40 protein-coding genes (2 of these 40 cut by a window edge) are annotated in these 57,671 nt (G+C 40.7%); 18 read left to right on the top strand and 22 right to left on the bottom strand.

Annotation, left to right across the window (positions count from 1 at the left end; genetic code table 11):
- A protein-coding gene (locus tag PP181_RS04740) for a metallophosphoesterase (RefSeq protein WP_272636158.1) crosses the window boundary here: on the bottom strand, nt 1-2,428 show its 5' portion. 1,283 nt of this gene lie to the left of the window's left edge; 2,428 of the gene's 3,711 nt are visible here — the first part of the coding sequence; the start codon lies at nt 2,426-2,428; the stop codon falls past the left edge of the window.
- A gap of 56 nt (nt 2,429-2,484) precedes the next feature.
- Between PP181_RS04740 and PP181_RS04735 the strand changes: the two genes are divergently transcribed.
- The gene (locus PP181_RS04735) at nt 2,485-3,705 is read left to right on the top strand and encodes a Pycsar system effector family protein (protein ID WP_154918036.1); all 1,221 of its coding nucleotides are present in this window, start codon (nt 2,485-2,487) and stop codon (nt 3,703-3,705) included.
- On the opposite strand, the gene PP181_RS04730 is transcribed toward PP181_RS04735, so the two are convergent.
- Nucleotides 3,694-6,081: a GAF domain-containing protein gene (locus PP181_RS04730; protein ID WP_272636157.1), complete on the bottom strand. Its 2,388-nt coding sequence runs from the start codon at nt 6,079-6,081 to the stop codon at nt 3,694-3,696. The two genes, PP181_RS04735 and PP181_RS04730, sit on opposite strands and share 12 nt — an antisense overlap.
- A gap of 93 nt (nt 6,082-6,174) precedes the next feature.
- Between PP181_RS04730 and PP181_RS04725 the strand changes: the two genes are divergently transcribed.
- The 3 genes from PP181_RS04725 (at nt 6,175) to PP181_RS04715 (ending at nt 9,453) form a co-directional block, all read left to right on the top strand.
- Complete coding sequence (locus PP181_RS04725) at nt 6,175-7,074, top strand: metallophosphoesterase family protein (RefSeq protein ID WP_272636156.1); 900 nt, start codon at nt 6,175-6,177, stop codon at nt 7,072-7,074.
- 2 nt (nt 7,075-7,076) lie between these two features.
- The gene (locus tag PP181_RS04720; RefSeq protein WP_272636155.1) at nt 7,077-8,249 is read left to right on the top strand and encodes a helix-turn-helix domain-containing protein; all 1,173 of its coding nucleotides are present in this window, start codon (nt 7,077-7,079) and stop codon (nt 8,247-8,249) included.
- Between the two features lie 73 nt (nt 8,250-8,322).
- Nucleotides 8,323-9,453: an acyltransferase family protein gene (locus tag PP181_RS04715; protein ID WP_272636154.1), complete on the top strand. Its 1,131-nt coding sequence runs from the start codon at nt 8,323-8,325 to the stop codon at nt 9,451-9,453.
- 1 nt (nt 9,454) lies between these two features.
- Here the strand turns inward: PP181_RS04715 and PP181_RS04710 are convergent, their stop codons facing one another.
- Nucleotides 9,455-10,711, bottom strand: a complete 1,257-nt coding sequence (locus tag PP181_RS04710; protein WP_272636153.1) for an aminotransferase class V-fold PLP-dependent enzyme — start codon at nt 10,709-10,711, stop codon at nt 9,455-9,457.
- Nucleotides 10,712-10,894: 183 nt separating this feature from the next.
- Between PP181_RS04710 and PP181_RS04705 the strand changes: the two genes are divergently transcribed.
- From PP181_RS04705 to PP181_RS04675, 7 genes are all read left to right on the top strand, one after another.
- On the top strand, nt 10,895-12,211 hold the full coding sequence (locus PP181_RS04705) for a gluconate:H+ symporter (RefSeq protein ID WP_272636152.1): 1,317 nt from the start codon (nt 10,895-10,897) through the stop codon (nt 12,209-12,211).
- Nucleotides 12,212-12,222: 11 nt separating this feature from the next.
- Nucleotides 12,223-12,684, top strand: coding sequence for a RidA family protein (locus PP181_RS04700; RefSeq protein WP_154918033.1), 462 nt, complete (start codon nt 12,223-12,225; stop codon nt 12,682-12,684).
- 83 nt (nt 12,685-12,767) lie between these two features.
- The gene (locus PP181_RS04695; protein ID WP_272636151.1) at nt 12,768-13,880 is read left to right on the top strand and encodes a D-TA family PLP-dependent enzyme; all 1,113 of its coding nucleotides are present in this window, start codon (nt 12,768-12,770) and stop codon (nt 13,878-13,880) included.
- A gap of 1 nt (nt 13,881) precedes the next feature.
- Complete coding sequence (locus tag PP181_RS04690; protein WP_154918031.1) at nt 13,882-14,949, top strand: dipeptidase; 1,068 nt, start codon at nt 13,882-13,884, stop codon at nt 14,947-14,949.
- A complete protein-coding gene (locus PP181_RS04685) occupies nt 14,876-15,688 on the top strand; it encodes a hypothetical protein (RefSeq protein WP_317129162.1) in 813 nt (270 codons plus the stop codon). Before PP181_RS04690 ends, PP181_RS04685 begins: the two co-directional genes overlap by 74 nt.
- Before the next feature lie 102 nt (nt 15,689-15,790).
- On the top strand, nt 15,791-16,675 hold the full coding sequence (locus PP181_RS04680) for a carbon-nitrogen hydrolase (RefSeq protein WP_272636150.1): 885 nt from the start codon (nt 15,791-15,793) through the stop codon (nt 16,673-16,675).
- 5 nt (nt 16,676-16,680) lie between these two features.
- Nucleotides 16,681-17,715, top strand: coding sequence for an agmatine deiminase family protein (locus PP181_RS04675; protein WP_272636148.1), 1,035 nt, complete (start codon nt 16,681-16,683; stop codon nt 17,713-17,715).
- 70 nt (nt 17,716-17,785) lie between these two features.
- Here the strand turns inward: PP181_RS04675 and PP181_RS04670 are convergent, their stop codons facing one another.
- A complete protein-coding gene (locus tag PP181_RS04670) occupies nt 17,786-19,966 on the bottom strand; it encodes an acylase (protein ID WP_272636147.1) in 2,181 nt (726 codons plus the stop codon).
- Nucleotides 19,967-20,227: 261 nt separating this feature from the next.
- On the opposite strand from PP181_RS04670, the gene PP181_RS04665 reads away from it, so the two are divergent.
- From PP181_RS04665 to PP181_RS04650, 4 genes are all read left to right on the top strand, one after another.
- A complete protein-coding gene (locus PP181_RS04665) occupies nt 20,228-21,223 on the top strand; it encodes an efflux RND transporter periplasmic adaptor subunit (RefSeq protein ID WP_240042649.1) in 996 nt (331 codons plus the stop codon).
- Nucleotides 21,220-22,482 carry an ABC transporter permease gene (locus tag PP181_RS04660; protein ID WP_272636146.1) on the top strand — a complete coding sequence of 421 codons (1,263 nt, stop codon included), beginning with the start codon at nt 21,220-21,222 and terminating at the stop codon, nt 22,480-22,482. Before PP181_RS04665 ends, PP181_RS04660 begins: the two co-directional genes overlap by 4 nt.
- A gap of 28 nt (nt 22,483-22,510) precedes the next feature.
- Entirely contained in the window at nt 22,511-23,185 is a 675-nt protein-coding gene (locus tag PP181_RS04655; protein WP_154918537.1) for an ABC transporter ATP-binding protein, read from the top strand.
- A gap of 108 nt (nt 23,186-23,293) precedes the next feature.
- Entirely contained in the window at nt 23,294-25,033 is a 1,740-nt protein-coding gene (locus PP181_RS04650) for an ABC transporter ATP-binding protein (RefSeq protein ID WP_138256994.1), read from the top strand.
- Nucleotides 25,034-25,284: 251 nt separating this feature from the next.
- Here the strand turns inward: PP181_RS04650 and PP181_RS04645 are convergent, their stop codons facing one another.
- The 5 genes from PP181_RS04645 to PP181_RS04630 form a co-directional block, all read right to left on the bottom strand.
- Nucleotides 25,285-25,614, bottom strand: coding sequence for a 2Fe-2S iron-sulfur cluster-binding protein (locus PP181_RS04645; RefSeq protein ID WP_272636145.1), 330 nt, complete (start codon nt 25,612-25,614; stop codon nt 25,285-25,287).
- A 36-nt stretch (nt 25,615-25,650) separates the two neighbouring features.
- On the bottom strand, nt 25,651-26,004 hold the full coding sequence (locus PP181_RS17730; RefSeq protein WP_419776360.1) for a four helix bundle protein: 354 nt from the start codon (nt 26,002-26,004) through the stop codon (nt 25,651-25,653).
- A 39-nt stretch (nt 26,005-26,043) separates the two neighbouring features.
- Nucleotides 26,044-27,102 (bottom strand): NAD(P)/FAD-dependent oxidoreductase, encoded by a 1,059-nt coding sequence (locus PP181_RS04640; RefSeq protein ID WP_272636144.1) that lies wholly within the window; start codon nt 27,100-27,102, stop codon nt 26,044-26,046.
- A 67-nt stretch (nt 27,103-27,169) separates the two neighbouring features.
- A complete protein-coding gene (locus PP181_RS04635; protein ID WP_138257341.1) occupies nt 27,170-27,409 on the bottom strand; it encodes a NifU family protein in 240 nt (79 codons plus the stop codon).
- An 11-nt stretch (nt 27,410-27,420) separates the two neighbouring features.
- Nucleotides 27,421-28,563 (bottom strand): Mrp/NBP35 family ATP-binding protein, encoded by a 1,143-nt coding sequence (locus PP181_RS04630; protein ID WP_272636143.1) that lies wholly within the window; start codon nt 28,561-28,563, stop codon nt 27,421-27,423.
- Nucleotides 28,564-28,764: 201 nt separating this feature from the next.
- Here PP181_RS04630 and PP181_RS04625 point away from each other — a divergent pair, with 201 nt between their 5' ends.
- On the top strand, nt 28,765-30,438 hold the full coding sequence (locus PP181_RS04625) for an amidase (protein WP_272636142.1): 1,674 nt from the start codon (nt 28,765-28,767) through the stop codon (nt 30,436-30,438).
- Here the strand turns inward: PP181_RS04625 and PP181_RS04620 are convergent.
- The 13 genes from PP181_RS04620 to PP181_RS04560 all read right to left on the bottom strand — a co-directional run bounded on the left by PP181_RS04620 (nt 30,435) and on the right by PP181_RS04560 (nt 55,687).
- Nucleotides 30,435-31,100 (bottom strand): ABC transporter ATP-binding protein, encoded by a 666-nt coding sequence (locus PP181_RS04620; RefSeq protein ID WP_154918021.1) that lies wholly within the window; start codon nt 31,098-31,100, stop codon nt 30,435-30,437. The genes PP181_RS04625 and PP181_RS04620 overlap by 4 nt on opposite strands.
- A gap of 204 nt (nt 31,101-31,304) precedes the next feature.
- A complete protein-coding gene (locus PP181_RS04615) occupies nt 31,305-33,698 on the bottom strand; it encodes a hybrid sensor histidine kinase/response regulator (protein WP_154918020.1) in 2,394 nt (797 codons plus the stop codon).
- A gap of 197 nt (nt 33,699-33,895) precedes the next feature.
- The gene (locus tag PP181_RS04610; protein WP_272636141.1) at nt 33,896-36,304 is read right to left on the bottom strand and encodes an FtsX-like permease family protein; all 2,409 of its coding nucleotides are present in this window, start codon (nt 36,302-36,304) and stop codon (nt 33,896-33,898) included.
- A 32-nt stretch (nt 36,305-36,336) separates the two neighbouring features.
- A complete protein-coding gene (locus PP181_RS04605; RefSeq protein WP_272636140.1) occupies nt 36,337-38,751 on the bottom strand; it encodes an ABC transporter permease in 2,415 nt (804 codons plus the stop codon).
- Nucleotides 38,752-39,008: 257 nt separating this feature from the next.
- A complete protein-coding gene (locus tag PP181_RS04600) occupies nt 39,009-41,408 on the bottom strand; it encodes an ABC transporter permease (RefSeq protein ID WP_272636139.1) in 2,400 nt (799 codons plus the stop codon).
- Nucleotides 41,409-41,489: 81 nt separating this feature from the next.
- Nucleotides 41,490-43,901, bottom strand: a complete 2,412-nt coding sequence (locus PP181_RS04595; protein WP_272636137.1) for an ABC transporter permease — start codon at nt 43,899-43,901, stop codon at nt 41,490-41,492.
- A 10-nt stretch (nt 43,902-43,911) separates the two neighbouring features.
- On the bottom strand, nt 43,912-46,272 hold the full coding sequence (locus PP181_RS04590; RefSeq protein WP_272636136.1) for an ABC transporter permease: 2,361 nt from the start codon (nt 46,270-46,272) through the stop codon (nt 43,912-43,914).
- A gap of 126 nt (nt 46,273-46,398) precedes the next feature.
- Nucleotides 46,399-48,834 carry an ABC transporter permease gene (locus PP181_RS04585; RefSeq protein WP_272636135.1) on the bottom strand — a complete coding sequence of 812 codons (2,436 nt, stop codon included), beginning with the start codon at nt 48,832-48,834 and terminating at the stop codon, nt 46,399-46,401.
- Between the two features lie 252 nt (nt 48,835-49,086).
- Nucleotides 49,087-51,435, bottom strand: a complete 2,349-nt coding sequence (locus PP181_RS04580) for an ABC transporter permease (protein ID WP_272636134.1) — start codon at nt 51,433-51,435, stop codon at nt 49,087-49,089.
- 3 nt (nt 51,436-51,438) lie between these two features.
- Entirely contained in the window at nt 51,439-52,206 is a 768-nt protein-coding gene (locus tag PP181_RS04575) for a head GIN domain-containing protein (protein WP_272636133.1), read from the bottom strand.
- A gap of 100 nt (nt 52,207-52,306) precedes the next feature.
- Nucleotides 52,307-53,002 (bottom strand): ABC transporter ATP-binding protein, encoded by a 696-nt coding sequence (locus PP181_RS04570; RefSeq protein WP_272636212.1) that lies wholly within the window; start codon nt 53,000-53,002, stop codon nt 52,307-52,309.
- A gap of 68 nt (nt 53,003-53,070) precedes the next feature.
- Entirely contained in the window at nt 53,071-54,321 is a 1,251-nt protein-coding gene (locus PP181_RS04565; protein ID WP_138256977.1) for an efflux RND transporter periplasmic adaptor subunit, read from the bottom strand.
- A 19-nt stretch (nt 54,322-54,340) separates the two neighbouring features.
- Nucleotides 54,341-55,687: a TolC family protein gene (locus tag PP181_RS04560; RefSeq protein WP_272636132.1), complete on the bottom strand. Its 1,347-nt coding sequence runs from the start codon at nt 55,685-55,687 to the stop codon at nt 54,341-54,343.
- Nucleotides 55,688-55,896: 209 nt separating this feature from the next.
- On the opposite strand from PP181_RS04560, the gene PP181_RS04555 reads away from it, so the two are divergent.
- Together PP181_RS04555 and PP181_RS04550 are read left to right on the top strand one after the other, a co-directional pair.
- The gene (locus tag PP181_RS04555; RefSeq protein WP_272636131.1) at nt 55,897-57,261 is read left to right on the top strand and encodes a sigma-54-dependent transcriptional regulator; all 1,365 of its coding nucleotides are present in this window, start codon (nt 55,897-55,899) and stop codon (nt 57,259-57,261) included.
- 1 nt (nt 57,262) lies between these two features.
- A protein-coding gene (locus tag PP181_RS04550) for a sensor histidine kinase (protein WP_272636130.1) crosses the window boundary here: on the top strand, nt 57,263-57,671 show its 5' portion. 938 nt of this gene lie beyond the right edge of the window; only the first 409 of its 1,347 coding nucleotides appear in the window; it begins with the start codon at nt 57,263-57,265; its stop codon lies beyond the right edge, outside the window.

Raw genomic sequence — 57,671 nt, 5'->3', positions numbered from 1 at the left:
AGATTTCATTGGTGTTGGTAGTATAAAAGACTTTGTCAAAAAACTGCTTTTTCTTTTCCCCGTCAATAATCCTGTAGGCAGCCACCTGGGTTCTTTGGTCATCCAATCGGGTAATCACGAACCAATCATCCTTGTCAGTACCCACTACCGTGGCAAATTTGTTCAAGACTTTAAAATATTCGATAGCGGTATTTTCAATACCTTCAACCCTTGACAGCAGAATTCTTTTGATTTCTTGAACACCTGCATCCTGCACCTCCTTTGGAAACATGGTAAACGCTTCGTCAATAACCCTCTCATCAATCCTTTGCCGTAAAAATTTGGCCTGATTCCTCCAATCTTCCAAGGTACTTTCGGATAATAAGGCGAGATCCAGTACATACGTTTTTGGAGAGGAATTGAATCCTTTGACGTTTCTAATTTCCTCATGGAAACCTTCCATTAACCTGAGTCCGGGGATGATACGGGTGGCAAGACCCATAAAAATGCCATCGCCCATTTGGGAATAGGCCTGATCACGATCCCTGGGAACCGGTCTATAGACAACCTTTCCATCCTCCTTAAACTCCGCCCATCGCCATTGGTCCACATGACGGTCCCAATCTCCTATGACCATATCGAACAATCTGGCCCTGATGTAGGCATAAGTGTCTACTTCATACTTCTCGTCATCCCGGAGGTCTTCAAGCATGGAATCCGTGCTTTTCAGTTCATTGGAATATCCAAAACTCTCCAAATCCCCATGTCCATCTCCGGCATGCTCTTCGATCATATAGAGTTCGTTTCCAAAAACCTCGTTGTACTCACCCAACGCTTCCTGTTTTGGAATATAATAGAGTACCGGATTGGTATGAAGGATTCCAACGGCATCGGAAAGTTTACCAACCGTGAACGGGGCGTAGGGATGTGAACCTGTATAAAAGTCCTCCAACAGTTCCTTTGTATAGGTTTCCTTTAAATCGTCCATAAGGTACTGATCTTGAAAAGCCATGGATTGCAAATACAGTTCGGGAAGTTTTCTAAGTGCCCGCATCACGTATTCCTTTCCGGAAGCATGTCTTAAACGCAAGGATTTAGACTGATGCCCTCCTCCCTTTTTAACGGGCGTAAGTCCCCCGAACAAAGTATCTATGTAGACCACGGGAGCGGTCACTTCCCTACCATAATAGCTACGATAGCGTTCTCCCCAAATCGCCTTGAAAAAACCGGATTTATCGATTTCCTCTTTGGTGTAAACGGATGCTTTTAGTTCCTTGTTGGGAATTCTAGGAAATATAGTATCCAATTTAGTTACATTTGGTGGCAATACTGCGGAAGTAAAAAGGAATTCCTCTTTCCCTTCACTATCAACACCGTAATATCGAACCCTAGAAGAACCATCGGTATAGACTTCCAAGGTAGCGTAACCCATTCTACCGGTGGAAAACCTGGATCCATTCAATAACCTTGTTTCTCCCTTTTTAGCTCCGGAACCACTTACAATCTGAGGCGTACTGTTTTCAACTATATACTGTAATGTATGTTCGTGGCCAGAGGCAAAAATGACCCTATCCGAGTATTGCGCCAAGGTCGTTACCCTTTTTACAAGATCTAAATATCGTTTGTTTCCCATATCCTCTGTGGAAGCCCCGGATGTCCGCCTCAAAATATTTATAAAGGTTCCCAAACCTGGCAAAGGAACGGGTTGGTCCTTTGGATAAAAGTGTTTTTTGAAGGAGTATTGACCACCGTGAGGACCATAACTAGTCATTGGATGGTGCATGGCAATCAAGGTAGTTCTATCCCTGTAATCCTTTATGGCATCTTCAAGCTCCAAAAGAAATTTTTCCCGGCTTTTTATTTCACATTTATCGTTGATACCCGGCCTCCTGTTCCAGTTGGTGAGGTACCATTCCGTGTCCAAAACAATGATGGCCAATGCATCGTTCACCTCTATTACTTCAATGGGACAACCATTTTTTGGCAAAAAGGCATCTTTATCATTCAGTTGTTCCTTGATATAATCCTCTTCCCGTTCCAATCCAATGAGGCCTTCCGTGTACCAATCGTGATTGCCCGGTATAAAAAGCTTTCTTCCCTTAAAATTGGTAAGCGTTCTCAATTGTGCATCCAAATGGCTCTTAGCGGTTAAATAAGCTACGGTAGAATCCTTGGGGTCCGGCAATCCTGCTGGATAAATGTTATCGCCCAAAAAAATGGCCGTACTATTTTCATCCGCTTGATCCAGTTTATTTTTGAAGATTTTTAAAGCCGGATTCATACCCCCCAAAGGAGAAAGGCCCGCATCGCCAACGAGATAAAAGGTATGTTCAACTTCCTTGTGGATTTGAATATCCTCTGCATCCCGAATGTCCGCATATTTTGTCCTATAGGTAGCACAACCCGTAATCAAAAAAAGCAATAAAAGAGCGGTACCATATTTCTTCATGAAGACGTCCCTATGTTCTATTTTTTGTAATTTGGAATTCCTAAAAATATTTCCTCATGGCGGATATTCTTCAGAATACCAAAAATCACGTTGTAACCTTGCTGACAAAGGAGTTGGATTCAAACTATCTCTACCACAATCTAAGGCATACGCAACGTGTTGTTAAAAGTACTAAAGAATTATCTAAAGCATGTGCGATATCGGATAAGGAAAAAGAAGTATTGGAAATTGCTGCATGGTTCCATGATACTGGATATACGGTGGGGACTAAAGATCACGAAAAAAATAGCTGCATCATTGCGACAAAATTCCTTGAGGACCAAGGTTATGACCCTGACCTGATCTCCAAAGTAAACCGATTAATTATGGCGACGGAGAAAGATTCAGTGCCCAATTCCATTGAGGAAGAGATCATCAGGGACGCAGACGCTTCGCACTTTGCGCAAACAAGCTATTTGGAAACATCGGAACTATTACGCGAAGAGCTTAAACTATTGAACATAGCCGACTATGCTTACAAAGATTGGGTGGATGTCAATATAATAATGTTGGGCAATCAACATCGCTATTATACGGATTATGCCAAGGAAATCTGGCAAGAGAAAAAGGATGACAATTTAAAGAAGCTCATAAAAGAGAAAAAATCCATCAAGAAAATCGCAAAAAAAGAGAAGTTAAAGGCAAAATTCAAGGGTGAAAGTCCGGATAGGGGCATACAAACTTTATTCCGTGTTACGCTCAGGAACCACCTTACTTTGAGTGACATAGCGGATACAAAGGCGAACATCCTACTTTCGGTCAACGCCATAATCATCTCATTGGCTTTATCAAACCTTATCCCCAAATTGGATAATCCCTCTAACGATTATCTCATTTATCCAACCGCAATCTTTGTCCTATTCAGTGTCATATCCATGATTTTGGCCGTATTGGCCACTAGGCCAAATGTTACCAGTGGGGAATTCACTAAAGAAGATGTTGCAAAAAGAAAGGTGAACCTTTTGTTTTTTGGAAATTTCCACAAAATGGACCTACCCGATTATGAATGGGCCATCAATGAATTGGTAAAGGACAAGGACTATATCTATTCGTCACTGACCAAAGATCTCTATTTTTTGGGTGTTGTCTTGAACAAAAAATACAACTTGTTACGTTGGACGTATACAACCTTTATGATTGGAATGATTATTTCGGTTATAGCATTTGCATTGTCCTTTAAATTTTTTGGCCCGGAGAGACAGCTACAGGAACTGGTATCCCAAGCATTAGTCTTTTAAAGTAGCCATTAGATCTTCGTAGGTATAGGATTCCTGCGATTCTTGATCGGTCTTGTATAAAATTTCTGCCCTAATGGCCTTTAGACCGGAAACTCCTTGCAGTCCTTCCAACTCAACGATTTCTATCTTGTCTGTAAAGTATTTTTTGGATTTTAAAAATTTGATATATCTCAAATATTCAAGCTCGTCCTTTTTCTGGGAATAGACGATTGCAATTTTGCCAGTCTGGGTAAGTCGCTCGTTGGTTCCTTTGATATATGCCTTATCGATACGCTTTTTAATGACTTCATAACGGGCATTATACGTTCCATCCACATCGAATTTTTTCTCATCCATTCGAAACCGAATGGACAATGAGGAACTGTAAACCAAAATCAGGGACGTGGCATCCAAGGGAATTGGCAACTCAGGTTTAAGTTTATAATGAACATTTTCCATCTCGCACATGACCTGTAACTGCCACAACCTAAGATTGCTTAAATAAAGTGAATTAAAACCTCCATTTTCGCTAATACTCTCCCCAATGTACATGTTGTGTTCCACTCCGTCCGTTTTGTAGCGTTCAAAATAATGCGGAAACATACCCTGTGCGTTTTCTTGTTTTTTATCAAGGACAGAGACCAACTTCTTATTAATCATGGTCACACTTTCATCATAGTTCTTTCTATGATCATAATAGGAACCCGTTCCCATATCGATCTTGGCCTCATAGGCCTCTATTTGTTGGGCGATTTTAGCGTCCGTCTTTTTTAGATGATCGAAAACAGGGTCGATTTCATCTTTTACAAAATCAAAAATGGCCTGCTCGCTATTGGTATAGAGCATTTCCTTGATACTGTCCAAATGGTTTTTTACCCTAAAAACGAGTTCCTCGTAAATGGGCAGTCTATTTTTTGCCAATACCTCCTCCAAGATGCCATTGATTTGGGACAATTGAATCATCAAATCCCTTTGAATGGCCTTATTACGGGCTTTGGACGAATCCTTAATATCGATTTGACCATATAGCGGATAAACATCCTTAAAAACGATTTCCTTGAAGGACGGAGATCTACTCTCCAACTGATCTTTTATAAAGTATTTTGCCTCTTCCTGAAATCTCCAATAGACGGAAGAATGCACAGAGGTACACTCATTTTGGATAATGGCATCAATTAGATTTTCTTCCTCTACCTTGGACCGCACCACTGCAGAAACTATGAAGGGCATTACATCATCCAGCTTTCGTGCATTGACTCCGTTCAATTCGTTTTTTCGATTGGAAACTACTTCCAAAACACCCAAAAGCTCGCCTTCAAAGGCTATTGGCGCCAATATGGCACTTTTAATCTCTTGTCCTTCCAGCACGTGGTATGGATCACTTTCATTCGATGTCTTGTTATATTTTTCTACATCGGAAATGGCAAAATAACTATTTTCTTGAATTAGCTTCTTATAGGAATAATTACAGAGGGCATCATGGCAAGGCTTCGAATCCTTTCCGTTGAGGATAAAGCTTGTCATATTTTTCCCGTATACTGGTTCAAATTGGTCCTTTTTTGCATTATAGACCACAAAACCAACCTTTATATCGGGCAACCTAAAGAATGACCGAAAGGTTTCCTGTAGGTTTTCCATAAAATTGTCGCTGGACCGCTTGTCGCTCGCGATTAAGCTGGATTTAATTTCAGAAATGGAATGCTCCGAAGTTACATCGAACATATTGGCAATAATAAAGCCCTTGGCAACAAAACTATCGGGCGGAATCTTATCCTGCCAAAGGCTAAGGTTGTCCGGGCTTTCCATAAGCTCATTGATATCTTCTTCAGACAGTTCTTTGGATTTATCCGTAGGAAGAATTTCCATGAAGTCCGCATTGTACATGATGCGGTAATGGTGCATTACCCCATTCGAATCCGGTATATCATAAAAATAGGGCCTGCTAAAATCAAGTTCAACCCCATAATGGAACTTGAGAATAACGATACAACCCATGATGTAATCCACCCCAATTTCCTGGTTCCTTATTTTTGGTTTATACGTTGGACCAGCCTGTTTGACGATTTTTTGAAAACGTTTGGAGGGATTGAAAAAGAAATCGAAATAAGGAATAGATGCTACCTTAATTTCGTTCTCGCCCAAGATAGGCGAAAAACTATCCTGAAGGATTAAGGAAATGACCTCCCGGTGCTCTTTTATCAATTCAAGATCGGAAAAACCGTCCCGCAACATTGGATAGGGCTTTTGGGCATCAAGAACTTGCTTGGCCCTTGCCGCCAATACAGGGTCATCGCCATCAAGCATACTTTCATACTCCCTTAAAAGTTTATCAAAACTTATTTGATAAACCAAGGGTCTTAATTTGTCATCACATCCCATATTGCGTTGGTCTCCCATACTCTCTCAAAATTACAAAACCTACACCTGTTTTTTGTTAAAGTTTTACATGGCGATTTTACGGTTTTTCGGATATTTATAAAAACTTTGTAGATGTCCTCCTCAAATAGACTTTCAAGAGCGTATTCAAACGCAAAATATATTTCGTTTGATGATACCTCTAAGTTTATCCTTTTTAGTGATTGTCACCGGGGAGACAATAGTTTCGCCGATGATTTTGCCAATAACAGGAACATTTATTTCCACGCCCTAAACCACTATTACAATGAAGGTTTTGATTATTGCGAGTTGGGTGATGGTGACGAACTTTGGGAAAACCTTCATTTTGAATCAATCTTTGAGGCCCACAAGAATGTCTATAAACTCTTGAAAAAATTTCATTTGGAAAAGAGGCTACATATGATATGGGGAAACCATGATATGGTCTATAAGGATAAGGCTTATGTAGACAAGTATCTCTCCAGTTATTTTGAGCCTATTGACAATACCGATAAGGAGTTGTTTGAAGGTATAACCTACAACGAGGCCATCGTATTGAAACATACCCAAACCCAACAGGAATTGTTTCTTACCCACGGGCACCAGGCAGATTGGTGGAACTATACCTTTTGGCGATGGGGCAGGTTTTTGGTGCGCATTCTTTGGAAACCCTTGCAGGTTTGGGGCATAGCGGATCCCACCAGCCCGGCAAAGAACTTTAAGGAACTGATAAAGCTGGAGCGCCGAATCAAACGATGGATATTACAGAACAACCTACTCATCACCATTGTAGGCCATACTCATAGACCCAGGTTTCCGGAACCCGGAGATATTCCTTTTTTCAATGACGGTAGTTGTGTGCATCCAAGAAGTATAACCGGTATTGAAATTGAAAATGGGCAAATTTCGCTTATTAAGTGGCAAATTGATACCACTTTGGATGGAACACTAAAAGTTGTAAGGTTACTGCTTGAAGGACCTCAAAAGTTAGTGGACTATATGAAAAAACAGTAATTGTGGAACTGGACAGGCTAATCGAAAACATTCCCATACGTCATAATCTTATTTCAACCATACTGTTTTTGGGGGTAGTCCAAAGCTTCTTCCTGTCAATTGTACTACTTCTTAATTCCAGCAACAATGTTGGCCTTAAATGGTTGGGGTTTTCCATATTGGCTACCGCCCTTATTTTTTTGGATGTTTATGTTTGCTACACAGGTCAAATTAAATATGTGCTGTTTCTAAACGATTCCACAGAAGCCTTGGTTTTAACTATAGGACCAACACTTTATCTGGCCATTTACTGCTTCTTGAAACGAGAGAATGTTACTTTCAAAAAACATTGGTGGCACTTTACTCTTCCAATAGGATATTTTGTATCGCAGATTCCATTCTATTTGGCTCCAATATCGGTGAAATACAATGCTTATATTGGCGCCTATTATTCGAAGTTTCCCAGTGCCAGGATACCGGAATCCTTTGACTACAGCTATCATTACATAAAAGATATTTTTGATTGGCTGATACTTGCCACATTTCTTTTTTATACAATATTGTCCTTAAAAATGGTATGGGAAGAAAAATCCAGATTAAAAGAAATTGGGGTAAAGAACAAATCCAGTAAGTATATTTTCACACGAAATACGGTTATAGTTCTGTTTATATTACTGGTGCTCATATTTTCAATCTTCTATTCATTTGATGACGATGGAGGAGATCATTACTTGGGTATTTTCAACAGCTGTCTTGCATTTTTAACAACCTATGTCTTAGTATCGGAATCCCGGTTTTTTGCAAAATCTTGGGTTGCGGACAAGTATGAAACCATTGGCCAGTCTAAATCAAACCTAAATCTTGTAAGTATTGAATCCTACGTAGATGAAAACAATTATTTTCTTCTCCAAGATGCTTCATTAAAAGATTTGGCCACTATTCTAAAAGTTCATCCAAACCATATATCAAAAATTATAAATCAAGGGAAACATTCCAATTTTAACGATTTTATCAATCAGAAAAGAATAGTCTTCTCCCAAGGGAAATTGATAGACCCCGGCTTTTCCAATTTGACCATAGAGGCCATAGGAGCAATGGCGGGTTTTAAGTCGAAATCCGCGTTTTATTCTGCATTTAAAAAGCACACAGGCACTTCACCATCCGCATATATAAGGTCTTTTTCTCCAAAATTGTAATTCAGGACAGTAAGCGTACCCTAAAAATTTGTCCATTTTAAGGTCAGGTCGATATTTGCCGAAAAAGTAAATCATGGAGACCACTATTAGGAGATACGATTTGGACTGGCTAAGGGTTATCGTATTCGCATTGCTTATTTTTTATCATGTAGGAATGTTTTTTGTACCCTGGGGATGGCATATCAAAAACAATGTGATTTACGATTGGTTAAAGTGGCCCATGCTATTTTTAAACCAATGGCGATTGCCTATCTTGTTTGTTATATCTGGCATGGGCACCTACTATGCCCTTTCTAAAAGAAATCTTGGTCAGTTCAGTTGGGAACGAATTAGAAGATTAGGGATACCCCTTATATTCGGTATGATCTTCATTGTACCGCCTCAAGTTTATATGGAACGATTGGCCAAACACCAATTTTCAGGATCTTATCTAGAGTATTTTACCTCGGTTGCCTTTAAAGGTGTATATCCAGTAGGCAACATAAGTTGGCACCACCTATGGTTCCTGCCTTATCTACTTGTTTTTTCACTTTTATTAGGGCCTTTGTTCGTTTACCTAAGAAATAACAAAAACCGTTTTAGCAATTGGATTAAAAAAATCATTGGCAAGCCCTTTGGTATATATTGGTTCGTTTTGCCACTCTACCTTTTGGAAGCGTTGGTCGAACCTTTTTTTGACATAACCCACGCATTGATAGATGACTGGTTCAACTTTAGCTTTAGTTTGGTCTTGTTTTTTTACGGCTTTCTTCTAATTTCTACCGGAGATATATTTTGGAAAGTTGTGGAGGAATTAAAATTCAAAGCCCTTTTAATAGGTGTTTTCACCTTTCTATGCCAAGTTTTCATTTGGATATTTTTGGAAGACGGATACGTGGTCCATTTTACCGAAGCATTACTTAAAGTAGGCAATATTTGGTCTTGGATTATGGTGCTTTTTGGGTTTGCAGCAAAATATTTAAATCATAAAAGTTACCCTCTTTCCTATGCCAATAGGGCCGTGTACCCTTTTTACATCCTCCACCAAACAGTCACCATTGTTTTGGCTTACCTCTTAATGGACCTTTCTTGGGGACTATTTCCAAAGGCATCACTTCTTGTTTTGGGAACTTTTGGATTTAGTTGGTTGATATATCATTTCTTAATTCTAAAAATTCCGTTATTACAGCCCTTCTTTGGTTTAAAAAAGAAACGACAGCAATAACCTATACTCTCTTCGCCAATGTCTTCAAAGCAAATATAAACGTATCAAGTTCCTTGGTGGTCGTATAAATATTTGGGGTAATCCTACAGCCCTGAACATTGGCATAATCAATCGCTACGGTAAATATGTTGAATTCTTCCAACAAGCTTTTGGCCAAGTGAGCCGGTTTCATGTGTGCTATGCCAACATTGGCAATACCACAGCTTCGGTGGGGATCTACAGGGGTATTTACCACAATGTGTTCCACGTTTCGGACTGCATCGCTCCAATACCGTTGTAAATAACGGAGTCGGTCTTCCTTTCTTTGTAGTCCGATATTTTCCAAATAATCTATAGCATCGTCTATGGCCAAATCGGTATGAACGGGCAATGTCCCCGTATGGTTAAGTCTTCTGATTTCGGGCACCTCATCCGTATGGTCAGCGAAAAGGGGCCAAATCTTGGCGATGTGTTTTTTTGCAACGAACAACATGCCACTGCCCAAAGGAACACTTAGCCATTTATGAAGGCTACTGCCATAATAATCACACCCAAGTTCCGCGATATTTACATCAATATGTCCAACACAATGCGCACCGTCTACCATTACCTCAACCCCGTGGCTATGGGCCATATCACATATTTTCTTGATAGGTAGGATTTGTCCCGTGATGTTAACCATGTGGCAGACCATCAACAATTTCGTCCTTGGGGTTATTTGGGATTCGTATAGGGAAACGATTTCTTCATCGGAGGCCGGATGGTTGGGAAGGGAAACGACCTTATTGACAACACCAAACCTTTTTGCCACCAAACCAAACTGGTCTTTCATGGCCCCATAATCCTGTTGTGCAAAGATGGCCTCGTCTTTCTTTTGCCATGGATAACCCCCAATGATCATATCCAAGGACTCCGTTGTATTTCTTGTGATAATCAGTTCCTCTGGAGAAGCACCTACCAATTGTGCCAAACGGTCCCTAACCTTGTCCTTATTTTCCCATTGTACCGTACGCATGTAATAGGAGGCCTCATAGTTCACCATATGGATGTGCCGTATATACTTTTCCATGGTAGGTTTTGGAATGAAGTTATAGTAGCCGTTTTCCAGATTGATATAATCCGGTTTTAGGTAGTAATCCTCGCGTATCCGCTGCCAGAAAGCATCCTCATTTTTGGGATAGGGGGTTTGGGATTCTTCCAAAGGGTACTGGGGAAGTGCCAAAAACGGGGAAAAGAGCGCCGCACCACCCAATTGCTTTATAAAATCTCTTTTGTTCATCAGGATAGGGTCTTTTCTTAAAAGTATTAAAAAAGGAGCACTTGCATTTTACAAACCTTAAAAATTACGGATAGGTCAGGAAATTTATACTTTTTAAGGAAAATGGAATCGGCATGGAAGCGATACCTTCCTCCTAAAAAATTATCTTATATTCGGGTTTACAAACCAATCCAATAACAACCCATGCCTCTTGTCATCGTAGTCCTTGGAATCCTTCTTTTGTTCCTTTTGGTCGCAAAATTCAAACTCAACGGTTTTATCTCCTTTATTTTGGTTTCCCTTTTTGTGGGAATTACCGAAGGAATGGAACCCATTGCTGTTGTTAGTTCCATTCAAAAAGGTATTGGAAACATACTGGGCTTCCTCGTTCTCATATTAGGGCTTGGCGCCATGTTGGGCAAGCTGGTTGCGGAAAGTGGGGCCGCACAACGAATAACCACAAAGTTGGTGGATAAATTCGGGAAAAAGAACATTCAATGGGCCGTAGTGCTCACAGGTTTTATTGTGGGCATTCCCATGTTCTATTCCGTTGGTTTTGTGATTTTGGTGCCCCTGGTATTTACGATTGCCGCAGCCACAGGTTTACCACTACTTTATGTGGGCCTTCCCATGCTTGCTTCCCTTTCAGTTACCCATGGCTACCTTCCCCCGCATCCCGCCCCTACGGCCATAGCGGCGACTTTTAATGCGGACATCAGCAAAACGCTCCTGTATGGTATCATCGTGGCCATTCCGGCTATAGTGGTAGCGGGACCGTTCTTGTCCAGAACAATGAAAAATATCAAGGCCTCCCCTTTAAAAGAATTGATGAACCCCACCATACTTACGGATGATGAAATGCCAGGAACCGGAATCAGTATTTATACGGCCCTACTTCCGGTAATCCTAATGGCGATTGCGGCCCTGGCCGCACTTTTTCTTCCTGCCGATTCCTTCCTAACTTCTATTTTAGTTTTTTGCGGGGACCCAGTGATGGCCATGCTTCTTTCGGTATTGGTAGCAATCTACACGTTAGGTTTGGCCCGTGGAAAATCAATGAAGGAAGTAATGGATACCGTTGGTGAGGCCGTAAAGGGTATTACCATGGTTTTATTGATCATTGCCGGGGCAGGTGCCTTAAAACAGGTATTGGTAGATAGTGGGGTAAGCGAATATATTGGAAATGCCCTAAGCGGATCTTCCATTTCACCGCTAATATTGGCATGGTTGATCGCAACGATCATAAGGGTTTGTGTAGGATCGGCCACGGTCGCAGGGTTGACCGCTGCAGGTATTGTTCTGCCGCTGATCGAAGGTACGGGCACCAGCGCGGAACTTATGGTGTTGGCCATTGGATCTGGCAGTCTTATGCTTTCGCATGTAAATGACAGCGGATTTTGGTTATTTAAAGAGTACTTTAATCTTTCCATAAAGGATACCATTAAATCATGGACTTTGATGGAAACGACCGTAGGTGTCATGGGTCTTATAGGTGTTTTGATCTTGAATCAGTTTATATAAATTATAGTATAATGAGTATCTCCAAAAAAATACAGGAATTAGGTCTGGAACTTCCTCCTGCTCCCCCACCGGCCGGTCTATACCGACCTATATTGGTGGTCGATAATTTTTTATATGTTTCCGGTCAAGGACCGGTTTTAAAAGATGGGTCGCTCTACAAAGGAAGGGTGGGCCACGACCTTGATTTGGCCGGAGGAAAGCTGGGTGCAAGACACGTTGGCCTGACCATGTTATCCACCATCATTACCCATTTTGGGGAGGTAGACCGAATTAAACGCTTGGTAAAAACACTGGGAATGGTGAACTGTACCCCAGATTTCCAGGACCATCCCTTGGTCATTAACGGTTTTAGTGAATTAATGTCCGATGTATTTGGTGCCGAAAATGGCGTAGGCGTACGAAGTGCCGTGGGCATGATGCTTCCGGGAGGTATCGCCGTGGAAATCGAGGCAATGTTTGAACTTCACAAATAAACTCTTATTAAGGGATTTGTTTTGGAAATACTAATGAACTTGCCCGCATACGTATTAAAATATCGATTTGTTAACTAAAAATTATGGGAGAAGAAACATGGTATCGGCTGAAGGATAGTACAAAGGTCATTTCCCCCTCCTTATTGGTCTATAAGGAGAGGATCATCCATAACATTGAGGAGATGATACGTATGACGGGGGATGCGAAGAAGTTGTGCCCCCATATCAAGACCCATAAATGTGCGGAAATCGTTCAGATGCAACTGGAACGTGGCATCACAAAATTCAAATGCGCTACCATCGCCGAAGCCGAACTGCTGGGAAATTGCGGTGCTCCCGAAGTACTTTTGGCCATGCAGCCCGTGGGCGCCAATATAGACCGATTTATCACCTTGATGAAAACCTTCCCCAATACCAAGTTTTCGGCACTGACGGATACCTCTGCCATTGCCGATACATTGGCAACATCGGGAAGAGAGAATGACCTCAAAATGAGCCTATATATCGATTTGAACGTGGGCATGAACCGAACGGGCATTGCCCCAGATGAAAAGGCCTTTCAATTATATGAATATGTATCCGTAAATCCCCATTTGAAAATTCTCGGCTTACACGTATACGATGGTCATCTGAGAAATCCCGATTTTGATACCAGAAAACAGGATTGCGAAAAAGCCTTCGATTCGGTCTTGGAATTGAAAGAAAGAATTTTGGAGGCCAAGCTTCCAAACCCCATTATCATCGCCGGGGGATCACCAACTTTCCCCATTCATTGTAAAAGGGAAAACGTCATAGCCAGTCCGGGTACAACGCTCTTATGGGATGCAGGTTACGGCAATCTTTTCCCCGAAATGAATTTTCTTCCCGCGGCCGTATTGTTCACTAGGATCATTAGCAAGCCCAAAGCGGGCATCCTATGTTTTGATCTGGGCCATAAATCCATTGCCCCGGAAATGCCCTTTCCAAGGGTGGAGTTTCTAAGTTTGGGACATGAAAGACAAATTGGCCAATCTGAAGAGCACTTGGTCGTGGAATATGATGACCTGAAAGTAATGGAAATAGGCTCGGAGCATTATGCGATACCCAAACATATTTGCCCCACGGTGGCCAAATACGACGAACTTCTGGTAGTGGACAAGGGTCACATTACCGATGCATGGAAGGTAGCCGCCCGTAACCAAAAAATTACCATTTAGCATGTTTATCCTGGATGCCCATTTAGACCTTTCCATGAACGCCATGGAGTGGAACCGAGATCTTACATGGTCCGTTGCCGCCATCAGGGCCAGTGAAAAAGGCATGACGGACAAGCCCGATCGGGGGAAGAACACGGTTTCCTTTGAGGCAATGCGAAAGGGAAACATAGGTATCTGTGTGGCGACACAGATTGCCCGTTATGTAAAGCCTGGCAATAATTTACTGGGATGGAAATCCCCACACCAAGCTTGGGCACAGACCCAAGGGCAATTGGCTTGGTACAGGGCGATGGAAAAAGAGGGACACCTGATTCAGATTCGGTCAAAAACCCAATTCACGAACCATTTCAAGCGATGGAACCAAGATAAATCAAATTCGCCCATTGGTTATATTTTGAGTTTGGAAGGTGCGGATTCCATTGTTACCATGGAGTATCTCCACACCGCTTTTGAAGAGGGCCTGCGCGCCATTGGGCCTGCGCATTACGGCCCGGGAACCTATGCGTATGGAACGGATTCCGTTGGAGGAATCGGCATCAAAGGAAAAGAACTGCTAAAGGAAATCCAAAAGCTCAACCTGATTCTGGACGCGACCCATCTGTGCGACCAAAGCTTTTGGGAGACCATGGCCGTATATGAAGGCCCGGTTTGGGCCAGTCATAACAATTGCCGGAAATTTGTGGATCATAACCGTCAGTTTTCGGACGAACAGATCAAGGAACTCATTACCCGAAAGGCTGTAATAGGTATGGCATTGGACGCTTGGATGATGGTACCCAACTGGGTTCGTGGGAAGTCAACTCCAGAAAGTACCGGAGTGTCTTTGGAACATACCATTCAGAACATTGACCATGTTTGCCAGTTGGCCGGAAACTCGGAACATGTTGGAATCGGGACCGATTTGGACGGTGGTTTTGGTTTGGAACAGTCACCAAAAGATATCGATACCATTGCCGATCTACAAAAAATTCCGGGTATGTTGGAAAAAAGAGGCTATGCAAAAACGGACATCGAAAATATCATGCACGGAAATTTCGTTCGCTTCCTACAGGAACATTTACCGGATTAAGAAGGCAAGGGTTACGATAATCGAATTTAACACCCCGTTAAGTCCCTGTGGCAGGGTATTTGCTATCTTTATTCCGATTATGGATATCCTAATGAACGGACGTAATTCATTTACTAGTTTCCTTTGCCTTTTGTCTTTTGGGTGGATTCAGGCCCAAACGGACCTACCTACGCAGAAACCCTTGAAGATTGAATCGGTCAACCCTATCGATAATTCGGGTACCACTAATTCCGGCAGTGTTCTGAACATTCCATCGGTCATAAAGGAACAGCCCAAACTGGATATGACCACTAAAAATCCAGTGAAAATGCTTCCGGACGAAGAACTCGTACAAGCAGGAACGGGACTTAAGATAGATCCGCGCATTGGCCCAGGCGAGCGCATGAACGGGTCGGGCCAATTCTTCCCGGACCAATATCTTGGTGATATCAAGAGTAATGGAAAATTTATAGGCATCGTTTGCAGGGACCACGAATATGTGGATGGTGATCGGGTCAAGATCTATGTCAATGATGTAGTGGTCGAATACAACCTTTTGTTGACAGGAGCCTTTAAAGGGGTCAACGTAGACCTACAGTCAGGGTTCAACAAAATAGACTTTGAGGCATTGAACCACGGTTCTTCCGCACCAAATACGGCCCAAGTGGATGTATACGATGAAAAAGGACAGCTCCTATATTCCAACAAGTGGTTGTTATCCACGGGCTCAAAAGCCACACTAATCGTTACCAAAGAATAACCCGTACCTCTGGAAATTTATAAATTAGGTTTAATTGCTCCTTTAATCTGGGGCATTCATCTTCTATTTAATATCTTTAATTTTCAAAACAATCATTTTTAGATGTCAAAGAATTACAAAGTCGCCGTTATACAGCTCAATTTGAATAATACCGCCGATGAAAATCGGAAAAAATGTATGGAGTGGATTAAAAAGGCCGCGCACCAAGGGGCCGAAGTTATCTGTCTCCCTGAACTGTATAGCAGTCACTACTTTTGCCAGAGCGAGGATGTGGAAAATTTTTCCATAGCCGAACCTTTGGGCGATGTTTCCTTTACAGCTTTCAGTGCCTTGGCCAAGGATTTGGGTGTAGTGATCATCGTTCCTTTTTTTGAAAAAAGAATGTCCGGCATCTACCACAACAGTGCCTACATCATTGATACCGATGGAAGCCAAGCAGGCCTGTACCGCAAAATGCATATTCCGGACGATCCCCATTTTTACGAGAAATTTTACTTTACCCCCGGGGATTTGGGCTTTCAATCCATCGGTACAAAAAAGGGAAATATTGGAACATTGATCTGTTGGGACCAATGGTATCCGGAAGCGGCCCGATTGACCGCCTTAAAAGGTGCCGAAGTATTGTTTTACCCCACTGCAATTGGCTGGCATCCTGCTGAAAAAGCCCAATACGGGGAAAACCAATACGGGGCATGGATGAACGTGATGAAGGGACACGCGGTCGCCAATGGCATCTTTGTAGCTGCGGCCAACCGGATAGGTCTTGAAAAATATATCCCGGATACGGATGGCATCGAATTCTGGGGAAAATCATTTATCTGTGGACCACAAGGCGAAATATTGGCCTTGGCCTCCCATGACAAGGAAGAAATACTGATGGCCGAAGTGGATTTGGCCCTTCAAGAGAATGTTCGCCAAAACTGGCCCTTTTTTAGGGATAGGCGAATCGATGCCTTTGGGGAACTAACCAAAAGAGCCTTGGATTAAGCTATATGGGCAAAAGAAGATTTCCCGCAGAATGGGAACAACAGAAAGGTGTTTTGCTTTGTTTCCCACATAATGGGAAGGACTGGCCGGGTAAATTCGGGGCTATTAAATGGGCCTTTGTGGAGTATATAAAAAAAGTATCAGCCTTTGAGACCGTTTTTTTGGTGGTCGCATCTGAAGCGCATCGCAAGAACGTAACTGAAATGCTCGAAATGGCCCATGTTGACCTTTCCAAAGTATCTTTTATTGTACATAAAACCAATCGCAGCTGGATGCGTGATTCCGGACCCATTATGGTCAAAAATGGAACGCAATGGGAAGCACTGAATTTAAACTTCAATGGCTGGGCCAAATACAATAATTGGCAATTGGACAAACACGTCCCTTCTTTAGTGGCCAAACATTTGAATGTTCCTATGACCCAAGTCACCTATAAAGGTAAAAAAGTGATTTTGGAAGGTGGTGCCCTGGAAGTCAATGGAAAAGGTACGTTGATTACGACCGAAGAATGCCTATTGCACCCCTCCATTCAGGTCCGTAATGTAGGATTCACCAAAGCCGATTACGAAGCCATATTCGAGGAGTACTTTGGCGTTACAAATACCATTTGGTTGGGCGATGGAGTCCAAGGGGACGATACCCACGGCCATGTAGATGATTTATGCCGATTTGTTAATGCCGATACAGTCGTAACCGTAGTGGAAACCGACCCTAAAAACAAAAATTACAAACCGCTGCAAGAAAATCTGAAAAGTCTCCAAAAAGCAGTTTTGGAAGATGGTTCCCCTTTGAAGGTAGTGGAATTGCCCATGCCAAAAACCATCCTATTTGAAGGTTTGGAACTTCCGGCCAGTTATGCGAACTTTTTAATCATAAACGGTGCCGTATTGGTCCCAACATTTAATGATCCCAAAGACCGTTTGGCACTCAATATACTATCCGATTGTTTCCCGGATCGGGAAATCATTGGCATCAATTGTATCGATTTGATTTGGGGCTTTGGAACGTTGCACTGTTTGAGCCAACAAATTCCGAGGTAATAAATACAAGTTCAAGTGTCAAGTTCAAGCTCAAAAACAAATGGACCGACTAACTTGTTATCAAAAGAGATTACCTTCTTTCTCCAGGCCGATAGGTTTTTGTAGCCCTTTTCAAAACATCTTCCCTATAATAAGCGGCATCTTTCCAATCAATATTGATGTAGCGTTCCGTTTGGTCATCAAAATGCGGTGAAGCCGGGTCGCCACTTTGTCCCCCCGCCAAAATGGTCTTGGCTTTCACTTGGTCACCAAATTCCACTACTGCGGCAAAACTATTGCCCCTTGTACCGTATATATTTTTTGCATCTGGGGTAGTATATCTAGCCCCATACGCCGCCAAAGCACCCCAACGACCGGAGGCAAATCCAACTCCCACGCTTGGCAGGCTGTCGTTAAATACCTGAACAATGTCCCCGTTCAGACGTTGATAGCGATTGACCTCGCCCCAAGGCATTTTCCAAGTACCGAAATCCGAAATCAATTGATCGACAACTTCCTCAAAAATGCGTAAGCCCTCATCCGTGTGTTCGCCAAAATAAATCATCCGTTCCATATCGCTGAGACCTTGAGGGTAGTTGGCCCGCTGCCCCATGGCGGTGCCATAATAATGCGCCAAGGTCATGGCAACGGATTCTTTCGAGGTCTTATAATCCCATTCTTCAAGAATTTCTATGGGTTCCTGCAATTTTGGATTTTTATCATCTTGGGAATTATAGGCTTTTACCAGTCCCGGAATCAAAGCCTTGAAAGCAGGTAAATAAGGGTCGTGGGCCAATTGAATAAGGCTATCAATGGTATACCCTTTCCGATCAGTCAATAATTCAATCGCATGAATCCCTCTAAAATTTTCCTGGTCTTTGGACATGTAGTAAGGATACGCCTCTCTTTTTGGGCTAAATTCAGCAGCAGAGGTATATGGGGTTGAATTACAATTCTGTATCCATCCGTTTTCCGGGTTCAATACCAAAATATTTTCATCCACGGTATGAAGTCCCTGCCAATCGGTTTGGGGGTTGCTCCCATCTACAGGTTCAGAATAATCAAAGCTGACATCCCGCTTCGGAATAAAATTACCGTGGAAGTAGGCGATATTTCCCTCGGCGTCGGCATAGACCGTATTGTTGGAGGAATTGGTGCGAATGTCCATCATCTTTCGAAAACCATCATACCCATCCTGTTTAGTGCGAATATACGACTGCTCCAAAGCCTTGACCGGTTCCCACATCATCGCCGATGCCGTCCATTGACCATCAACGGCATGCGTGATAGGTCCGTGGTGGGTACGGTACATGGGGAAGGTACGTTCCTTGATCCCCCTATCCGATGTATATTTTAAGGTTACCGATGTGGAATCTACCGGCCGCAGCTCCTCCCCATATTGGTAGTACAATTTTCCGTCGTTCTTTACAATGGTCTCCTTGAATTCGTCCATAACATCGGTATAGGTAGATGTGTGCATCCAACCTGTTTTTTCATTGAAGCCCTGATATACAAAAAACTGTCCCCAGGTAACAGCACCATAAGCATTCAGTCCCTCTTCGCTGACCACGTGAACCTCTCCCCTAAAATAAAAGGAAGTGTGCGGATTGATCAATAACATGGGGTTGCCCGATTCCGTTAATGAACCCGATATCGCTATTCCATTGGAGCCTTGTGGTTCCGTCATTTCTTCCTGCTTATGTATTTCCAACAACTCCATTTCAGGAAGTTCCATCCCACTCTCATAAAAAGACTCGATTTTTCGTGTAGAAATACGTTCGATATCCCCACCGATACTTCCTTCACTAAAATACATGGACATCCAAGGTTCGAACCGGGTCAATAATTGAGGTTTCACTTCGGGGTGGGTATACAGGTAATAATTGATACCATCGGCAAAGGCGTCGCACAATTTTTTCAACCACTCCGGACTTTTTTCGTAATTGGCCTTGGCCTCTTCTTCGGTCATAAAAAGTTTCGCCCTTAAATCGCTGTAAATGGCATCCTCACCCTCAACTTCGGCCAACCTACCGGTTGCCCAAATATAATTCTGTTCCACACGGTTGAAATCGTCCTCACATTGGGCATAAAGCAATCCAAAAACGGCATCTGCATCGGTCTTGCCATAAATATGGGGCACACCAAAATCATCACGAATGATTTCGATTTGGGAAGCCTGGACCTTCCATTTTTCAACTTCTGAATTCTTTTCTTTACTTGATTTACAGGCAAATAGTAAAAATGCAAAAACGAGAAAAAATACTTTATTCATATTTTTAATATTTACGAACTGGAAGATACATAATTGTATGCCCTTATTCAAAAAGTATATGACCATGGTCATATTTATGAAATAGGAATTAATGTAGGTTTGGATACAGATTTTGAACTAACATGTCCATTATCATAGGTTATTATGTTTACAAACTATTTTAGATATCCCTTTTTAAAAAAAAGCATTCTATTGTTCGCCATGTTATGGTTGTTTTCATGTGGAGAAAAAATCGAAAAAATCTACCCGAAAAAAATGGCCATGACAGAATCAGTCTATGCCTCCGTAACTGTACAACCGGACAGTTTATACCAAGCGTATGCATCCGTTTCTGGAATTCTGCATAGAAACTTGGTAGAGGAAGGAGACTTGGTTCCTAAAGGATTTCCCTTAGTCCAGATTGTTAACACGGCACCGGAACTCAATGCGGAAAATGCAAGATTGAACTTTCAATTGGCGGAAGAAAATTATCAGGGTAGTTCTGGCGTTTTAAAGGCCTTGGAAGACGAAATAAAGTCAGCAAAATTATCCTTGGAAAACGACTCCGTCAACTATTTTAGGCAAAAAAGGCTTTGGGAGCAGCAAATTGGTTCCAAAGCACAGTATGAGAATAGAAAATTAGCCTATGAGCTCTCCCAGAACAACTTTCGTTTAACCATCAATCGTTACCAACGAACCAAAAATGAGCTCACTACACAATGGCAACAAGCACGTAACAATTACATTACAGCGCAGAGCAATACCCAAGATTTTACAATAGAGAGCAACATAAACGGAAAAGTGTACGCCTTGTTTAAAGAACCCGGGGAAATTGTAAATACGATGGAACCCATTGCTACGGTAGGTAGCAGTGATACTTTTATAATAGAAATGTTGGTAGACGAGGTAGACATAGTAAAACTTTCCAGAGGACAAAAAGTACTGGTCATCTTGGACTCATACAAAAACGAAGTTTTTGAAGCCAATGTTTACAAAATTTATCCAAAGAAAGATCAACGCTCCCAAACCTTTAAGGTTGAGGCTTCTTTTATTGACCCTCCAGCAGTCCTATATCCTGGATTGGCAGGGGAAGGCAATATCATCATTGCACAAAAAAATGAAGTATTGACTATACCCAAATCCTACCTCAACAAAGGAAATCAAGTACAAACAGAGGATGGCCCAGTAACCTTAAAAATTGGTCTTCAGAGTCTTGAACTAATCGAAATCCTCGAGGGGATAGACGAAAATACAGCTATCCTAAAACCCATAGAATGATAAATTGGAGCGTAATAATAGGAATAGCCAAAACACATCTACTAACCAAGATGAAAAGTACGGTGACAGCGGCCTTAGGTGTTACTTTTGGGATAGGGGCCTACATTACCATGGCAGGCTTCATGACCGGCTTGAACAACTTATTGGATGGACTCACGCTAAACCGGACACCCCATATCAGATTGTATAACGAAATAGAACCTTCCAAAAAGCAACCAGTTTCCTTATACGCAGATTTTGAAAATACCTTTAATGTAATTAACTCCATAAAACCCAAGGAAAGCCAAAAAAAAATCCATAATGCGCTACCTATTCTACAGTATTTAAAGACCGATGATGCCGTCAAAGGGGCCACACCTCAACTACAGACACAAATATTCTATCTATCAGGTTCCATTGAACTTGGAGGAATGTTGATAGGCGCTGATATTATGGAGGAAGCCAGACTCTCCAATATTAAAGACTACATAGTAAAAGGTAGCCCAGAAGCCCTTAGGAACAATGCCAACGGAATTCTTTTGGGAGCTGGGTTGGCGGACAAAATGACTCTTACCGTAGGAGACCGTATACAGGTTAGTACGGTGTCTGGCGACATTTTCCCGCTAAAAATCGTAGGGATTTATCAAAGTGGATTGGCAGAGATCGACAATGCACAAAGCTACGTGAACCTAAAGACAGCCCAACGAATATTGGGACAACCCGAAAACTACATCACGGATATACATATTAAACTTTTTGATATAGAATTGGCTCCAACAATGGCAAAAAGATTAGAGCGACAATTTGATATCAAAGCGATAGATATTAAAGAAGCCAATGCTCAGTTTGAAACGGGTTCCAATATAAGAAACTTGATAACCTATGCTGTTTCCATAACCTTATTGATTGTAGCGGGTTTTGGAATATACAACATTCTCAACATGCTCATATATGAAAAAATGAAGGATATTGCCATTTTAAAAGCCACCGGGTTTTCGGGAAACGACGTAGCACTTATCTTCATCAGTCAAGCAGTTATCATAGGATTCATGGGAGGCATTTTGGGTCTCTTGGTTGGATTTAGCCTTTCTGCTTTGATTGATAATACACCGTTTGAAACTGAGGCATTGCCAACTATCAAAACTTATCCTATAAATTATAGTCCTTTATATTACATAATAGGTATCGTTTTTGCCCTACTCTCTACTTTTATTGCTGGATATCTTCCCGCCAACAAAGCGAAAAATATTGATCCGGTCAAAATAATTAGGGGCACATGAGGTTAAACAAAGTAATATTTTGAAAAAGATGAGTTTGGTCCTGGAAACAAGAAACATTGACAAACATTTTTATAAGCCCAAGGACTTTCATGTGCTTAAAGATATTTCCTTTAAAATTAAGGAAGGTGAATTTGCTTCCATAGTCGGGAAGTCCGGTTGTGGAAAATCTACCTTGCTCTATATTCTTTCTACTATGGACACGGAATATACCGGAGAACTGTTTTTAAATGAGCAGCTTATTACCGGAAATTCCAAAGAGGAACTATCACGGATACGCAACAGGAATATTGGTTTTGTTTTTCAATTTCATTATTTGTTATCGGAATTTAGTGTTATTGAAAACGTGATGTTGCCAGCTAAAAAACTTGCAGAAAAATCCCAAAAAGAAATAGAGCAAAACGCACGAGAGAAATTGGAAATGCTTCATATAGGCCATTTAGCAGAGCAAAAGGCTTCACGAATATCGGGCGGAGAAAAACAGCGCGTAGCCATAGCTAGGGCACTAATCAACAATCCAACGATTCTTATGGGCGATGAACCTACAGGTAATCTTGATAGCCATAATTCTGAAAATGTATTTAATATTTTCAGACGGCTTTCCATTGAAGAAGGTCTTTCTCTCTTGATAGTTACTCACGACAATGATTTTGCACAACGTACAGACCGAATCATAGAAATGGAGGATGGCCGGATTATAAGTTGACGATATCAGAAGAGGTTGAAACCTTTCCAAGCAAAGTGTATTGATAGAAAAACTACCTCTATCGTACTCCATTCATTACACATCCCCATAAAAAGGTATTTTTGTACTATGGCAGATAAAAAAGTAAGTATTCTACAGGCATTTAAGACCATCATTTGGCCTAGGAGAAAATTGGTTTTGATCGGGTTGCTATTAATCGTAATAAGTAAAGCGGCCAGTTTTGTGGCTCCCATATCCTTGCGCTATTTTTTGGATGACGTAGTACCCAATAAAAAATACGACTTTTTAAAGTTACTCGTAACCGTAGTCATCCTTTCATTTTTGGTCCAAGCAGTAATGTCGTTTCTTCTCACCAAAGTTCTCAGTATACAGGCCCAATACATGATTTCGGAATTGCGGGCGCAGGTTCAAAAAAAGGTATTGGCTTTGCCTATCCGGTTCTTTGACAATACCAAGTCTGGCTCATTGGTTTCAAGAATTATGAGCGATGTGGAAGGGGTTCGCAACCTCATCGGTACAGGATTGGTCCAATTGGTAGGAGGTACTTTGACCGCAGTGGGGTCATTGATCCTCTTGTTACGAATCAGTGCCACAATGACCCTGTTGACCTTTATTCCCTTGATTCTTTTTGCGGTCATCGCTCTAAAAGCCTTTAAAATCATACGCCCTGTTTTTAGGGACAGGGGCAAGATAAATGCGGAAGTAAAAGGCCGATTGACAGAAACGCTTGGCGGAATCAGGGTGATTAAGGGGTTCAACGCCGAAGCACAGGAAGCCAAAGTTTTTGAAGATGGTGTGGAGCGGCTTTATAAAAACGTGAAGAAAAGCCTAACGGCTACCGCAGTAATGACCAGTTCCTCTACCTTTCTTTTAGGTTTGGCCACAACGGGGATTATGATGGGTTATGGGGGGTACAAAATGATGCAGGGCGAACTCACCACGGGCGAATATTTTGAGTTTACCTTTTTACTGGCACTCATGGTAGCCCCTATTGTACAGATGAGCAATATTGGAAGTCAGCTGACCGAAGCCTTGGCAGGATTGGACCGTACCGAAGAACTCATGAACGAAATGACGGAAGCCGATGACAAACAACGAACCCTAGAACTGACCGAGATTAAAGGGGATATGCGCTTTGAAGATGTGTCTTTTGCCTATGAGGAGGATAAGGACGTATTGCACAATATCAGTTTTGAGGCCAAGGCCGGGGACGTAATCGCTTTGGTGGGAAGTTCTGGTTCCGGAAAATCGACCATTGCAGGTTTGGCGGCCAGCTTTTTGAATCCTGATTCTGGAATGATTACCATTGATGGCCAGGACTTGGCCAAAATCGATTTGACCAGCTTTAGACAATTTCTGGGGGTGGTCTTACAGGACGATTTTCTCTTCGAGGGTACCATACGCGAAAATATACTTTTCCCACGGCCCAATGCCACAGAAGAAGAACTAACAGAAGCGGTCAAAGCGGCCTATGTAAACGAGTTTACAGATAGATTCGAAAAAGGATTGGATACGATAATCGGGGAACGTGGCGTAAAACTATCCGGTGGTCAGCGTCAGCGCATTGCCATTGCCCGGGCCATTTTGGCCAACCCGAGAATATTGATCTTGGACGAGGCCACCTCTAATCTGGATACCGAAAGTGAATCCCTGATTCAAAAAAGCTTGGCCGAACTTACCAAAGGACGAACCACTTTCGTAATCGCCCATCGTCTTAGCACCATTCGAAAAGCGAACCAGATATTGGTCATAGAAAACGGTCGTATTGCCGAGCTGGGCACCCATGAGGAATTGATTGCTAAAGAAGGTAGGTATTACAATCTGTTTACGTATCAGGCGAGGATATAGTTGGTTGATGGTTGATGGTTGATGGTTGATGGTTGATGGTTGATGGTTGATGGTTGATGGTTGAAAAAATACAAACTTAAACCCAAATACAAATTCAGTATAAATTATTCTGAAAAGTAACTTTCAGTTTCTAGTTTCTAGTTTCTAGTTTCTAGTTTCTAGTACAAAATTAAATTCTTGTTTGCCTTTGTAATTGATTCTTGTACTTGGGCTTGAACTTGATTTGAACTTGACTCATGAATTTGAATTTATTAGAGTTCCTCAGGGGCAAGCTCAACTTCCAGTCCGTCCATATCCTCCGAAATATGCAATTGACAACCCAATCGACTATTTTCGCGTACGTTGAATGCCTCCGCTAACATCGCTTCCTCATCATCACTTTTCTCCGGTAAGTGATGGTCAGATTTTACATAACATTGACAGGATGCACACATGGCCATACCGCCACAGATTCCAATAGTTCCTTCAGGAGCCAATTCATAGGAACGCACCACCTCCATCAGGTTCATGTTCATATCTGTGGGTGCGTCTATTTCGTGGAGGACACCATCACGGTCGATTATTTTGATTTTTATATCCATAAAGGAGTTAGGAATTAGAGGTTAGGAATTAGGAGACTAGTCGTTTTTCATAGAATTGATTAATCCATAAATCATTCTTGAAATTTCATTCGAACTATCTATTAACTTTTGTGTTTCGCTACTATTTAAAAAGTTCAACCTTTGGGATAAGTACAACATAGACCTAACTTCACTATTGGAACTTGTGACAATGTAAAGAAATCTTATGAAATCAACATTGGTTCTTCGGTCAAAACCCTCTACTAAATTATTGGAAATTGAAACGGAAGCCCTGAAGGTCTGGTCTTTATAGAAGTAGTCCTTTAAGCCTGAAAAGGATTTATATATCGAAATTGCAAAATCTTGTGATTTTTGCCACACCAATAAATCCTGATATTTTTGAACGGCCATTATTACTGATCTCTGTTTCCTAAGTACTACTTCCTAAAATCAATCAATCGCTTTTATTACTGCTTTGGGAGCTTCTTTTTTGGAACCATCAAAACCACTAACACCCCCCACAGTGGTATATTTCATCACGTATTTTTTATCTGGGAAAATTCTTTGATAGGCACTTTGGCACATCAAAGTGGCTTCATGAAAACCACAAAGAATCAGTTTTAATTTACCGGGGTAGGTATTTACGTCTCCAATGGCATAAATTCCTGGTACATTGGTCTGGTAGTCAAACGTATCTACTTTAATGGCGTTCTTTTCTATTTCCAAGCCCCAGTCCGCAATGGGTCCCAATTTAGGGGACAATCCAAAAAGCGGAATGAAGTTATCCACCTCTAAAGTAATATCTTCCGCGGCATTTGAAGTCTTTCGGATCACCACGGATTCCAGTTTTCCGTTCCCGTTAAGACCAACGATTTCCCCTGGTGTTATCAAATTTATCTTTCCTTGGTTCTTGAGATGCTGCACTTTCTCCACCGAATCCAAAGCGCCTCGAAACTCGTTCCTTCTATGTACCAAAGTGACTTCAGAAGCTACATCGGCCAAGAAAATACTCCAATCCAGGGCGGAGTCCCCGCCACCGGCTATGACAACGCGCTTGTTTCGAAAGGCTTCTGGATCCTTGATAATATAGGAAACCCCATTGTCCTCGTAATCCCCAAGGTTCTCCAATAGCGGTTTTCTTGGCTCAAAACTACCTAGTCCGCCTGCAATGGCTACGATTGGGGCATTATGTTGGGTTCCCTTATTGGTGGTAACAACAAAAGAACCGTCCTCCAATTTTTCAATGGTTTCAGCCCTTTCGCCCAAGGTAAAACCGGGTTGGAAAGGCCTGATTTGTTCCATGAGATTGTCCACCAAATCCCCAGCAAGAACTTCCGGAAAACCTGGAATATCATAGATGGGCTTTTTAGGATAAATTTCGGAACATTGTCCGCCTGCCTGTGGCAATGCATCGATTAGGTGACACTTTAATTGTAATAATCCTGCCTCAAAAACGGCAAAGAGGCCTGTTGGACCGGCCCCTATAATAAGTATATCTGTTTTAATCATGAAAAGCGCTATTAGCTAGCTAAACTACTTTCGGGAAAGCTTAAAAATTATGACTTTTATCAAGTTATCAATCCACATTGATAACCTCCTCGATTTGGGGGGCATACTTTTTTATGGTCATTTCCACACCACTTTTTAAGGTCATCTGATTGACACTACAGCCTACACAGGCGCCGTGAAGTTTTACCTTGACGGAATTTCCATTATCAATGGAAATCAAGGAAATATCCCCACCATCACTCTGTAAAAAAGGTCGGATTTCCTCCAATGCCTTTTCCACTTTTTCCTTTAAGTCGTCCGAAGTCATTGTTGTCATAACTACTTCTTTTTAACGGCAGAACAACCTGCCATTGTCGTTATTTTAATCGCCTCTGTGGGCGGTATATTTTCATTCCTTTCCACTACTTGTTGAACTACATTTTTTGTGAGTTCCTCAAAAGCGGCCTCAATAGGCGTAGCGGTCTGTAAGGCTGCCGGTCTCCCTACATCGCCGGCCTCCCTGATGCTTTGGACCAACGGAATCTCTCCTAAAAAAGGAACGTTCAAATCTTCCGATAGATATTTGGCACCTTCCTTTCCAAAGATGTAATACTTGTTCTCCGGAAGTTCGGCAGGAGTAAAATAAGCCATATTTTCAACAATTCCTAAAACCGGTACGTTAATGGAATCCTGTTGGAACATAGCTACCCCTTTTCGTGCATCGGCAAGGGCCACCTCTTGCGGCGTACTTACCACGACAGCTCCCGTTACCGGCATGGCCTGCATGATGCTCAAATGGATGTCTCCAGTTCCGGGAGGCAAATCCAATAACATAAAGTCGATTTCACCCCAATAGGCATCGAAAATCATTTGGTTCAGCGCCTTGGAAGCCATGGGTCCACGCCAAATTACAGCCTGATTGGGCTGGGTAAAGAATCCAATGGACAATAATTTTACCCCGTAATTCTCAACAGGCTTCATTTTGGATTTTCCGTCCACATTCACCGCCAAAGGTTTTTCCTGGGCCACATCGAACATGATGGGCATTGACGGACCGTAAATATCCGCATCCAACAGCCCAACCTTGAACCCCATTTTGGCCAAGGTCACGGCCAAATTTGCGGTTACGGTTGATTTGCCAACGCCTCCTTTACCGGAGGCCACCGCTATGATATTTTGAATTCCCGGAATGGGCTTCCCTTTTATTTCGTTCTTTTTTGAAGGCGTGGCAGGGGCATCTACCTTGATGTTCACCTTTATCTTGGCTTTCTCGTATACCTCCCTATGGATTGCCTTGAGAATTTCCACCTCCGTTTTTTTCCTGGCCTGAAGACTCGGGTTTTTTATGGTAATATCCACCTCGACCTCATCCCCAAAAATCTGTATGTTTCGCACGGCCCCGCTCTCGACCATATTCTGGCCCTCACCCGGAACGGTAATGGATTCCAAAGCCTTTATAACCTCCTTCTTATCTATCATCATTATGTAAATTCATTCTAAACAACAAAGATAATCCTTAGGCTTGAGATAAGGAAGCTATTACATTGAAATTGAAGATAAAACGATAGGAACAGTTTATGGGTTAAACCATTCAAATTTGGCTACAATACATTTTAACTACCGATAATAAATACCGAATCAGTGTAATGTAGTATTTTAGGCCAAAACCAATACTGACTATCCATGCGGCACACCCTCAAAAGAAAACCCTTCCTTTTAGTATTTTTCATTTTTGTCTTCCTGATGTATGCCTGTGGAGGGACGAAGCGCGAATTCAACAAAAGGGACGTAAAGCGAGCTCAGAACTTGGTGGGCGTTGCCTTTACCAAAAAACAGCTTGATACACTTTATCCGTATTTGGAACGCAATAGGGAAGGATTCGACTCGCTACGAGCCTACGAATTGGATTATACGGTATTCCCTGCTATCAAATTTGATCCGCTGCCCTTGAATTTCGTCCCAAGGCCGCAGGACTCCTTCCCTATTTGGGAGATACCTACGGATGTTGAACTACCTGCCAATAAATCCCAACTCGCCTTTTATACCATACCACAACTGGCATCGCTCATCAAGTATGGAAAAATAAGCTCAGTAGCATTGACCCAGTTTTTTATGGACCGAATCAAAAAATACGACGGAGTACTCCAATCCACCATCACCATTACCGAAAAAATGGCCATGGAACAGGCCGAAAAAATGGATGCCGAATTGCAAGCGGGAAAATACCGTGGAATTTTACACGGTATTCCTTATGGCGTAAAAGACTTGATTTCTGTAAAAGGATATAAAACGACTTGGGGAGCAGAACCGTATAAGGAGCAGGAGTTCGATATGACGGCCACCGTAGTCGAAAAACTTCAGGATGCCGGGGGCGTATTGATTGCGAAACTGGTATCCGGTTCCTTGGCGCGTGGTGATGTATGGTTTGGTGGGAAAACTAAAAATCCATGGGATATTAAAGAGGGCGCAAGCGGTTCATCCGCAGGTTCAGGGTCCGCCACTTCCGCGGGGTTGGTTCCTTTCGCCTTGGGTACCGAAACTTTGGGAAGCATTACTTCTCCCAGTACCCGTAATGGCATTACAGGGCTACGCCCTACCTACGGCCGGGTGAGCAGGTATGGCGTTATGAGCCTGAGTTGGTCCATGGACAAAATTGGCCCTATGGCCAGAAATGCGGAGGATTGTGCCATTGTCTATAGTATTATTTCAGGAAAAGATGCCATGGACCCCACTACTACGGACTATCCTTTTGGGTTAGACAATAACAAGGATGTTACTACCCTTAAGGTAGGTTATCTGAAAAAAGACATCGAAAAGGACACCTCCAAATCCAAGGACAACATGGTAAAGGCATTGGAGGTTATTAAAAAGATGGGTGTGCAAATGGATTCTCTGGAATTGCCGGAAGATGTTCCCTATAGTGGTTTCGATATCATATTAAGGGCCGAAGCGGGGGCCTTTTTTGATGACCTGGTACGATCATCCGACGTAGACAAGATGGTGGAACAGGACCAGCGCTCCCGAGCGAATTCCCTGCGCCAGGCTCGGTTCATTCCCGCTGTAGAGTATCTTCAGGCCAATCGGCATCGGGAAGTCCTGATCGAGAAAATGCACGAACTGATCAAGGACTATGATGTAATTATCTCCCCCTCCTTCGGAAACAGACAATTGGTTATCACGAATCTGACGGGACATCCCGTTATTTCCATTCCAACGGGTTTGGACAAAGACAAACACCCGACCAGCATCACCTTGGTTGGGAATCTGTATGACGAGGCGAGTATTCTTTTATTGGCAAAAGCGTTCCAAGAACAAACGGAGTTTGATGAGATGCATCCGGAAGGGTATATGGATTAAACCTTCCTGCCGTCCAACAAATTGATAATCCGGGAACCGTAAGCAGCGTTTTTTTCTGAGTGCGTAACTTGAATAATGGTAACACCTTCCTCTTTATTCAGTTTCTTGAAAAGCTGCATTATTTCCTCGCTCTGTTGTGAATTGAGGTTTCCAGTAGGTTCGTCGGCCAAGATGAGTTTTGGATTGGCTATCAAGGCCCTGGCAACTCCCACCAATTGTTGTTGCCCTCCACTTAATTGTGCCGGAAACAAATCCTTTTTGCCCACAATATTGAATCGGTCCAACATATCGGCCACCATGGCCTTCCTTTCGGAACCTTTGAATTTTTTATACAACAGGGGCATTTCCAAGTTTTCCTGTACCGTTAAATCATCTAAGAGATGATAGGATTGAAAAACAAAACCGATGTATTCCTTATACAGGTTGGAACGATGCTTTTCCTTTAAGGTGTGCACAGATTCATCCAAGAAATTATATTCGCCCTCGTCAAAGGTGTCCAACATTCCTATAACGTTCAATAAAGTTGACTTTCCAGAACCCGAGGGGCCCATTACGGAAATGAATTCACCCTCCTCTACTTCCAAATTAATGTCCTTTAAAAGGAAAATTCGTTGGCCGCCCGAATTGACCCACTTAAATATATTTTTTAGTTGCAGTAACATATATTTAGTTGATTTTACTTTACAAAATTCCTAATTAAAATAAAATCTTAACCACTATTGTACCAAAATTTAATTATTTGATTTTTAATTATATAAGAAAGAAAATAAATTTTAAATGGTAAAATTTTTTTACAGGTAGTGTAAAAATATTTTACACTTATCGATTTAACCTAATGTACTTAAGCCCAAGTGAACACCAACCTACTAACTTGCTTTTTTGAAAGTTAAGCTCCTTGAAATTTTCCTATAGACTAGTTTGCAATTGATAGGTTTTGTAGCATAATCATTGACTCCTAGTCTAAAAATTTCTTTTCTAGTCTTATCGGTACTGTCCGCCGTTAAAACAACGATGGGAATATTTGTAACTTTAGATGAAACCTTGCCTCCCCTTATCATGGCAATTGCCTCAAAACCGTCCATGACGGGCATTTGAAGATCCATCAAAACGATGTCGAAATCCTCTCGGCAAAGTAAATCGAGACCTTCTTTACCATTGTTGGCGATGCTAAGTGTTGTATTTTTCCACTTTTTAGCCATTAATTTAATCACCTGTTGGTTCATTTTATTATCCTCTACCAATAGAATACGGGCACCGTCCAAATCATATGCTTCTTCTTCGTCCTTATCTACTAGGGTGGTATTCAATTCCGCATCATACCCCAATACTAGATTGACGTTGAATTTGGTACCTCCGCCTTCATTATTCTTTATATCTATCGTGCCATTATGTAAGTCTACATAATTCTTCACAATAAATAAACCCAACCCTAACCCACTGAACTCTCTTTTATCCAAAAAAGACTTTTTGGTGAACGCTTCGAAAATAGTGCTCATTTTCTCTTTGGTAATTCCTGTTCCAGAATCGGAAACTTCAAGATTCAAATAGAATTTTGATTCTTCCTCTATTCTATATCTAAGATTAAAGGTAACTTTTCCAGTAGACGTGAATTTAATGGAATTGTCCAATAAATGATCTATTATCCTAATCAATTTTAATCTGTCCCCTATGATTCTTCCGGGTAAATTGGAAGGGATATCGATATTGAAATCCAGACCTTTTTGTTTTGCTTTTAGCTGGTTTTCGTCCAGTACTTTTTGAATTGCCGTTGATATATTAAAGGGGCACTGCTTCAATTCTTGATTTCCTTTTTCAATAACTGTAAAATCCAGAATGTCATCTATATGACCCAATAGGTTTTCGGAGGAATTCAGGATTAGTTCACATTTTTCACCAATCTCCTTTTCCTGTTTTTTCTCCTTTAGGGAATGGGCTACACCCATTATTAGGTTTAATGGCGTTCTAAGTTCATGGCTAATGTTGGATATAAAAGAGGACTTAATTTCGTTCATATCCTCAGCACGTTGCAAAGCCAATAATTGGTTTTTCTCATTTTCCATACGCAGTGTACGTATTCTTTTGCTCATGGATATTGATAAAAAAGTGATTTCCAAACCAATACCGAATTTGGCCCCGTTATCGGTAAAAAAGGAACTCTCAACGGCATTGAAGTTGTTAAGAATAAAAACGATGAAACCGAATACCAAAAATGAGATACCCATCACAAAACTTGGGTCTACGGATATTTCTTTTTTTCTATAATAAACCAATGTAGTTAGAGCCTGGACCAACACAACGAGACCAATGGCATTTGCAATGGGGTAGGTAATTGACAAAAATCCTGGTATTACCACTAAGGCTCCCAGAGCTATCAAAATTACCAAACACATACCTAGGTAAGAATTGTAAAGCCATTTGTTCTGTTTTTTTACACCCAAAAATTCGCTTCCATATTTCACAAAAAAGAGCAAGGATAATAATGCGGTCAGTAAAACGGCGTAATTAGAAAGCCAACCTCCATTTGGCGTGATGTACTGGTGAAAAAAACCATCCAAGGAAAACTGCATCAATGCGATGAAAAATACATAAAGGCTGTAATATGCAAAGGCAACATCTTTGAGTCCAAAATAGAAAAACAGATATACTATAAATGCCATAAATAAAATACCATAAAAAAGCCCGTAGAACATTTGTTCCTTATAGGTGGTTTCCAAAAAATAATCCGTCGGAATCAAGTCTAAAGGAAGCATTACAACTTCCCCATCGCTTTTAAGATGAATAATCCCTGATAATGTACTATTTGATGGAATGAACACCTTAAAAACAGACTTACGATTCCGGACACTTTTTTCTTGAAATGGAATTACATCCCCACTTTTTTGTAAGGATATAACTTCATTGTGGCCAATTTCATAAAATGTAGCAACATCAGTTATTGGCCTTGCCGTTTGCAAGTATGCAAAAAGATCTTCGTTTGAAACATTTTCTATTTCAAATTTTATCCATAGATGGTCTTTTGTAAAACCATAATTGTTTTTAAAATCCTTTAGCGGCCTAAAATTTAAATTACCTTCATTTTTAAGAATGTAATCAATGCTATGAACTTCGTCACCGGCAACATACATTGTAGCATTGGATTTCAATGAGGTTATTACATTTAAATCTGTACTTACCTGTATTTGCGCGTTTAAAAAGGTTATACCAAATACAAGAAAAAGGAAAGTGATCCTAGTTGAAAATAACTGTTCTTTTGATAGCATAAACGTAAGTAGGTTTTACAAACTTACCTTTGGGTAGCAAGTTTATTTTGGAAACCAAAGTACTATACCCTGATTTTTACAACTATTTAAAAAACGTGAGTTATGGTTTTATTGTACTTTTATTGGCTCTACGGTAAAGAAAACTCGTCGAAATAATCCCTAGCTTGTAAATCCTTATCTTTATAAGGAGTTGCCATCTATTCCGTTCGTAAACTTTTTACCGGGTTTGCCATTGCAGCTCCGATCGTTCTAGTCCCAATAGTTAAAAAAGCTATAGCCACAGCCAGAATACCTGAAACTGCAAAAAACACCCAGCTTAAATCAATCCTGTATTCATAATTTTCCAGCCATTTTTTAAGAAACCACCAAGCGATTGGAGAAGCAATCAAAAAGGCAAAAAGAACTAATTTTAAGAAATCCTTTGTCAGAATAAAGGTTATATTGGCCACGCTCGCACCTATCACCTTTCTTATACCTATTTCCTTCGTGCGTTGGGTAACTACCAGAATAGACATGGCAAAAAGGCCAATACAACTTAATATTATGGCTATTAGGGCACCACTGGTTATCAATAGAGCCATGGACTTCTCACTACGAAAGGTCCTATCTACATTTTCATCCAGGAATGAACCTAAAAAATCTGCATTGGGCTCCAGTTTTTTATAAGCATTCTCTACGGCCTCAAAACTATTCGCCATATTTGAAGAAGCCACTTTCACATAGGCATAGGTCAACGGCAAATCCTTACTCATATAAAATGTGATAGGTTCAATAGCTTTGTCCAAATCCTCAAAATGATAATCCTTAATAACACCTAATATTGGGCTTGTTTCATCACTGTCAATTGGTAGGGAAGCTGATAGGATATTCTCTTCGCCCAGTTGTTCGGCCATTTTTTCATTGATAAGAATTCCTATACTATCACCTATCCCGTTAAAGTTTCTGCCTAATGCCATTTCAAGTCCTAGGGTGGGCACATAATCAGGATCCACTACTAAAAAGTTTGTCCTTATAATTTTACCCTTGTAATCAAAGCCGATAACGCTCGATGATCGACTACCATCCTTGCCTCGGCCCAAATTGTTATCAGCACCTGAGACCTCCAATATATCCGGATTGCCTCTTAGCTCATCCTTTAGCAAATTTAGCAGGGCATAACTCTCCTTTTTTCCGTTCAAAGGAAAGGAAAGTACATGAGCTTTATCATACCCCAAATCTTTGTTGCGCATATACTCTATTTGTCCCCTCAGCACAAGTGTACCTGTAATCAAAAGAATCGCAATACCAAATTGCACGACCATCAACAAATCCCGTAACCTATTTTTACCGTTACTTTCCAATTTCCCCTTTAGGGATTGAATGGTTCCCAATTTGCTAAGTACTAATGCCGGATATCCTCCAACACTAAGGGTCACCAGTAGAACAATCGTAAAAGACAGACTCCAAAAGAGCGGTGTGGTTAAGGTATCTATAGAAGCTTGCGTACTAAAGGCGGTTTTAAAATCATCGAAAAGTAACAAACTGAGTAAAACGCCCATAATGGCCGAAGCCATAAAAATTAGAAAGCTTTCTCCCCAAAATTGAAAAAATAAGTGTTTTCTTTTTGCCCCAAGAGTCTTACGCATCCCTATTTCCTTGAGACGCTGGGAACTCTTGGCAAGACTCATATTTACGTAATTGACACAAGCAATGAAAAGAATTAGGAATGCGACGCCCATGATAAGATACGGCACACTTCTGCTTACCTCCGCATACCCTTTTCGGAAACTAGTAAAGTGTTTGTCCCTTAACGGTAATAGTTTAATTTGCCTATATAGTCCTTCCTCATTTGGGGAAGCCCCTGAATTTTTAGCATTCTCGATTACATCCTTATAATGAAGATTTACAAAGGAGTTTGTGTTTTCTTCAAATTGTGCAGCCGTAACATTGTCCTCAAGTTCCACGTAAACAGAATGATATTGTTCATTCCAAGTTTCTTTGGTATCCAAATATTCTGGATTTCTTTCAAATCTTAAAGCGATTTCAAAACCCATTTTCGTGTTCTTTGGCAAGTCCTTGGCAATGGCCCCAACAGTGAAAGGTTCTTGTTTGCCATTGATCAAAACATTTATATTCTGTCCGATTACATCAGTCCTTCCAAACAGTTTATTGGCGGCTTCTTTTGTTAATACTACATCACCCAAATTTTCAAGAATATTACCGTTGACACCTTTTTCAAGCGGAAAACTAAACATGGTAAAAAAATCCTTATCCACCCAATTTGCATTTAGCATAAGTTCCTTTTCACCATTAATAATCAAAGACACATCTTCCAAAAGCCTAGTTGTCTTAGCTATTCCAGGAACTTCGGTTTTCAATGCTTCCGCAAAAGGTGTAGGTTGGCTAATACCTGCTTCTGAACCATCCTCGGTTTGCTGAACTATATAAACACCATAAATTTTTTCCCTGTTTTCATGAAAGTTATCATAGGAAAGTTCATGAAAACCTGCCGTCGCCAATAAAATGGCCACTCCAAAGGCGGTGGTTAAACCTACCACATTAATGGTAGTAAAACCTTTGTCCTTCCAAAGATTTCTCCAAGCGATTTTTAAATAGTTTTTCAGCATTCTTTTGTTTTACAATAAATGATTAAATAAGTTTATTCCGCCCTTAAATTTTTCAAGGGTTTTAGCAAGGCGGCACTTATGGACTGATAGCTAATGGTTAGCAAGGCCACCAATAAAGCGATAAAGCCGGCCATTAAAAATATATCCCACCCAATATTTATTTTATAGGCAAAATCTTCCAGCCATCTGTTCATCATATACCATCCTACCGGTACGGCGATTAAGATGGAGAGTAAAATCAACTTCATAAAATCCAAGGTCAGCAATTGATAGATACTTTTAAAAGGCGCCCCAAGTACTAACCGTATACTTATTTCTTTTTTTCGCTGTTCCACCAAAAATGCTGATAAAGCGAACAATCCAAGGCACGCCACAAGAATGGCGAACATTGTAAAACTGTTGAATATTTTTCCCATCCGTTTTACATCGTCGTGCATTTGGACATATTCCTGGTCAAGAAATGTAAATTCAAATGTTTGATTGGGCACAAAATCATTCCATATACCTTTAATTTTCTCAATGGCACCATCACTTACCCCATTGGCAAGTTTCACTGAAACCATACTGGGTGCATTCCCCAATACCAAGGTTAGAGGCTCTATATCCTCCTTTAAATTTTTAAAATGGAAATCCTCCAAAACACCAATGATGGTCCAATCCTGGCCATTATTTATCTGTCTTCCTAATGGATTATCCAATCCCAACTTTTTGGCCATGCTGGTATTGATAACAATGGCCGAGGAATCATTGGCAAATTCCTTGGAAAATCCTCGTCCACTTTTCATTTGGAGGCCTAATGTGTTTATATAGTCATAATCTACCCTCCAGATCTGTGCTGGAACGGACCTTTCCTCTGTTCCCGATGCTGATTTCCTAAAACTATTTCCATTACGCTTGGTTCCCTCAACCGGAAGATAATCACTGATGGATACTTCCTTCACCTCTGAAAGTCCCAATAACCTTTCCTTAAATGCCTGAGCCCGATTGTTCAATAGGTTTGCCCCTTGCACCACCAATACCTGTTCTTTATCGTAGCCTAGTTTTTTATCCAGGATAAAGTTCATTTGTTTGTAGATAATCAGAGTTCCTATGATCAGTACTACTGAGGTCGTAAACTGAAAAACGACTAGACCACTTCGTAGACTACCACTTTTACTTCCTATACTGAGGTTTCCCTTAAGGACATTCACAGGCTTAAAGGCGGATAAATAGAATGCTGGATAAAGACCCGCAAAAAGGCCAATCACCAAAGTCGAAACAACGATAATAGGTAAAAACCACCACGAAGCCCAAGGCATTACTATGCTTTTGTCAGCTATGGAATTGAAGTTGGGCAATAAAAGCCAGGCCAACAAAACCCCTATAAAAAATGAGATAAAACTATAGATTATGGATTCGGTCAAAAACTGGCTTATCAAATTACCCTTAAATGCCCCAACCGTTTTTCTGAGTCCAACCTCCTTTGCCCTATTGGCCGATTTTGCCGTGGAAAGATTAATGAAATTTATGACTGCCAACAAGAGAACAAAACCAGCAATAGCAGCAAATAACCAAACAAAACGTATATCACCATGTTTGAGTCCGTCCCCCATTTTTATATCCGACTTCAAATGAATATCTCCAATGGGTTGTAGTTTGTACTCCAGGGTTTTCAATACTTCCATAAAATCCTCGCCCATCCCCCTTTCCATTTGGGCTGGAATAAAATAATCCTCCAAAATGGCGCCCATTTTTTCTTCCAGGGCAGGGATATTGGTGTTTTCATCCACTAGTACATAGGTAAAATAATTGGTTGTGGTCCAACTGGTATTTTTGTCTTCTATGACGAGTAAAAAATCAAAATCAAAATGGGATTTGATAGCGGGATTATTTTTTACAATTCCCGTTATGGTGTAGGGCTTGTCCGTGTTATCATCCAAAAACAAGGTCTTTCCTAATGCATCGCCATTAGGGAAATACCTTTGGGCCTTTTCTTCAGTGAGTATTATACTGCTAGGGTTTTTAAAAACCTCATCCCTATTACCCTCCAAAAAGTCCAATTCCAATATCTCTACTGCCCGCTGATCGGCAAAAACGAAACCGTCATCCAACATGTTTTGTGAAGACCCTTGAATCCTTAGTGCCCTTTTTCCCGCACCGAACAATTCGCTTGTATTTATTTTACCGGCTTTCTCAATTTCTGGATAGTTCGATTCCAAAGTTTCTGCAAAAAGTCTTTGAAAATGAACACTTTTCAAAACCTCTCCATCCATGGTTCCCTGCATTACCACCCTAAATATTCTATCCTTTTTTTGGTAGTGATCATCATAGCTAGATTCATTATTTATAAAAAGAGCTATTAACAAGCATGCTGCTATCCCAATGGAAAAACCGCCTATTTTGATAATAGTAAAGAGTTTGTCCTTTTTTATATTTCGCCAAGCGATTTTTAAGTGGTTTTTAAGCATACTATTCGTTTCTTGATGAGATGATGAGCCTAGTTGTGATTAGGAAAACTAATTTCATGCCAATTCAATAAACATCTGATTTTAAAACACTTAAGTTTTATAAATACCAAGAGACTGTAAAATATTTGGACAAAATATGTACAATATATTTACAACCTTTTACTAGTATGATAAAGATTTATGGATTTATGCTTTGGTTACATTTTGGGTGTTCCTGTGTGTTTTGAAATTACGTGAAACTTGTTGTTTGGAGTTGCTTACTCCGTTCGTAAACTTTTTACAGGGTTGGCCTTGGCGGCTTTAATCGCCTGAAAACTTACAGTAAGTAAGGTTACACCGAGTGCTCCCAACATAGCCAAGGCAAAAATCCACCACTTTAAAACTACCCGATACGGATATTCCTGAAGCCATCCGTTCATAATGAAATAGGCAATGGGGACAGCGATAAAACAAGAAATGATGACCAATTTTAAAAAGTCTTTGGAAAGCATGTTCCATACATTGAATATAGAAGCTCCCAATACCTTCCGAACACCAATTTCCTTCTTACGCTGCTCCGCAACGAAGGATGTAAGTCCAAAAAGTCCAAGACAACTGATCAAGATGGCCAAAGCCGTGAAGACCCCGGACAGGGTTCCTATGCGTTCTTCCGAAGCAAACTTTTCTCCATACTGACTGTCCACAAACTCATATTCAAAAGGGATATCAGGGAAGTGCTCTTTGAACACCCTTTCTACTACTGCTAAATTCTGTCCAGCACTTTGGTCAGGGTTCAATCTAAGGTTATAATAACTCCCATTATTGAACCGATCATATACATAAATACCTTGTTTCACGGGTTCGTAAGGAGATTGGGTAATCATGTCCTGTACTACGCCGATAATTTTCAAGGGAGGCCCCGGGTCTTCCTCGTCATCGTCCTTTAGAAGTTTCCCTACGGGGTCTGGCATGCCCAAATACTTTTTGGCGGTTTCATTGATGAGTACGCCCAAGGAATCCGTGGCATACTCCCTTGAAAAATCCCTGCCCTCCACTATTTTTAAGTTGAGCGACTTGGCATATTCCGGTGAAACCTCGGTCCAGGCCAAATCTTCCTGAAAACCTTCCGGTTTTCCCTCCCAGGTAAATCCACTTCTATTGGACCAAATCTGCGTTGTGGGACTACTGGAAGTGGACATTTCTACCACTGCTCCAGAACCTATAAACTCGCTTCGCATTAAATCATATTTTCCCTCAAAATCTTGACTGAACGTTGGAATCTGGATAAGCCCTTCTTTATCATAGCCTACCGGTCGATTTTTAGCGTAATTGATTTGCTGCATTACGATAACGGTGCCAATGATAAAAGCCACGGAAACCGTAAACTGTAACACCACCAATATCTTTCTAGGAAGACCTGCGTACTTGCCTGCCTTAAAAGAACCTTTCAGGACATCTACAGGTCTAAAGGAGGAGAGATATAGCGCAGGATAACTTCCCGCCAATAAGGAAGTGAACAAGATGAACCCAAGGGACACCAGCCAAAACGTACCATTGGCCCAAGGAAAGGAGATTTCCTTTCTAGACAGTTCATTAAAACCGTTCAATGAAAGAAGTACCATGACCAGAGCCAAAACAAACGCAAAAAGAACTACCAAAAAAGACTCACTTAAAAACTGATAGACCAACTGACCCTTCTGAGAGCCGATAGATTTACGAATACCTACCTCCTTGGCCCTTTTCTCAGATCGTGCGGTACTCAGGTTCATAAAGTTGATGCAGGCCAGTAGTAGCACAAATGCTCCAATAATGCCAAAAAGCCAAACATATTTGATGCGGCCTCCTACTTGTTTTCCATTTTCAAAACTGCCCCTAAGATACCAATCCTCCATGGGAAATAGAAAAATTTGTGGATTGAACTCCGCGCTATTCTCATTCAAGGTCTTTTTTACATCCTTTATTTTTGTTGTAACACCCGCCATGGTGGTATTATCCGCAATTTGTACGAACATTTGAAAAGAATTGTTACCCCATTGGTCCTCCGCATTTCGTATCCATTCATTATTCGCCAAGTACTTTTCCCAAGGAATGATAAATTCGGTATCGTTGAAAGAGTTGTTAAAGGGAATATCCTTGTAAACGGCACTAACGTTCATATCATGCTCGTTGCTCACTTTGATGGTTTTTCCAATGGGGTCTTCACTGCCAAAAAGTGCATTGGCGGTGGACTCCGATAGCATAATGGAATTGATTTCCCTTAATCCGTCCTTTTCCCCTTTTATGATTTCCAGATTTAAAAGTTCCGGACCTACACGCTGCATATAATTGCCTGGTCTGGAAATGCTCTTCTCCCCATATTTAAGGTAATGGTCATTGGTCCATGAACACATGATCAAATGCTCAAAATTGTCACTATAACCATCCCTTAGGGCCTTTTCAAGAGGTCTGGGTATAGCTGGCCCCGTTCCAGTTTCTCCATTGAAAGTTTGGGACTGAAAAATCTGGGCGATTTTTTCCTTGTTCTTAAAATAACTGTTGTGGGATAGCTCGTCCTGTATCCAAAGACCAATAATCAAGGTAACCGCCATACCTAGGGCCAGTCCACCAATATTGATAACCGAATAACCTTTGTTTTTTAGAAGGTTTCTCCAAGCAATTTTCAGATAGTTTTTAAACATGATTGATGAATTTTTTGATGCTGCGACTACGCACAGCACAGGTTGTTGTTTTAATAAAGACTATCTTTTTTTATAATTGTGTCACTCCGTGCGTAAACTTTTTACAGGATTTTTTTGCGCAGCATTAAGAGCAACTATTCCAACAAGAACTGAGGTTCCAACAAAAACCAGCAAGCCAACAATTAAAAAGACATACTGCCGTATTTCGATCCTATAGGCAAATCCGTCCAACCACTTATTACTTCCGTAGTAGGCAATTGGCCATCCTATCAACAAAGCAATCACGCTAAAAAAAATGTATTCCTTTACCGTTGTTTTGATAATATGACCGTCTGAAGCACCCAAAACCTTACGAATGCCAATTTCCCTTCTCCTCGCAAGAACCAAGAAAATCGTTATCCCTACAATACCTATAGCGGATAGAAGAATCGCCAAAATATTTAAATGGAAAATCAATTCAAGAGCCTGTTGTTCTTGTTTGTAGAGTCCGGCAAGATTATCATTTAAGAAATTGATTTCTAGAGGAAAACTCTCGTTAAGGCTTTCATATATCTGATTAATCTTGCTTACAACTTCGGCTCTTTGTTTTGGGTCAAAAGATATAATGCTCCTACCGTTCATTCTTACCGCTGGAGATAGTGTTATAAAATAAGGGGTTACCTCCTCCTTTAAAGAAAATAGATTGATATCCTCAAATATACCTCCTATGGTAAATGGAATCCCCACTTGGCCATTCTCGGAAATATATTCGGGTTCTGTAATGACCACGGTCCCAATTAACTCCTCCGTTGAAACATTTTTAGCTTTGGCAAATTTTTCTGCCGCAGTTCTATTTATAATCGTAGTCCTTTCTAATGGGGCATCAACGTTCAGGGTGGTTTCAATACCATAGGCCTTAACGGCCTCATAGTCTAAATACAATTGATTGGCATCATCAAAAATGGCATCTACCCCTTGTAATTGATAAGTACCCTGATTATAGGTTTCAATACCTAAATTAGATCCATTACCCACATATTCTATCTCTGGTATCTGACGCAATTTTTCTTGGAAAGCGTCTAGTTTCTCCCCAGAGGAATAGGCATATAATATACCCTCCCTGTTGAAACCCAGGTCCTTGTCTTGAATATAATTCATCTGTCCGTTCACGAAATAAGAAACAGAAATAATGATAATGAGAATGGCAAACTGACTTATGACCAAATACTTCCGAATTGAAAAATGTTCGAACCTATTGTCCTTTAAATTTTCCTTGAACAGGCTCAACGTCTTTTTGTTGGAGAACAAAATGGCAGGGGCAATACTCGCCAATAGCCCTAAAATTACGGCCAGGGCGACCATCATCACCAAGATTTCGGGGTTGTTTAAGAAATTTTCACTGATCTCCACACCCATCAAATCGTTAAAGTAGGGAACCACTAAATGCATCAAAATCGCCAAAAGCGGTAAGGATATTAATGCCAATACAACCCCCTCGAGCATAAATTGAAATGCGACCGAACTGTTCTTGGCTCCCATGGCTTTTTTAATACCGATAGACTTTCCCTGTTTTGACTTCGTCGCCAAAGTAAAATTTGCATAATTGAACAAGGTGATCAAAAGAATAAACAGGGCAAAACCGGTAATCAAGGTTATAAACGAGTAATTCCCCGGCGTTTTTAATTCATAAAGAATATTCGATTTTAAATGAATATCCTCTATAGGTTGTAAAAAGTGTTTTTTATAATAGGGGTCGTTTACTAAAGTAGGATTAAAGGTCCCCACCGCAGCATTGATTTTTTCGGATATATCGAGATAATTTACATTTTCAGCCAGTCCCAAATAGATTCTACTCCCCCAATAATCAATCCTCGGTTTATTGATGGCTATCGAGAAATCAAAATGGGAGTTGCCGGGAACATCTTCGATTATGGCAGAAACGCTATAATTATCTCCCATTATACTTAGGTTTTGGTCAATAATTTTAGAAAAATCGTCTGAATTATCCCCCACTAGTTTTCTTGCCGTAGTAGCTGTCAAAATAACTTTGTTCAGGTTTTGACCGAAGTCATCCAAGTTCCCTTCCAAAGTTTTCCAAGAAAATAGGTTAACAAATTCTGATGGGGTGTTGGTAGTTAAAAATCCTTTTTCCTGAATCCTCTTTTCATTCGATTCTATATACTCCAAGTTTTCCGAAGTAATAAACTGGGCCGCTGTTTTCACTCCGGGAATATTTTTTAAACCCTTAATGGAATTTAACTGTTCGGCAGCTGTGGACTCGTTCCATCTTTCAAAACCTACAATACTATAATCTTGTGAACGTGTAGTGCGCCCAAGCCTATAAATATTTTCGGAATTTTTGTGATACTCATCGTAACTATACTCATAATCTAGATAGCTTATGGCGATAAATACAACGAACAACCCTGCTACCAAACTAAAAAGATTGAATGCAGTAAAAAATTTATTTCTGATAAATCCCCTAAGGGCTATCTTTAGGCTTGTACGTATCATTATTTTAATTTTATTCTGTTCGTAAACTTTTGATCGGATTGGCCCTTGCAGCCTTTACAGCTTGAAAACTAACCGTTAAAAAAGCGATTAGGAGTGTCAATCCACCGGATATGAAATAGACCCACCATGGGATACTTATCCTAAATGCAAATTCTTCCAGCCAGTTGTTCATAAAATACCATGATACGGGTATAGCGATCAGAATGGATATAAAAACCAACTTTAAAAAATCTTTTGAAAGTAGGCCTGTAATGGTTCTCACGGAAGCACCAAGGACTTTTCGCACCCCAATTTCCTTGATCCTATTTTCCGCAACATAACTTGCCAAACCGAACAAGCCCAGGCAGGAGATAAAAATGGTCAAAAGCGTAAAAATATTGGCGAGTTTCCCCGTCGTACGCTGGTCGTTGAACTTTTTGGCATAAGCGGCGTCCACAAATTCATAGTTAAAGGGATATTCCGGATTGTATTTATTAAAAATCCCTTCGGCCACGGCCAAATTTTGGGCCGTGTTCACCTCTGGGTTCATTCTCATATGAATGACATTGAACCATCCTTTGGCACCTTCTATGACCATAGGTTCTATTTTTTGGAAGGGAGAATTGTAAACAAAGTCCTTCACCACCCCAATAATATGCCAATCTATTCCATTGTCCTTTATTTTCTTACCAATAGGGTCTTCAAAGCCCATTAATTCCAGGGCAGATTGATTTAATATGGCTGCGGTAGAATCTGTTGGATATTTTTGAAGATCAAAATCCCTCCCTTCTATAAGTTCGAGTCCCATCGTATTTACAACATCATCATCTGAAATCAGTCTATGAACAATGGTCTTATCCTGCTCTTTTTTACCTTCCCACTCAAAACCCCAAGTATTGCTCCAACTTTCGGTAATGGGTGAATTGGTCTTGGTTACCGCTGTAAAGGCCCCGGATTCAAGTAATTCGGTCTTTATCAAATCATAATTCTTCTCCATATCACCTTCAAGAGAGCTATAAATCAGGTTGTTCTTAGCGTATGCCAATTGTCTATTTTGAACTTTATGAAGCTGCTGGGTAATTATCAGGGAAGCGGTTATAAGTACTATAGCTACCGAAAATTGAAGAATGACCAACACTTTTCTTGGTGTAACCATCGCATCCACTTTTTTAAAAGTACCCCTTAATACCGATGATGGTTTGAATCCCGATAGATATAGGGCCGGATAACTACCGGCCAACAATCCCGTGAAAATAGTAACCGCTGTAGCCAAGATCCAAAAACCGATACTTGTCAAATCTAAAGAAAGAGGCCTCTCCACCAAATCGTTAAAAGAGGGAAGCAATAACAATACGATAATGACTGCAAAAGTTGCGGAAATGAAGGTAATAAGTACAGATTCTCCTATAAATTGCCCAATCAACAGCTTTCTAGGAGCACCCAATACCTTACGTACACCAACTTCCTTGGATCTCTTTTCACTACGTGCCGTGCTAAGGTTCATAAAATTGATGCAGGCAATAATCAAAATTATTATGGCAATAAGCCCGAACATTCGTATCAGATCAATCCTGCCTCCCTTTTCCACACCATTTTCAAATTCCCCATATAGGTACATACGGGAATACGGGTATAACAGTGTTTTCATATCGGGGGTATCCTTGTCATAATTCTTTCGCAGCGTCGCTATCTTATCAGAAAATTTTTCTGGATCCGTCTTATCTTTTAAAAGTACATACGTGGCTACCGAATTATTTCCCCAGTGTTCATCGTCCCAGCCTTTTTGGGTCAAATAGGACCATGGAATTAAAAACTCAAATGTAAACTGTGTATTTGGCGGTATATCCTTTAATATTCCAGTCACCTTAAAAGTATCCCGGTTTTCAATTTTCACCATTTTACCCATAGGGTCCTGGTTTCCAAAAATCTTTTTCGCCAAGGACTCTGTTACAAGCACCGAATTAACATCGCTCAAAACGGTGTTTAGATCACCCTGAATCAACGGAAATGAGAACATATCCAAAAAATCTGGATCTACCATGGTTCCGGTTGCCTTGATTTTTTGGTCATCCCAAGCGAATAGAAATGTATTGTCATAGAAATAACGGGTTACCTTCTCTACTTCAGGATAATCCTTTTTAATGGCAGGCGCCATTGGTTTTGGTGTGGAATTCCAAGTCCATATTTCCCCTTCAATAGCATATTGGTTATTTACTTCATATAATCGGTCTATTTTATCATGAAATCTATCCACCCCCAACTCATAGTTTACCCAAAGGACAATCAATGTAGTCATGGCCAGGCCAATGGATAATCCAAGGATATTCAAAAGAGAAAAACTTCTGTTTCTGATTAAGTTTCTCCAAGCTATTTTTAGATAGTTTTTTAACATGTTGAAAATCGTTTTTCGATGTTGGTTGCAGGTTCCCTACTCATGGTTAAGGACGAGAAGAGTCGGTTATTGCCAAAAATTAAATTTAAATTCACTGCTAACTGCTAACTGCCAACTGCCAATTGTTTACTCCGTTCTCAAGCTCTTAACAGGATTCACAATCGATGCCTTTATACTCTGATAGCTAACCGTAATCACCGCGACACTAATAGCCAACAAAGCCGCTAATGCGAACACCCACCACGGAATATCAATTTTATAGGAGAAATCCTCTAACCACTTGTCCATAGCATACCATCCTAGTGGCAAAGAAATTAAAATGGCCACGCCCACTAACTTTAAAAAATCCATGGTGAGTTTTACCGAAATTTGCGTTACACTCGCTCCAAGCACTTTTCGTACACCAATTTCCTTAACACGCTTTTCGGCATTGAAGGCAGCTAATCCAAATAATCCCAAACAAGCAATGATAATGGACAGTACGGTGAATATGACAAAAATATTTCCCAATCTACGCTCACTCTGGTAGGAGTCGTTAAAGGAATCGTCCATGAAATAGTAGTTAAAGGGTTCTCCCGGTACAATATTGTTCCATACATTCTCGATTTTTGAAACGGCATTTTCAAAATTGCCCGCCTCAATCTTAATGGCCATGGCATAGGCATTATTGGCCAATCTTAGACTTAATGCATCTATTTCCTCCTTCATGGATTCAAAATGGAAATCCTTAACCACTCCTATGATCGTAAAGAACTCTGGGTTTTCAGCATTGAAGTCAGGTGAATATCTTTCCCCCAAGGCAGTCTCGGGGGTTAGTTTCATTACTTTTACAGCAGTTTCATTGACTATGATCGCCGTTGAATCATTGCCGAAATTTTCATCGAAATTACGACCAGTAACAAATTCGAATCCCATGGTAGGCACATAATCATAATCCACGCCCCAAGTTTGCATACTTACCGCATTTTCCTGATCTGTTAGCCCTTCTTCAGGAACGAAAGTACTATCACTCCGACTGGAAGGCGTTGGAAAAAAACTACTCAATGTGGCGTTTTTAACAAAGCTTAATTGCTTTACCTGTTCCTTGAACGAGTTGGCCTTGCTACCCGCAGTGTAGACATCGTTCACTACTAGTACCTGATCCTTAGAAAACCCAAGATCTTTGCTCTGTATATATTTCAATTGTTGATACACTACCAAAGTGCTGATAATCAAAAACACCGATATGGCAAACTGAAAGACCACTAGAGAGTTCCTTATTTTTCCACCCCCTACACTACTTTGTCCACCTCCCTTTAACACGTTCACGGGAATAAACCTTGACATAAAAAATGCCGGGTAACTTCCTGAAAATAATCCAAGTACAATAACCCCTCCAAAAAGAATCAACCAAAAGAAAGGACTTAGAAACGGAAGTGAAATGTCCTTGTCCGCCAGCTCATTAAAAAAGGGTAGGGCCGATACGGCCAAAACCAGTGCCAAAAGCAACGATATAAAAGATATTAGACCAGACTCTACCAGAAACTGCCTTACCAAATCCCTTTTATTGGAGCCTAAGGTTTTACGGACACCAACCTCCTTGGCCCGTTTCAAGGATTGTGCCGTGGAAAGATTCATGAAATTAACAGAGGCCAAAACCACTAGAAAAACTGCGATAAAGGACAGGATATAAATACTCTGCATATCATTGTTAGAACTCATTTCGGCAACCAAATTGGAGCTTAAATGAATATCGGTCAAAGGAATCGTACTATAAATCAAATAGTTTCCAGCAGCAGCAAATTGTTCTTCGGTAATACCAGGCATAAAACTTTGGGCCCATGGAATTAGATATTTACCTAAGAATCCTTGCAACGGTTCTTTTATACTCTCCACATCTGCAGAGGGAATTAGTTTGAAAAAGGTTTGATAGTTATTACTTCCCCAATTTACGGTCTGAGCATCCTCATTGCCTGCCATAGCCTCGAACAAACTGTAGTCTCTAAGAAAAGAGTTATTGGGTAAATCTTCAATTACCCCTGTAACCGTAAATGGCTCTTCATTGTTCAATATTAAATCTTGACCCACCGCATTGGTCACTCCAAAGTGCTTTTCTGCAGCAGTCCTTGTCATTACGATTGAGTTTGGATTCTTTAAGGCCGTAGTTGGGTCACCAGCCAACAGCTCAATCCCGAACATTTCAAAAAAAGTGGCATCCACAAAAGTAGTTTGCTCCTCCTTGACGTTGGCTTCAGCATCTGCTTTCCTGACCAAAGCACTACCCCGAGTCCTAAACCTGGTAACCACTTCAATTTCAGAAAAATCACTTTGCAAGGCATCTGCCATTGGTGCAGGACTTACGGCATACTTTCGGGCATCGCCTCCAAATTTAATATCCGCATTAATCCTGTAGATTCGGTCTGCATCCTTAAACATGGTATCATAGGTCAATTCATCATAGATATATAATGAAATAAGTAGGGCTCCTGCCATACCAATGGCAAGTCCGAAGGTATTGAGGAAGGTAAAAAATGGTTGCTTTTTTAAACTCCTCCAGGCGATTTTGATGTGATTTTTAAACATGATCGACGATTTTTTGATTGATGCTTCCACTACCTCGGTACAGGTTGACGTAATGGATCATATAATGTTGTGTCCAATTCCGTGCCAATTAGACAATTATTTGTTTTACAGGCACTTGAATAATTTTTCTTTTTAAGGGTGTAAATTTTTTTGACAGAAAGTGTACAGTTTATTTACAGGCAGCTTCTTAAAAAAGCACTATTATCTATTTATAATCAATACATTTAAATCAGAAAACGATATTGTATTGTGCTACTCCGTTCGTAGGCTTTTGACAGGATTCGACGTAGCGGCATTAAATGCTTGAATACTTATAGTTAAAAGTGCGATGGTAACAGCGGCAAATCCCGCAATTATAAACACCCATATATTTATTGATATTCTGTATGCAAAGCCTTCTAGCCAATTCTGCATAAGATACCAAGCGATGGGTACCGCTAGAATAAATGCTAAGACCACAAGCTTTAAAAAGTCCTTTGATAAAAGGCCCACAATCCCTGATATACTTGAACCCAATACTTTTCTGACACCAATCTCCTTTCTACGCTGATCCATAGTAAAGGCGGACAATCCAAAAAGACCAAGACATGAAATGGCAATTGCGATAAGTGCAAAAACCTTTGAAAGATTTCCAATAAGCCTTTCCTTATTAAACTTGGCTTCATAGGCGTCATCCACAAATTCATATTCAAAAGGAAATGCCGGATTGTGTATTTTCAAAACTCCTTCTACTGAGGAAAGTGCCCGCTCGGTAGACACTCCATTTTTTGTTTTAATGTAAAGATATCGAGCCTCAGAAGGGTCATTAAAGAAAATAACAGGGTCACTGGAACCGTACATATCATCATATAAATAATCCTTTACCACCCCAATTACCGGATAATCATTTTCAACTGTTTTTCCAATGGCACTGCCGGGACCCATGAGTTTCGCAAAGGACTCCGTAACTATTATATTGGTGCTATCCTGCGCTGGGTTATCACTAAATCCCCTTCCTTCCACCAATTGCATTCCCATGGTATTGAAAAAATTGGTACTTATTTGACGTATAGAGACCAAAACCCCCTCCGTATCCACACCTCCTTGCCAGGATAGCCCAGAGGTATTATTTCCTCCTGATAAAACTGTAGAGTTACTAACCCCAATATTTTGAATATTGCCAGTGGCAAGCATATCCTCTTCTATAGGATTTAGATTTTTTATAATATCCCCATTCACAGGTATTCTTACTACATTGTCTTTGTCGTATCCAAGATTTCTAGACTTTACATGTTGTACTTGCTGATAAACAATCAATGTGCTTATAATAAAGATAATGGAAACCACAAACTGGGCAGCCACCAACCCCTTACGGATTGCCTTTGCACCTCCAGAGGTCTTAATTGTTCCCTTCAAGACCGAAACAGGTTTGAAGGATGACAGGTAAACAGCGGGATACAATCCGGCCACAATTCCACAAATAAGGACTATAGCCAGAAAAACCATCCAATGTTTGGGGTCGAAAAAACTTATGGTGAGGGACTTTCCAATAATGGTATTAAAATAGGGCAAAACTAGCTTAATCAGCAAAATGCCCAAAAAGGAAGCAAAGAAAGAAGCCAGCAAAGCTTCGGTCATAAATTGGGACAATAATCCTTGCCTACTGGAGCCCAAAACCTTTCTTACACCCACTTCACCTGCTCTTTTTTCACTTCGCGCAGTTGCCAAATTCATGAAGTTGATACAGGCCACCAGTAAAATCACCAAAGCAATTAGACTAAAAAGTTTTACATATACTATTTGCCCGCCAACGTTTATACCTCCTTCAAAAGTTGACCTTAAGTGCCAATCCTTTAATGGATGTAAAAAGGCGTAGATTTCATCGTCTTCGGTTTTGGCAGGTAGGAGTTCCTTTACCTTCCTATTGACCTCATCAAAGTTGGCTTGGGGAGAAAGTTCTACAAAAGTGTCAGCGAAGTTGGAACCATATTCCTTTATCCATGCTTTTCCCTGGGCAAAAATTTCAAACGGAGCGACCCAATCGTATGCGTAAGTTACATTCTTGGGCAAGTCTTTAAATATTCCAGCTATGGTATAAGTTGATTGGTTATTTATCCTAACAGTTTTATTATGTGCCGCTTGACTTTCACCGAATAGGTTTTTTGCCAGGCTTTCAGAAATCAAAATTATATCGGTACTATGAAAATCTACAGCCTTACCCCCTTCTAAAAAATGGAAATCGAACATTTCCAGAAAATCGGGGTCTACGTATCTGCCATTTTTTGTGAACGAGTGGTCCCCTACCTGAAACAATAGATTGTCCGATTTGGTGCGGGCCGCACGAACGATACCGGGAACTTCGTTTTTAAGATTCTCTGCCAAGGGTCCAGGTGTAGCTTCGAAAAACGTTCGCCATTCCCCATCGTATTTCTGATTTGTAGGCAAGTAATATATTTGATCCTGTTTGCTTACATAGGTGTCATAATTGAGTTCATCCTCTACCCATAGCAAAATGATGCAGGCACAAGTAATCCCAATAGACAACCCAAAAATATTAAGTAGTCCATAATCCTTTTTTTTCCAAAGATTACGCCAGGCAATTTTTAGATGGTTCTTAAACATGGCCTAATTCATTTTTTGGATAGTGGCCTCGCCAATAACCAATCCCTTTTTAACTTCGGGCGAACCTTCATAGGCAATGGTAGCTTCGCCAAAGGCCGTGACTTTTAATCGGTCCTTTACCGATAGTCGATAACTACCTTCACCGTAGGCCGTTATTTTTGCTTTATTGCAATTAACATTCAAGGTGTTTACCTTGGTTTCTCCATAAGCGGTAATTTTTTGGCTATCAATACTACCTTCCTTAAGTTCAAGAAAACTTTCCCCATAAATGGTCGTGGACAAGTCACCTAATTTGACTTCGTTAAAATACACTTGAGATTCGCCAAAGATTTTAAGGGTAAATTCATTTTGGTCGATTGTACTTTTACAATTGAATTTTTCCTCTCCGCGCAAAGACAATTCTTTCAGGTTTTTATAAGTAACCGTGGCCTTGACCACTGTGCCGTTATAGATTGGAACTTTGTAATCATAATTATCTCCCTCTATGTCTTTACTTTCCGTGTAGGTCTTGGCGCCATCTAGGTACAGTCTAAGGGTTTTGCCAATAACTTCAATATTCAATTTTGAAAGCGGTTGGGTGCTAGCATGTACTTCAACCAATTCAGTAGTACCTTCTACAAAGGTCACTTCAATATGTGGGCTTACGATCACCTTTTCAAAAGGGTCCACTACTTTTTCCAACTGGGCAGAAACCGATGTAATTGCGAATAAAAAAGTGAATGCAACCGAGATTGTTCTTAGGGAGGGTATCTTACTTTTGAAAATTTTCATGACTGTTCGTTTTTTAATTGTTTTTGATTGTTTTTGATTGACCCTTTGCTTCGACTTGGCTTAGCACAACCTCGATAAGGGCTAGTGAATAAACTCCTTTTTACATCATGGCCCCAATTGCTCGGTTCTGGCTTTCAGTAACGATTTGTCCATCGAATAAGTTAACTACCCTATGCGCATAATGTGAATCCCGGTCCGAATGCGTTACCATGACGATGGTCGTTCCTTCTTGGTTCAGCTCTGTTAGCAAATTCATGACCTCGATACCATTTTTGGAATCTAGGTTACCGGTGGGCTCATCCGCCAATATCAATTTCGGATTGGTTACCACGGCACGGGAAATGGCCACACGTTGTTGTTGTCCACCGGATAATTGCTGCGGAAAATGCTTTTCCCGATGCGCAATTTTCATACGCTCCAGTACTTTCATTACTTTTTCCTTTCGCTCGCTCTTTCCCATTTTTAGATAGATGAGGGGTAGTTCCACATTTTCGTAGACCGTTAGCTCATCGATCAGGTTAAAGCTTTGAAATACAAAACCAAGATTGCCCTTTCGCAGTTGGGTACGCTGGCTTTCCTTGAGTCCGCCCACTTCATGGCCCGCAAAATTGTAACTTCCATCGGTAGGGTTGTCCAACATGCCTATAATGTTCAACAAGGTGGATTTGCCGCAACCCGAAGGCCCCATGATGGCAACAAATTCGCCGTCCTCTACTTTAAGGTTCACGTTATTCAATGCCAAGGTCTCCACTTCCTCGGTACGAAAGCTCTTTTTTAAATTCGTAATAGTTATCATCATCTTTTTTTGATTTTATTGATTGTTATAAAGACACCACGACTGCGCTTGATGTGACACTTTCTAATTTATTTTAGTACGATTCTTTCTGCTTCCCCAAAACTGTCATAATTGCTGGTGATTACTTTTTCACCTGCATCCAATCCTTCAAGCACTTCATAGAATCTTGAGTTTTGTTTCCCAATTCTGATAGGCCTTTTTAACGCTTCTTCCCCGTTTTTACCTACTACAAAAATCCATTGTCCTCCTGTACTTTGGAAAAAGCTTCCTTTTGGTATTAACAAAGCGTCATTGGATTCTCCCAATTGTAATCGTATGTTGTAGCTTTGACCAGTACGTATTGTTTCCGGTTTTTCTTCCGTAAAGACCAAATCTACCCGAAACCTTCCATTGCGGACTTCAGGATACACTTTTCTAACCCGTAAGGGAAATTCATTTCCGTTACGCTCAAGTACAGCGTTCAAATCCCTTTTCACGCGGTCAATGTAATGCTCGTCTATATCCGCTTCAATCTTATAATCCGTTAGCACATTTATTTGACCTATTCGTTGTCCTTGGGAAATATTCTGCCCAATTTCGGCATCCAAAAAGCCCAATTGGCCATCTGCGGGGGCTCTAACATTTAAGTGGTCCAATCTTTGGTAGACCATCCCCAAAGTTTTCTGCATTCTTGCCAAATCATTATCCAAACCCGTCAGGGACGTTTCTCGTAACTCATCATCGTTCTCTGTCTGAAGCTTGATTATTTCATATTGCTTTTGGGACAGCTCATAGTTCTCCTTTGAGGTGAGGTAGGCTTCCTGGGAAATAAGTTCCTCGTCATATAGGGCCTTATTCTGTTCATAATTTCGCTTTAAGCGCTGAAGGTCCGTACTCGCAGTGGCCAAGGACCGCCTACCCTCCACTTGGCGAGAATCAAAGGTCAGTTTTGTAGAACGAAGGTCATTTTGTTTTAGTGCCAAATTACTTTCGCTGGCCAAAATCTGCTCGTACAGGTTCATGTTTTCCAGTTTTAGGATAATGTCCCCCTTTTTGACCATGGCACCTTCCTCGATCAATTTTTCGGTAACCCTTCCACCTTCATAAGCATCCATATAAATGGTGGTGATCGGTGCTACATTCCCGTTTATAGTGATGTAATCATCAAACTTGCCCTGGGACACTTCTGCAATGGAAAGTTTATCCTTTTCTGTTCTAAATGTGGAAATAGAACTGGCAAAAAGCAATTGATACCCCACAAATAACAACAATAACCCCAAAGCTATATACCCGTAGTGTTTGGGTCGCAATCCTTTTTTCTTTTCTAATTTAATATCCATGCTATTCTCTAATCTAATTCTAGTTAATGTTAAATACGGGAAGTCCCCTATAAAAATCCAAAGTGCTTTTATTGATTTCTGATCTTAGTCTTACTTGCAAATTCTCATTTTGCGCACTGGCGAACAGGTTTTTTGCGGTGAACAGTTCTATGGCGTTAATCATGCCTTTCTCGTACCGTTTTTGGGCAATGGTAAAGGACAATCGCTGTGCTTCCATATTTTGCCGACTCTGTTCCGTTTCCACCAATAGTGAATTGTATTCCTGAACCAACTGTTGAATGGTCTGGAAAAGCACTTGCTCCTGAACTTCCAAATTGTTTTCTTGACGTAACCTTTCAATTTTGGCCTGTTTCACCCTTGATCTTGCAGACCATCCATTACTTATGGGAACACTAAGACTGATACCGTAAAACCTAGACGTATTGTCCCTGAACTGTTGACGAAAAGGGAAGGTATTGCCCAGGGAATCCTGAAAGGTTTCAAAGTAACCTGTACCAATACCCGCGAAAAGGCTCAACGACGGATATAGGTTTCCACGGGCAACGCCCACCTGTTTCTTAGCGGCTTGTGCCCGTAGTTCCTGAGCCTTTATCAAAGGCAAAAAATCCCTAGCCTTCTCGTATACGGAATCAGATTCCATGATCCCTAAAACTTGGGCTTCTGCCTTGTGGCCCATATCCGTGATAATTTGAATGTCTGAAGTATTCTCTAGGTTCATTTCCTGTATCAGGGTTAACTTGGCCGCAGCCAATTGGTTTTCTGACTGGGTTAGGTTTAGCTCATCGGCCAATAAAAGGGATTGTGCCTCGTACAAATCGGCACCCGCCATCAATCCCAGTTCAATCTGCTTCTCCACCAGTTTATAATTGGTTTTGGAAACATCTACTTGCTCATTGGCAATGGCTACCAAGCCCTCAAAAAATTGGATGTTGTTAAATGCCTGCATTACCCTAAAGGCCAAAAGATACTTTTGTTGCAACACCTCTTCTTTAGTGGCACTGTACAATAACTTGGACGCCTTAATGGAATTTATTTTTTGAAAACCCCTGAACAAATCGATGTTGGACTGCAACGAATAGCTATTGGAAAAGAAATCCTGAACCACAAAGGTACCCGTATTGGGGTCTTCGGCCCTACCTGAATTAATGGTATAATCTGAATTGGCGTTCAAAACCGGCAACAAGTTACGTACAGACTGTCGATACGTCTCCTTATTTGAAAGATTGGTATATTCAAAATCGTTCAATTGTAAGTTATTTTCCAAGGCATAGGAGATGCATTCATCCAAGGTCCATGACTTTTGCGCCATTAGGGACGTACTCCATAATAAAAAGATAATTAGTAATAATCTTAGAAAATGTATCATACTTTTTTTGCTATGCCAAAAAACATACTATTTACATGCCACAAATACAAAAAATTGATTTTCAATACATTAAAATTTTGGTATGGTGTAAAATAAAAATGTACTGTAAAATAGTTGTACAGATATTGTAAAATATTTTGACACTTACTATAAACCAATCTCCTCTATTTGTAGTTTTATCCGTATCAACCCACAAATTATACCCAATTATGGTGGATGCAAAAATATTGGTCATTGATGACAATAAGAGTGTTTTAAGTGCTTTGGAAATACTATTGCAATTCGAGTATAAGAGCGTGCAGACCATCTCAAACCCCAATCAAATCACGTCCTTTCCAAATTTCAATTCGTTGGACATCATTTTGTTGGACATGAACTTTTCCGCTGGTGTAAATACCGGAAATGAAGGACTTTACTGGCTTCGGGAAATAAAGAAAAAAGCCCCCCACATTTCTGTAATCATGATGACCGCATACGGCGCAATAAACCTTGCCGTAGAAGCTTTAAAGGAAGGGGCATCCGACTTTATCCTAAAGCCTTGGAACAATGAACGGTTATTGACTACCGTAAAATCTGCCTATGAGCTTAGAAAAACACAAAAAGAAGTAGTACAACTTAAAGAGAAGGAAACAAACCTTAAACAGGTAATCAACCAAAATTCCAACTACATCATTGGGAATTCCAAGGCCCTGAACAGGGTGTTATCCCTGGTACGAAAGGTAGCCAAAACCGATGTGAACGTACTGGTTACCGGTGAAAATGGAACCGGTAAAGAGCTTATAGCAAGGGAGTTGCATAAATTATCCGCAAGGCAAAATGAGGTTTTTATTTCTGTAGACATGGGTTCCATTTCGGAAAACTTATTTGAAAGCGAATTATTTGGACACGTTAAAGGTTCTTTTACAGATGCAAAGGAAGATAGGGCCGGAAAATTTGAAGCGGCCAATGGAGGGACCTTATTCCTGGATGAAATAGGCAATCTTTCATTGCAAATGCAAGCCAAATTATTATCCGCCATACAAAACCGGGTTATTGTAAGAGTCGGTTCCAACAAACCCATTCCCATTGATATCAGGCTTATATGTGCGACCAATTGTAATTTGGATAAAATGGTTTCTGATGGCTTGTTTCGCGAAGATCTCCTGTACCGCATAAATACTATTCGGGTAGAAGTACCACCTCTAAGGGAACGAGAGAACGATATACTGGTATTGGCCGATTTCTATTTGAACAAATTCATCAGCAAGTACGGAAAACAGGGGCTGCGAATAAACCAACAGGCCCAAGAAATATTGATGTCCTATGCTTGGCCCGGAAATGTACGCGAATTGCTTCATACCATGGAGAGGGCCGTAATCTTGAGCGAAGGTAATGTTTTAAAGCCTGATGATTTTTTATTGGAACCCAAAAATTCCATTAGCATGGAAAATGTTCCCAGCACTTTAGAGGAAATGGAACTGCTCATGATTACCAACGCCTTGAACAAGCATGATGGTAATTATAGTGCCGCAGCCGAACAATTGGGAATTTCAAGGCAGACGCTATATAACAAGCTTAAAAAATCCTCCAAATAAAATGGTCAGCCGTAATATATATCTTCAGTTGGTTTTAAGGATTGTCTTTATAGTCCTTACCGTTGTAATCTCTACATATCTCTTTTTCAAGGAGAGTTATGTAGGCTGCGGTATTGGCATTTTGATTATAATAGCCCAAACTTCGGCCTTGATCAATTACGTAAACCAGACCAATCGAAAAATAGCCTATTTCTTTGATGCCATCAAAAATGAAGATTTCACACTGAGGTTTCCGGAGAAATTGAGCGTAAAATCCCTGGAAGAGCTTAATCATAGTTTGAACATGCTCAATAACATGATACAGGATATCCATCTAAAGAAGCAGGCCCAAGAGCAATACTATCAGGAAATACTCAGGCAAGCGGATATTGGAATTTTCACCATAAATCCAAAGGGGCATATCCTTTTTG

This window comes from Maribacter sp. PR66, from assembly GCF_028464205.1.
In the GTDB taxonomy this organism is placed as follows: Bacteria; Bacteroidota; Bacteroidia; order Flavobacteriales; family Flavobacteriaceae; genus Maribacter; species Maribacter flavus.
Note: the sequence above shows the minus strand (reverse complement) of the source record. Positions and strands in the feature narration are given on the sequence as shown.

What these genes read in the sequence shown, in the direction of transcription:
- PP181_RS04735 (WP_154918036.1), top strand. Translation starts at nt 2,485, where the DNA reads ATGGCGGATATTCTTCAGAATACCAAAAATCACGTTGTAACCTTGCTG.
- PP181_RS04730 (WP_272636157.1), bottom strand. Translation starts at nt 6,081, where the DNA reads ATGGGAGACCAACGCAATATGGGATGTGATGACAAATTAAGACCCTTG.
- PP181_RS04725 (WP_272636156.1), top strand. Translation starts at nt 6,175, where the DNA reads ATGTCCTCCTCAAATAGACTTTCAAGAGCGTATTCAAACGCAAAATAT.
- PP181_RS04715 (WP_272636154.1), top strand. Translation starts at nt 8,323, where the DNA reads ATGGAGACCACTATTAGGAGATACGATTTGGACTGGCTAAGGGTTATC.
- PP181_RS04710 (WP_272636153.1), bottom strand. Translation starts at nt 10,711, where the DNA reads ATGAACAAAAGAGATTTTATAAAGCAATTGGGTGGTGCGGCGCTCTTT.
- PP181_RS04705 (WP_272636152.1), top strand. Translation starts at nt 10,895, where the DNA reads ATGCCTCTTGTCATCGTAGTCCTTGGAATCCTTCTTTTGTTCCTTTTG.
- PP181_RS04700 (WP_154918033.1), top strand. Translation starts at nt 12,223, where the DNA reads ATGAGTATCTCCAAAAAAATACAGGAATTAGGTCTGGAACTTCCTCCT.
- PP181_RS04695 (WP_272636151.1), top strand. Translation starts at nt 12,768, where the DNA reads ATGGGAGAAGAAACATGGTATCGGCTGAAGGATAGTACAAAGGTCATT.
- PP181_RS04690 (WP_154918031.1), top strand. Translation starts at nt 13,882, where the DNA reads ATGTTTATCCTGGATGCCCATTTAGACCTTTCCATGAACGCCATGGAG.
- PP181_RS04685 (WP_317129162.1), top strand. Translation starts at nt 14,876, where the DNA reads ATGCAAAAACGGACATCGAAAATATCATGCACGGAAATTTCGTTCGCT.
- PP181_RS04680 (WP_272636150.1), top strand. Translation starts at nt 15,791, where the DNA reads ATGTCAAAGAATTACAAAGTCGCCGTTATACAGCTCAATTTGAATAAT.
- PP181_RS04675 (WP_272636148.1), top strand. Translation starts at nt 16,681, where the DNA reads ATGGGCAAAAGAAGATTTCCCGCAGAATGGGAACAACAGAAAGGTGTT.
- PP181_RS04670 (WP_272636147.1), bottom strand. Translation starts at nt 19,966, where the DNA reads ATGAATAAAGTATTTTTTCTCGTTTTTGCATTTTTACTATTTGCCTGT.
- PP181_RS04665 (WP_240042649.1), top strand. Translation starts at nt 20,228, where the DNA reads ATGACAGAATCAGTCTATGCCTCCGTAACTGTACAACCGGACAGTTTA.
- PP181_RS04660 (WP_272636146.1), top strand. Translation starts at nt 21,220, where the DNA reads ATGATAAATTGGAGCGTAATAATAGGAATAGCCAAAACACATCTACTA.
- PP181_RS04655 (WP_154918537.1), top strand. Translation starts at nt 22,511, where the DNA reads ATGAGTTTGGTCCTGGAAACAAGAAACATTGACAAACATTTTTATAAG.
- PP181_RS04650 (WP_138256994.1), top strand. Translation starts at nt 23,294, where the DNA reads ATGGCAGATAAAAAAGTAAGTATTCTACAGGCATTTAAGACCATCATT.
- PP181_RS04645 (WP_272636145.1), bottom strand. Translation starts at nt 25,614, where the DNA reads ATGGATATAAAAATCAAAATAATCGACCGTGATGGTGTCCTCCACGAA.
- PP181_RS17730 (WP_419776360.1), bottom strand. Translation starts at nt 26,004, where the DNA reads ATGGCCGTTCAAAAATATCAGGATTTATTGGTGTGGCAAAAATCACAA.
- PP181_RS04640 (WP_272636144.1), bottom strand. Translation starts at nt 27,102, where the DNA reads ATGATTAAAACAGATATACTTATTATAGGGGCCGGTCCAACAGGCCTC.
- PP181_RS04635 (WP_138257341.1), bottom strand. Translation starts at nt 27,409, where the DNA reads ATGACTTCGGACGACTTAAAGGAAAAAGTGGAAAAGGCATTGGAGGAA.
- PP181_RS04630 (WP_272636143.1), bottom strand. Translation starts at nt 28,563, where the DNA reads ATGATGATAGATAAGAAGGAGGTTATAAAGGCTTTGGAATCCATTACC.
- PP181_RS04625 (WP_272636142.1), top strand. Translation starts at nt 28,765, where the DNA reads ATGCGGCACACCCTCAAAAGAAAACCCTTCCTTTTAGTATTTTTCATT.
- PP181_RS04620 (WP_154918021.1), bottom strand. Translation starts at nt 31,100, where the DNA reads ATGTTACTGCAACTAAAAAATATATTTAAGTGGGTCAATTCGGGCGGC.
- PP181_RS04615 (WP_154918020.1), bottom strand. Translation starts at nt 33,698, where the DNA reads ATGCTATCAAAAGAACAGTTATTTTCAACTAGGATCACTTTCCTTTTT.
- PP181_RS04610 (WP_272636141.1), bottom strand. Translation starts at nt 36,304, where the DNA reads ATGCTGAAAAACTATTTAAAAATCGCTTGGAGAAATCTTTGGAAGGAC.
- PP181_RS04605 (WP_272636140.1), bottom strand. Translation starts at nt 38,751, where the DNA reads ATGCTTAAAAACCACTTAAAAATCGCTTGGCGAAATATAAAAAAGGAC.
- PP181_RS04600 (WP_272636139.1), bottom strand. Translation starts at nt 41,408, where the DNA reads ATGTTTAAAAACTATCTGAAAATTGCTTGGAGAAACCTTCTAAAAAAC.
- PP181_RS04595 (WP_272636137.1), bottom strand. Translation starts at nt 43,901, where the DNA reads ATGATACGTACAAGCCTAAAGATAGCCCTTAGGGGATTTATCAGAAAT.
- PP181_RS04590 (WP_272636136.1), bottom strand. Translation starts at nt 46,272, where the DNA reads ATGTTAAAAAACTATCTAAAAATAGCTTGGAGAAACTTAATCAGAAAC.
- PP181_RS04585 (WP_272636135.1), bottom strand. Translation starts at nt 48,834, where the DNA reads ATGTTTAAAAATCACATCAAAATCGCCTGGAGGAGTTTAAAAAAGCAA.
- PP181_RS04580 (WP_272636134.1), bottom strand. Translation starts at nt 51,435, where the DNA reads ATGTTTAAGAACCATCTAAAAATTGCCTGGCGTAATCTTTGGAAAAAA.
- PP181_RS04575 (WP_272636133.1), bottom strand. Translation starts at nt 52,206, where the DNA reads ATGAAAATTTTCAAAAGTAAGATACCCTCCCTAAGAACAATCTCGGTT.
- PP181_RS04570 (WP_272636212.1), bottom strand. Translation starts at nt 53,002, where the DNA reads ATGATAACTATTACGAATTTAAAAAAGAGCTTTCGTACCGAGGAAGTG.
- PP181_RS04565 (WP_138256977.1), bottom strand. Translation starts at nt 54,321, where the DNA reads ATGGATATTAAATTAGAAAAGAAAAAAGGATTGCGACCCAAACACTAC.
- PP181_RS04560 (WP_272636132.1), bottom strand. Translation starts at nt 55,687, where the DNA reads ATGATACATTTTCTAAGATTATTACTAATTATCTTTTTATTATGGAGT.
- PP181_RS04555 (WP_272636131.1), top strand. Translation starts at nt 55,897, where the DNA reads ATGGTGGATGCAAAAATATTGGTCATTGATGACAATAAGAGTGTTTTA.